This window comes from Methylotenera sp. L2L1, from assembly GCF_000744605.1.
GTDB lineage: Bacteria > Pseudomonadota > Gammaproteobacteria > Burkholderiales > Methylophilaceae > Methylotenera.
In genome coordinates this window covers 230,687-288,357 of record NZ_JQMG01000001.1, presented here as the reverse complement: position 1 = coordinate 288,357, position 57,671 = coordinate 230,687, and the positions used below count along the sequence as shown (strand labels likewise).

Genomic DNA, 57,671 nt, shown 5'->3' with positions numbered 1-57,671 from the left:
CACTTATGTACTGAATTAAGTGTACTGAATAAGCACCAAAGGAAATAAATACCAAGATTTTTGGCTGCTATTGAGTTAACGGCTACGCACTTTTGCTAAGCCGAAACATAGCCTAGATATTTCCAGCCACGCATCTCCTAGCATCACGCCTTTGGCCATTTTATCAATATCTGCTAGTTTTTGTAGCGCGGCATCTAACTGGCGCAAACTTAAACGTGATAGTGCACGTTTTACTAATGTTTGCTTATCACCATAAATGCGTGCATTGGTCATCGCGGTAGTGAGGTTAGCACCGCGCATTTCTGCTTGTTTAATGCGCACTAATGGGCGTAATACCCACATGAGTGGATTCATCACGGCAACGGCAGTTTCGCCTTCGTCTTGCAGACCTTGCAGAATTCTTACGGTGCGCTCTGCGTCACCGGCGAGTACGGCTTCACCGAGTTGAAATGGGTCATAACGGGATACGTTAAGCACAGCCTCGCGTACGGTTTCATCTGACAATTCACCTTGCGGGTAAAGTAAGCTTAGCTTTTGCACCTCTTGGTTTGCTGCGAGCAGGTTGCCTTCAACTTGATGTGCAAGAAACTCCAATGTTTGAATACTAGTATGCTGGCCTTGTTGTGCTAGGCGGTTAGCAATCCATTTTGGTAGGTTTGCAGCATCTACCTCGTTAAGGGTAATGACTTGCGCATGTGATTCTAACGCTGAAAACCATGCGCTATTTTTTGCATCCCGCTCCAGCGTTGGCAAAATGATGATCACGGTAGTATCTGGTAATGCTTTAGACGCTAATGCTTGCAGTGCTTTAGCACCTTCTACGCCTGGTTTTCCATTGGGAATATTCAACTCTAATAATCGGCGGCTGGAGAATAATGAAATTGATTGGCCAAAATTCTGGATTTGTTGCCAGTTAAAACTACGTTCAACGATTAAGCTAGTACGCTCATCAAAGCCTTGGCCCGTGGCTGCAACGCGAATCGCATCTAGGCATTCGCGTTGCGCTAAAGGCTCATCACCCACCAATACATAGATTGGCTGTAAGCCTTGCTTTAAGTGAGGCTCCAGTTGGGTTTGGGTTAAACGCATTGTGAGTCGTTACTTCTCAGGATTGGTCGCAGATAGTCTACGTAATATAGCCCGAACCGACTCTTTACGCATATCTAGATTTAGCCCAGCTTCTTCCTCCGCCTTGCCTAGCAAAGCGTTATCGTTATATGAAAAGTCTCTGCGTATTTGTATGGTTTGCGTTCTTCCCCACAATGGATTGTTCTGAGCTCGCGTCCTAAAATTAACAGAGTAGTACAATTCAAACTCACGCACCAAGCCGCCGCCACTTAACGATAGAATGCGTTTTTCACTTGTTTCATTCACCAGTTCAAGTAGCATCTCTGCATCTTCAGCTTGATCAACGACCTTAACACCATTCACTTCAAGCGCACGTTTTAGATCTTTTTTAATGCTGAGTTCTGCTCCTTGCATGTGCAGTTTTGTGAATGATAAAGGTGCTGTGCCACGCAATTGAAAACCACATGCTGAAATCAGCATGGTGGTTAAAATGACCCAACTTAATTGACGTATAAATGTTAAGTTCAGGTATTGCATGGTTTACCCCACAACAACGTTAATAAGTTTATTTGGTACGACAATCACTTTACGCACACTCATATTCTCTTCAATATATTTTTGTACGCAAGGTTGCTCTAGAGCCAGTTTTTCCAAATTTTCTTTACTTTCAGACTTCGCAACTGTGATGCTGCCACGTAGTTTTCCATTGACTTGAATAACATACTCAATGCTATCTTGTACTGTTGCTGATAAATCTGCAGCCGGCCAGCCGGCATCTAGAATATGGCTAGTTGGGCATAGCTCAGCCCACAAAGCCTGACAAATATGCGGCACAATTGGTGATAATAGTAGCGCTGCGTTTTGTAACACCTCTTGGCGTACTTGACGCGATGCATCATCCACACCTTCGACTTTTGCGAGCGCGTTCATCAACTCCATCACTGATGAAATTGCTGTGTTGAAACTATGGCGGCGGCCGTAATCGTCAGCTACTTTTTCTATGGTTAGATGTAGCTGGCGTCTTAATGTTTTAAGTTCTGCACTTAAGTCACCAGTCGTATAGGCTGCCACTGTACCGAGCGCAACGTGGTCATAAGTCGCTTGCCATAACCTACGTAAAAAGCGATGTGCACCTTGCACGCCACTGTCTGCCCACTCTAGACTTTGCTCTGGGGGCGCTGCAAACATCATGAATAAACGCGCAGTATCTGCACCGTAAGTATCAATCAGCTCTTGTGGGTCAACCGTATTGCCTTTAGATTTACTCATTTTGGTACCTTCTTTAAGTACCATGCCTTGTGTAAGCAAGTTTGTAAATGGCTCATCGTTTTTAATCAGCCCAACATCACGCATGAGTTTGTTAAAGAAGCGTGCGTATAACAGATGCAAAATCGCATGCTCAATACCGCCTACGTATTGGTCAACAGGTAACCAGTAATTAGCGCGTTCATCTGCCATCGCTGTCGTACTATCAAAGCTGGCGTAACGTGCAAAGTACCATGATGATTCAAAGAATGTATCTAGGGTATCTGTTTCACGTGTTGCTTCACCGCCACAGGTCGGGCAAGTGGTTTCAAAAAAGCTTGGGTCTTTTTTAATGGGGGAGCCAACACCATCCATGACCACGTCTTCAGGCAACACCACTGGTAATTGTTCAGCTGGCACTGGTACTTCACCACAGCTTTGACAGTGAACAATAGGGATTGGGCAACCCCAATAACGTTGACGTGAAACACCCCAGTCGCGCAGGCGGTACTGTGTGCGGCGCTTACCTAAGCTTTTAGATGATAAGGCGGTTGCGATAGCAGCACTTGCACCATCAAAATCTAAGCCATCAAATTCTTTTGAGTCAAATAAGATGCCATGTTCAGTCATCGGCAATGTATCGATATCGCTATGCTTAATAACCGCTTTCACAGGTAAATTATATTTGCCAGCAAACTCGAAATCGCGTTCATCATGTGCTGGCACGGCCATCACCGCACCCTCACCGTAGCTAGCCAATACGTAGTTAGCAACCCACACTGGCAACTGTTCGCCATTGAGTGGGTGCGTGACAAATAAGCCAGTTGACATGCCTTTTTTCTCGGCTGTTGCAACGTCAGCTTCAGCAACGCTACCGCGTTTGCATTCAGCAATAAAGTCAGCAAGTTGCGGATTGTTTTGCGCAGCTTGCGTTGCTAGTGCGTGCTCTGCTGCAACTGCTACGTAAGTTGCGCCCATTAAGGTGTCTGGACGAGTGGTATACACCTTAAGGTTGCCATCTTGGCCAACGATAGGGAACTCCACTTCGCAACCGTAGCTTTTGCCTATCCAGTTGCGCTGCATGGTTTTTACTTGCTCAGGCCAGCCTTCGAGCTTATCTAAGTCATTGAGCAGCTCTTCGGCATATGCCGTAATTTTCATAAAGTACTGTGGAATATCGCGTTTTTCTACTAACGCGCCGCTACGCCAGCCGCGGCCATCAATCACTTGCTCGTTGGCCAGTACGGTACCGTCTACTGGGTCCCAGTTTACCGTTGAGGTTTTTTTGTAGATGAGGCCCTTTTTGAACAGCTCAGTAAATAGCCATTGCTCCCATTTGTAATATTCTGGTTTGCAGGTAGCAATTTCGCGGTTCCAGTCGACGCCTAAGCCTAGCTGTTTGAGCTGAGTTTTCATGTGCTCAATATTGCTGTAGGTCCAAGCAGCAGGTGCAGTTTCGTTTTTGATGGCAGCATTTTCAGCAGGCAGGCCAAATGCATCCCAACCCATAGGTTGCATGACATTAAAACCTTTCATTTTATGAAAACGGCTTAATACGTCACCAATCGTGTAGTTGCGAACATGTCCCATGTGCAATCGACCGCTTGGGTATGGGAACATTGATAAGCAATAGTATTTAGGTTTGTCTGATTGCTCAGTCGCGGCAAAGGTTTGATTGGTTTCCCAATAGGTTTGGGTTGATTGTTCAATGTCTTTGAAAGGATATTGCTGGTGCATGAGGTTAGCTTAAGAGTTAATTTTTTAGATTATTGAATTATACCTTGTAGGGTATGAATTAGCGAAGTGTCAGTTCATCAAATAGGCTGGTGTTAGATGATGTGTGATTGGCTGTTTGTAGTTATTTTTTAGTATGACTGAGCTTATTTACTCATTGGGAACTGATAGATAGACTCAACTATTATGAATGCTTTTAGCATAACGTGTGGTGCAAAAGCTTGTGAACTGTAGTAGCTCCTTTAACGCTAACTTTCTAGTGCTAATGTTACGACTCTTCGATTAATTTATCTCTTAATTTTCTTAAACCTTCTGGCATCTGCAAGGTTTTACGGTCCCAGTTTTCGAGTGTGAGAATTGAATCTAAAGTGACCTCCATGCGCTCATGATTAACACTTACCGTCTCGGCAATTAGCTCATGTACTTTAGTGTTTAATGGGTTGTTACTCAAGCAGTTTTGTTGATAGGTATAAAGTTGCCGCATGTCTAAAAGTTCTTTTGCGACTTGTGCTGGGCATGCACACATATAAATAAGAGAGGCCTCAATAATACGTTCGAGCATTTCATCATCAAATGTTTTCTTAAGCATCAAGACCTCTCCTGTAGCTAGTTTACTGACCTATTTTAAAATCATTTATTACGATTGTTAAGTTAGATTTTATACTAAAGCTGCAAAAATATTATCGCGAATCACGTTCATGTCGCCCAAGCCATTTACAAACACGTGCTTAGGTGCACCAGCTGTGCCGCTACTTGCCCAGTCAGAGTAGTATTTCACTAGTGGCTTGGTTTGGCTGTGGTAAACATCTAAACGTGTTTTTACAGTTTCTGCTGCATCATCAGGGCGTTGCACTAGGTCTTCACCTGTTACGTCATCTTTACCCTCTACTTTTGGTGGGTTGAATTTAACGTGGTATGTGCGGCCGCTTGCTGGGTGGCTACGACGACCACTCATGCGCTCAATAATCGCTTCGTCTGGTACGTCAATTTCAACTACGTAATCAATACCTACGCCAGCGTTTTTCATTGCTTCAGCTTGTGGAATGGTGCGTGGAAAGCCATCGAATAAAAAGCCGTTGGCACAATCAGCTTCTTTAATACGCTCACTTACTAGGCCGATAATCACAGCATCAGGCACTAAGCCGCCGCTGTCCATAAATGCCTTGGCTTCTAAACCAAGTGGCGTACCAGCTTTTACTGCTGCACGTAGCATATCACCAGTAGAAATTTGGGGGATATTAAATTTCTCACGTAAGTGAGTAGCCTGTGTGCCTTTGCCTGCACCTGGAGCGCCTAAAAGAATGATTCGCATTGTTTGGAAGTCCTTAATGGTAAATTTGAATGTGGATTTTATCTTAAAAATAGCGTTCGCCACAGAGCGCTCTGTGGACATTAGTTAAAACTGGTTAATTGACTTCATTAATGCCAAGACAATTAATTGGTTTAATCGCTTGTTGATATTGATCATTTAACCCTTAATTTTCTGGCTTAAGTAGTTACTGATATTCACAAACTCTGCAACGCTTAAGTTTTCAGCACGAAGTTGTGAGTCAATACCTACGGCTTCAAATCCTTCGTCATCTAATAAGCCTTTGAGCGTGTTGCGCAGTGTTTTTCTGCGTTGACCAAATGCAGCCGTGACTATTTGTGCAAATAGGGTTTCATCATTGGCGGTATATGGTAAAGATGCATGTGGGACACAGCGGACAAATGCGGACTCGACTTTAGGCGCAGGGTCAAAGGCCTCAGGCGGCACGGTGAACAGATATTCCATTTGCAGCCGGTATTGCAACATAACGCTGAGTCGCCCATAAGCGGCTGTAGACGGTGCTGCCACCATGCGTTCTACGACTTCTTTTTGCAGCATAAAGTGCATATCGATGATTGCAGTGGCGTTATCAAGTAGATGAAACAAGATAGGTGTAGAAATATTGTAAGGCAAGTTGCCAACCACACGGATTGCGCTACCTAGACTAGAAAAATCAAACTTGAGCGCATCTGAATTATGGATGGTGATTTTGTTGTGAGCATATGCTTTCTCCATCCAAGCAATGATGTCACGATCTACTTCCACTACATGCAGCATCTCTAATTGTTGCATTAACGGTTTTGTTAATGCGCCTAGGCCAGGGCCAATCTCCACCATGAGGTCATCTTTCTTGGGCGAAATAGCTTCAACCAAGCTAGAAATAACGCCTTGGTCAGTCAGGAAGTTTTGGCCGAAGCGTTTTTTTGCAATGTGTTTCATAGCGTTAGTCAATCGTGGATAAATGCATGTGCGTGGTTACTTCGCACTGGATGGTTTGTTTTTGGTGAGTTGAATTGCCAGTTCAATAGCTGCAAGTAAACTGCCAATTTCAATCTTGCCGGTACCGGCTAAATCTAGCGCCGTGCCATGATCGACGGAGGTGCGGATAATGGGTAAGCCCAATGTCACGTTAACGCCTTCACCAAAGCTTGCATGTTTTAACACTGGTAGTCCTTGATCGTGATACATCGCTAAAACAGCATCTGCATTTTTCAAATGGTGTTTTGCAAATAAGGTGTCAGCAGGCAATGCGCCAATTAGGTTCATACCTTCTTTGCGCAGGCTCATTAGTACTGGGTTAATCACTTCTATTTCTTCACGGCCCAGATAACCGTCTTCTCCAGCGTGAGGATTTAGTCCCGCTACTAAAATACGTGGATTCGGAATACCAAATTTATTCACCAAATCATGATGCAAAATACGTATAGTCGTTTCTAGACTTTTTTTGGTGATGGCCTGCGGTACATCTTTTAACGCTAGGTGCGTAGTGGCAAGCGCAACACGCATACTGTCTGACTGATTGCCCGCGACCAACATCATCACCACTTGTGCTGTATTGGTTAATTCTGCCAAGAACTCAGTATGGCCGCTGAAAGCGATACCAGCATCGTTAATAATGCCTTTATGAACAGGTGCTGTGACCATGGCATCAAACTCACCTTTTAAGCAACCTAAAGCAGCCTTTTTTAAGGTTTCTAGTACGTAACTACTATTGCTTGTATTGAGCTGGCCTGCAATGACCTGATCTTTTGTTGCTTGATCTAAAACGGTAAGTGAGCCGCTTCCTGCGTGTACTTGATTGATGCTTGCATCATATGACACAGTATTTAGTGTGAGATTTAGCGATTTAGCACGTGCCTGCAACATCTCTGCGTTAGCAACTACCACTAACTGTGCACCAAGTGGTTGATGTGCCAACATAACGCATAGGTCTGGGCCGATGCCAGCAGGCTCACCTGCAGTTACAGCAATACGTGGTAATGGTTTTGTCACTTTTGATTAGTGCGATTAAATGAGTACTGTTAAATTTAGTACTATTAAAACTTATCTTCAAGTCGGAGTTCTACGAAAGCGCGATCTCGAAGTTCACGTACCCAGTCTTGATAAGCTTCATCCGCTTTTCTTGTACGAATTTCTTGGCGTGCTTTTAAACGCGCAGCCTCTTTACTCATGTCTTGTTTTCGACGTTCTATCACCTGAATCACATGCCAGCCAAAAGGGCTGAGTACAGGTTCACTGATTTCATCTTGTTTCAGCGTATTCATCGCTTTTTCAAATTGAGGTACGGTGTCGCCCGGGTTGACCCAGCCTAAGTCGCCACCATTCGATGCGGTGCCATCTTCTGAAAATTGGCGAGCGAGTACTTCAAATTTCTCACCATTATCAAGGCGCTCTTTAATGCCATCCATTTTCTGCTTTGCGTCTTTCTCAGACATGATTTCAGAAAGCTTAATCAGAATGTGACGTGCATGCGTTTGTTCAATGATGAGCGGAGAGCTGCCACCGCGCTTGTCGTTCACTTTCAGAATGTGAAACCCATTAGGGCTACGCAATGCGGTTGAAACATCGCCTTTTTGCATCGTTTTTAAGGCGTCTAAAAACAAGGTTGGTACTTGTGAGCCTGATTTCCAGCCGATATTGCCACCTTCTAATGCATTTGGTGCGTCTGAGAAGCTAGCCGATACTTTTGCAAAGCTTGTGCCAGCTTCTAGTGCTGCTAATGCTTCATCTACTTTTGTTTTTGCCTTTTGTACATCTTCTGGCGCGGCCTCTTCTGGCACGCGGATAAGAATGTGAGAGATTTCATACTCATCTTGATTTTGATTACTTGAAGCCTGGGTTGTTAAGTAGTTGTCGATTTCTGACTCGCTGACATTAACTCGGCTTTCTACCTCGCGCTCACGCAATCTGGCGATGATGATTTCGTTGCGGATGTCGGCTCTAAATTTACGGATGCTAATACCATCTTGGTTAAGTGCGTCGTGAAATTGACGAATCGTCATTTTATTCTGCTCGGCGATGCGCTCTATCGTTTTATCGAGTTGCGTGTCATCCACTTTAATCCCCGTTTGTGCGGCATATTGCAGTTGAAGCGCATCCGAAATCAAACGTTCTAGAATTTGTTTACGCAGAATACTTTCTTCTGGGAGCTCTGTGCCTTGTTTGCGCAATTGAGCGCTAAGCGAGGTGATGCGGCTTTCTAGCTCTTGTTCGGTAATCACTGTTTGGTCAACAACTGCAACGATGCGATCCATTTTGACCACATCAGCAGCTAATGCGCTGTATTGGTTAAAACTTAATGCAATCAAGAATGAAATTTTAATAAAGTTACGCAACATAATTACTCGTAATATGATTGTTGTGGGTTGTCAGGAATGAAGCTTGAGCTCACATAGCCTGGAATATTTCGCTTAATTACTGATAATGGGTTGGCGCCAATAGAAGCTAGTCCGCCTAGTTCAAGTTGGAAAAAGAATGCATAGTTTGCATCTGCGGTTGCCGTACTAACGCGCTGAACTACACCACGTGCTTGCCAGCAACCTGCATCATACTCTAAACCTGCCAGCGTTTCGATGATACTTTTTTCACGAAGTGAATAGTTGACCCGGCCAATACCGTACCAACCTTTACTTAGTGGCCATTGGCTTGAAATGTTGAATTGGTCTAATAAGTCTTTTCGATAGCTATAGCTTAAATTCAGCGTTTTTCCGGGCTCCGGGTTGTAACGTCCAGTCATCGTTGTTCTAACTGCGGATGAGTCATCCGTGTTGTATTGCCAGAATGTATCGATTCTCCAGCTGTTTTTTAATTGGCCAGTAATGCCAGCAATGACGTCTGAACTGTTGCTTCTGCGGAATGATGATAGATTGTTATAATCCAATGCAACTTCTTGGTCAGAAAAATAATAACGTTGACCAATGGAGGCTGACAAACGTTCCGTACCGCTGCTACTTTCAATAAAACGTGTAGTTAACGCGAAGCTTAACTGATTTGCGTCATTGATGCGGTCATTGCCCGTAAACTGATTTTCCATGAACAATGTAGAAAAATTTGTGTCGGTCACACTGCTATCGAATACAGGAATCTTGGATTGATTACGGTCTGGAATGTAAACATAGAACAAACGAGGTTCAATCGTTTGTGAATATGCCCGATTTGCAATGTGGAAGTCACGATCAAAATATAAACCACTATCTAAGCTAAATATTGGTAGTGTCCGTTGCTGTGAGCCTTGATTAGCAGTCACATTGTCTAAATTATAGCTTGTGTGATGTATGCCAAATTTAGGGGTGATGTAACCATAAGATTGGGTAAATGGCACGGTAACGCTCGGGTAGACTGTTACGCGAGTGCCGGTTGGTCTGGTCGAGCTGTTTTGATTGTTGTCGAATGCTACGAGCTGACTATATAAGTTTAGGTTTACATCACCATAGTATTTGTCACCTATCAGCGTCATTTGCGGTAGACGCTCATATGGGTAAGATAGGTTGTCTAGGGTTTGAAACTTTTGGGCAATGGCATTGAAGCGCCAAGTATCATCTGCATAATCAACGTTAAACTGTTGCGGCAAGTTAATACGGCTTGTGGTGACAATTCGTGTAGAAAGCTCTGAGAAATACTCGTTATCTGATACTTTTTCAACGCTATAACCAGCTGACCATCCGTTACCAAGTTGGTGCTGGTGTTTTAAATTTGCGAAATAACGCGTTTCATTACTGAGGCTGTCGCTAGGCAAATATTCCACACTGTTTGTACCGGAAAAGTTTTCCTCTAAGTACCTAAACTCCCCCTGCAATTGCACGCCGCGTTTGCTCAGGGCACGTACTGCGAGTGTGGCGTCCATATTAGGTGCGATATTCCAGTAGAATGGTGTTAATACCTCAAAACCGCTGCGACTTGTGCTACCAATGGTAGGTGCAAGCAATCCGCTTTTGCGTTGATTATTGAATGAGAAATCTATCCATGGTGTATAGATAAGCGGTACGCCTTTGAATTCAATGTAGGCATTTTTAGCGCTACCAGAACTGGTGTAGTCGTTAAGTGTTATTTCGCTTGCTTTGATGTACCAGTCATCTGTGCCAGCCGGGCAGGTTGTGTAACGTGCGTCTACCATGCGCTTTCTGTCTTCGCCATCAAAGTAAATGGCTTCCGCATTGCCACGAACCGTAGACGGTCTTGATGACAATTGATTGCCGCTGAAATTGTTCGTCCCGGTTGCATCATCTAAAAATGCATTCGCTCGATCATGATTTTCTATATATTGATTTTGTTTGTTGTTTGGTTGCGACGTTGAGGCTGTGTCATCTAGGCGTTCAGGTGCGCTAGGCTGTTTTTGCATGATGATTGATGCGTCACGCATTTCACCAATGCTTTCTGAAAGTCGCATGCGCAATTCAGGGCCTGTTATTTTTGCATTGCCAACTTCAATGCGGGCATTGCCTGTGACATGTAACTCATCGTTTTGTACATTGTATTCAATGAGGTCGCCATAAGCACTTTGGTCGCCCTGATGGATCGCGGCATTACCTATTGCTCTCATCTTTCTATCAAGGTGAAGTTCTAGTTTGTCGCCATCGATGACGATGCCGCCAGCCTCTTGCTCGTTAATAGGTAAGTTCTCTGATTGTGCAGCCTCTGGTAGTGCATTTTCGTTGGCGTGCGATTGCAATGCGTATGCAAATACAATAGGAGAGATAGCAGCTAAAAAACGACTTTTTAGCATGAACGAGCCATCGGGTGATGTATAGAGTTTAACGATGAAATTAGAAGCACTGTATATAGGTAAACTGTTTTATTTTATCAATGTTAAAATCTCATATATTGCAGTTTTTGGCAATCAAAAAATTGATCATGCAATTAGCTAAGCTTGGGATAGATATTCTCAAATTTTGGCAAGAAATTTTAAGTTGTTCAGTATTAATCTGTAATTAAACGCAAATTATACTTGGATAGAAGTGTTAACGATACATGGTCTCAAGATATATCAATATTTAGAAAGATAGATGTGAATAACGGTCAACAAGATGTTAGGCAGCAGCAATTAAGTGAATGGTTAGCAACTACATTAAAGCATACAGAGTTTAGGTTAAGCACTGCTTCTGCCGATGCAAGCTTTAGGCGTTATTTTAGAGTGCATCTAGTTTCAGATAACGGTGCGGAAGAGACGCTAATCGCAATGGATGCGCCACCACCACAAGAAAATTGTGAGCCTTTTGTGAGAGTCGCAGCGCTGTTTGGTGACGCTGGTATGCATGTGCCAAAAGTGATTGCTCAGGATTTAGTGCATGGTTTTCTATTGTTGAGCGATTTGGGTGACGTGACTTATTTAAGCCAGTTAAATAAAGGAAGCGCACCGAATTTATATCATGATGCCAATATGGCGCTGATTAAGTTACAGTTAGCGAGCAAGCCTGATGTACTACCTGATTATGATGCGGCACTACTCACGCGTGAAATGCAACTGTTTCCAGATTGGTATATCAGCAAGCACCTCAATGTTACGTTAGATGAAAAATGGCAAGCCGTCCTACATAAAACGTTTGAAATACTGAATCAAAACATTTTGGCTCAAGGTAAGGTATATGTGCATCGGGACTACCATGCGCGCAACTTGATGGTTTGTGCAGATAATCCCGGCGTGTTGGACTTTCAGGACGCGGTATATGGTCCGATTACCTATGACTTAGTGTCTTTGTTGAAGGATGCCTATATCGGCTGGGAAGAAGAGCAGATTATTGATTGGTGTGTACGCTACTGGCAAGCTGCACGAAAAGCAAACCTTCCCGTGCCTGACGACTTTAGCGAGTTTTATCGTGATTTCGAGTACATGGGCGCGCAACGCCATATTAAAGTGTTGGGTATTTTTGCAAGGCTTTACCATCGTGATGGTAAAGACGGTTATTTGAAAGATATGCCGCTTGTCATGACGTATTTGCGTAAGGTGTGCGAGCGCTATATTGAGTTAAAACCAATGCTGCGCTTATTAGAGAGTTTTGAAGGTACAACACCACAAGTCGGTTATACCTTTTAGTTAGTCATCTGCAGTAAAACCAGATAATGACAGAACAGTTTTTTGACCAAAGGTGCTAATTTGAAAGCGATGATATTGGCGGCAGGGCGTGGAGAGCGGATGCGACCACTGACTGACCACACTCCTAAGCCGTTGTTGCCCGTAGGTGAAAAGCCTTTGATTGTCTGGCATTTAGAACGTTTGGCTCAAGCCGGTTTTAAAGAAGTGGTGATCAATCATGCACACCTTGGTGATCAGATAGAAGCTGCTTTGGGCGATGGTGCAACGTGGGGTTTACATATTCAATACTCGCCTGAGCATGTGGCACTAGAGACGGCTGGCGGCATTGCTAATGCGCTTGAGTTATTAGGAGATGAGCCATTTCTGGTGATTAATGGCGATGTGTTTACTGACATCCCGTTTGAACATCTGGGGTTAGCGTCCAACCAATTAATACATTTAGTGTTGATTGATAATCCTCCTCAGCATAGTCAAGGCGATTTTGTTTTTGAACATGAAACAATTAAGCTAGAAGGTGATAATAAACTCACTTTTTCTGGCATTGGCGTTTATCACCCTGCCTTATTTGCAGAGATTAAGCGTGGGGAGCCTGCAAAGCTGGCGCCTTTATTAAGGCAAGCGATAGCAGATAATAAGGCGACTGCTGAACATTTTAAAGGTGTTTGGCACGATATCGGTACGCCCGAGCGGTTAATGGCACTAAATCAGCAATTGCTTGGTCAGAGTTGAAAGCCTTGGTCATAGTTAAAAGCTAAGAAAAGAAACTAACCTAACATGTTTAATTTAAATGAATTTAAAGCGCGCCGTCATCAGCTGATAAATGCGATGGGTGACGGTATTGCCATTGTGCCAACCTCACCAGAGCTGATCCGGAACCGTGATAGTCATTACTCATATCGGTTTGATAGCTACTTTTATTACCTAACTGGATTTAAAGAGCCAGAGGCCTTGTTAGTGCTAATCGCAGGGGAAGACAATAAATCGATACTTTTCTGTCGTGATAAAGATATTGAGCGTGAGATTTGGGATGGTTTTCGCTACGGACCAGACGCTGCAAAGCATGAGTTTGGTTTTGATCAGGCCTATAGTTTTAATGCCTTAGATGAACTGATGCCTAAGTTATTGGCAAATCAACCCCAATTGTTTTATAGCTTAGGTGCTGATGTTGCTTGGGATGCCCGTGTCACCACTTGGTTAAATCAAGTGAAAGCGCAAGCCAGAAGCGGTGCTAGTGTGCCAGATGGTATCTTGGATGTGCGTAAGTTAGTAGATGAGATGCGGCTTTATAAATCTAGCTACGAATTAGACCTGATGCGACAGTCTGCCAACATTGCTTCACGGGCCCATGCGCGCGCGATGCAATATGTGCGCGCAGGTCAAATGGAGTATGAGGTTGAGGCGGAATTTCTCCATGAATTCTATCGCTCTGGTGCACAGGCACCAGCTTACACCAGCATCGTGGCAGGGGGAGCTAATGCTTGCACTTTACACTACAACGCCAATAATGCTGTATTGAAAGATGGAGATTTGTTGCTGATTGACGCTGGGTGTGAGTTGGATGGATATGCTTCTGATATTACACGCACTTTTCCTGTGAACGGTAAGTTTAGTGCAGCGCAAAGAGATGTATATGATTTAGTCTTAGCTGCACAAGCGGCGGCAATTACACAGGTCACAGCAGAAAATCATTGGAACTCGCCGCATGAGGCAGCGTTAGATGTTTTAGTGCAAGGCTTTATTGATATGAAACTGTGTCAAGGCAGCAAAGACGCTGTGCTGGAAACTGGCGCTTATCGTCAGTTCTATATGCACAGAACTGGGCACTGGCTAGGTTTGGATGTGCATGACGCTGGTGAGTATAAAGATAAATCTGGCGATTGGCGTAAGTTAAAGGCAGGGATGACACTCACCGTGGAGCCTGGCTGCTATATTAGACCAGCAGATAATGTGCCTGAGAATTTTTGGAATATCGGTATTCGCATAGAAGATGATGTGTTGGTGACCGATGCTGGGTGTGAGGTTTTAACAGTAGCAGCGCCCAAATCAATTGTGGATATTGAAGCGCTGATGCGTGGTTAATCGATGATATCAACATCAGAAAATATCGTGATTGTAGGTGGCGGGCCAGTTGGTATGGTTTTATCCTTGCTGTTGGCTAAAAATAACATTGGCAGTACTGTGCTCGAGGTGCGTAAGCAAGGCGCAGCTAATCAAGATACGCGCGCGCTAGCTTTGTCTTATGGTACTCGGCGGATTCTTGAAAAACTAGGTGTTTGGCAATCTTTATCTGCTCACGCTACTGCCATCAACACGATTCATGTGTCACAGAAAGGTAGTTTAGGCCGTAGCGTTCTGCAGGCATTTGATTATCAGCAGGAGGCGCTTGGATACGTACTGTCCTATGGTGCTTTATGTACTGTGCTAAATGCCGAGTTAGAACGATTTCCAATCATCCAGTTGATTGATGAAGCACAGGCTGATGCGATTACCTATGATGCAAATCAGGCCATGATACGCTATAGCCGTCAAGGCGAGGTTTTCCAGTTAAATACTCAGTTAGCGGTACTGGCAGATGGCGGACGTAGCTTGGAAGAGGCCGCGGGTTTAAAACGCGAAACGAGAGAATATGGACATGATGCGTTAATCACTAAAGTAAGCGCGGAGTTGCCACATAATAATATTGCATACGAGCGATTTGCCGCTGAGGGCCCGATGGCCCTGTTGCCCAACGGTGAACGAGATTTTTCATTGGTTTGGACAGGTAAGAAAGCACTGATTTCGCCATTGCTTGATTTAAGTGATGCTGAGTTTCTCACTCAATTTCATGCCCAGTTCGGAGATAGGGTAGGGCGATTCTTAACCGTAGAAAAGCGCATGACCTTTCCATTGAAACTGTCACAGTTACTGGAAGTAAATACACCGCACTTGGTTGTGATTGGCAATGCTGCACAAACGATGCATCCTGTCGCTGGCCAAGGCTTTAATGTTGGGTTGCGCGATGCAGAGGTGTTAGCCCAACAAATAGTGCATGCCACTACAGAGATTGGTGGTGAGGAAATGTTATCGGCATATCGTGCCAGCAGAAAAACTGATACTAAAAATGGTCTTTTATTTACAGACTTTCTTGTCAATATTTTCTCCAATGACATTCTAGGTTTTGCTAAATTAAGAAGCACAGGTTTAGGCTTGTTTGATATCGTGAAGCCGATTAAACGTCACTTGGTGCGTAAAATGAGTTTTGGTAAATGACAGCCGCTAATTTAAAGACAGATGTGACGATTGTCGGCGCCGGACTCGTGGGGCTGGCTGCGGCTGTTGCCTTGGCTCAAGCTGGTTATCAAGTTGCGTTGGTCGATAGTCAAGCGCAGCAACGTTTGCCTTACCCTGCCGATGATTGGGATCAGCGTATTTATGCAATTAGCCCGAATAATAAGCGATGGCTAAGTCAGTCAGGTATCTGGCCATTAATGGATAAGGATCGTATCGCGGAGATGCAGGCGATGGTAATATGGGGCGATACAACATCGCAACCATTACGCATGCATGCTGAAGATGTAAATGCAGATGCCTTAGGTTTTATCGTAGAGGAGCGCTTGCTAAAAGATGCGCTACTTCAATGGATAGAGACGAGCGATGTGCGCGTCATGACAGGCAACTGCTTAGCGATTAAATCCTCTTCGCAGCAGGCAATATTGACATTGGATAGTCAGCAAACCATTGAAAGCACCTTGCTGCTTGCGGCTGATGGTGCTAATTCATGGGTTCGGCAGCAGCTTGATGTTGGGGTTCAGCATAAAGATTACGAACAAACGGCAATTGTTGCAAATTTCTTAACGGAACAGTCGCATGAGCACATCGCACGGCAGTGGTTTACGCATGACGCAATGGGTAGAGGTGGTGTGCTAGCGTGGTTGCCATTACCTGAAAACAAAATATCGATTGTCTGGTCTGCGCCCACGTCGCATGCTGATGCACTAATGAAGTTACCACTTGATGTTTTTGCAAATGAAGTCATGCAGGCGGGGGGCAGTAGCCTAGGTGTTATGTCTTTGCTAGGTAAGCCCGCAAGTTTCCCCTTGACGCTCAAGCAGGCAAATCAGTTTTTTGTTTCCTCTGTCGTGTTTATAGGTGATGCAGCGCACCGTGTTCACCCAATGGCGGGACAGGGCGTTAATTTAGGCTTTCGAGATGTAATTGATTTACTCGACTTGCTAAAAAGTAAGCATACTTATCAACCGATTAACGACAGTGCGTTGCTTAAACAATACGCTAGAATCAGAAAAGCTGACTTGTTGAACATGGTGTCCTTAACAAATGGGTTATACCATTTGTTTGAAAGCTCCCATTCTATGGTCAAGCGTGTAAGGAATTGGGGACTGTCTGCGACCAATCAGCAGACAATTAAAAAAATGTTAATTGAAAATGCCACTTCACTTTAATGTGAAACTTTCTACCTAGCTTAGCTGTATTCTTTGTATTTGTTTGAAGCGTCACCCTACTATTATTTAAAGGAAATTAGATGTTAAAAAAGATCGTCAGTATTGCATTGCTAAGCGCATTTGCAACGTTTGCTGTGGCAGATGAAGCCAGTGTGAAAAAAGCGGTTGAAGCTGCTTACCCTAAGTTCAAAGTAGAGAAAGTGACAAAGACCCCTTATGCTGGGCTTTATGAAGTATTTATGGGTGGTCAGATCATTTATACAGATGAGAAGTTATCATTTTTGATCGCAGAGGGCCGTTTGGTTGACCCAAAAACTAAAAAAGATATCACGGGTGAGCGCTTGGAAGAGTTGACTAAAATTGACTTCTCTACCCTGCCGTTGAATCAGGCAATCAAGGTTGTTAAGGGAAATGGTAGCCGTAAGTTGGTTGTCTTCTCGGATGTTGATTGTCCTTTCTGCAAAAGGTTAGAGCGTAATGAGCTTAGCAATATTACTGACGTTACCATTTATACATTCTTGTACCCAATCGAACAGTTGCATCCTGATGCCGCAAATAAATCCAAATTGATTTGGTGCGCAAAAGACCGTGTAAAAGCTTGGGAAGATTGGATATTAAGAGATCAGTTAGCAAGTAGTGCAGGCAGTTGTGATGTTCCCTTAGAAAAAGTAGGGGAGCTAGCAAGAAAAATTGGTGTGACTAGCACACCTACCTTAATATTTTCTGATGGTAAACGTATGCTAGGAGCACAGCCCTATAAAGAAATTGAACGTATGTTGTCAGCTGCCAAAAAATAGCATTTGATGCAATAAGGCTGTAAAAGCGACACCTCAACACTTTTACAGCCTTATCTTAAATTTTCTAACTTAGGTCGTGAGTCGGCGTGTTTTTATATCTAGCCCACAACTTGACCAAGTTTGAATATTGGTAAGTACATCGCAATTACCAAACCACCGATTAGCACGCCCAGTACGACCATAATAATAGGTTCCATTAAGCTCGATAACCCTTCCACGGCATCATCTACCTCACCTTCATAGAAGTCCGCTACTTTACTCAACATGGAGTCCAACGCACCGGACTCCTCACCAATCGCGGTCATTTGTAGCACCATGTTAGGGAAAACATCAGTGTTCTGCATTGCCACCGTTAAACTGGTCCCGGTGCTGATTTCGCTTTGAATTCTTTTCGTGGCATCGTAATACACGCGATTGCCAGCTGCGCCGGCAACTGAATCCAAGGCTTCGACTAATGGTACGCCAGCAGCAAACATGGTAGACATCGTACGTGCAAATCTGGCGATAGTTGCTTTCCGAACTAACTCACCAAATACTGGTAGTTTTAATAACAGTCTATCCATCGTGGCTTGGAAAGAAACAGAGCGTTTCCATGTATAGAAAAAGAACCAAAGCCCAAATCCAATTGAGCCAAAGATAGCCCACCACCACTCCACAAAAATATCAGAAATTGCCATCACAACAAGCGTTGGTGTTGGAAGGTCTGCACCAAAGCTGCTAAACAACTCCTTAAATGCAGGAATCACGAAGATCATAATCACGGCAGTGATGATAAAGGCAACAACCAAAATTGAAACGGGGTAAAAGAGTGCTGATTTAATTTTTGATTTAATCGCCAGAATCTTTTCTTTATAAGTGGCGAGTCTATCAAGTAGTGTATCTAAAATACCGGCTTGTTCACCTGCGCTAATCAGGTTGCAGAATAGTGCATCAAAGTACAATGGATATTTACGGAATGCGGCACTAAGGCTACTACCAGTTTCTACATCGGACTTGATATCACTTAATAACTTTGACACGGCTGGGTTGCTGTGGCCTTTACCGACAATATCAAAAGTCTGTAATAACGGTACGCCAGATTTCATCATGGTGGCGAGTTGGCGGGTAAACAATGTTACATCTTTATCAGAGACCTTACCTGTACTTGCAAAGCTGCTTTGTTTTTTGATTTTGGTGACGGTAACACCTTGGCGGCGTAGTGTAGCACTCACGAAAGACTCACCAGAGGCTTTCATTTCACCTTTAACGATTTTCCCTTTTTTGTCTTTACCTACCCAGCTATAAATAACTTCCTTTGTGGCTTTAGGATTGGCTGCCATAATCATTTCCTGAGTAATTTATTATATGGATATATTTTAAAAAGTTATTCATTGGTGCATGCTTCTACTTCTTCAATCGATGTTAAGCCCTGAATTACTTTAAGTACGCCTGATCGACGTAAATCATTAACGCCTTCTAGTCTAGCTTGGTCTGCAATATCATGTGCTGTACCATTTTTCATAATAATGCGACTAATAGCATCAGTGATTGGCATTACCTGATAGATACCTACGCGCCCTTTGTAGCCTGCGTTACAGAGCTCACACCCTTCTGGGTTGTGTCCGTAAAGCTGCCAGCTTTCATGAAAGTCTTCTTCAATAAAGCCTACACTCAAGAGCGCCTCTTTAGGGATGTTGATAGGAATCTTACAGTGTTTGCATAAGCGTCTTGCTAAACGCTGCGCAGTAATGAGTGACACGGCGGATGCAATATTAAATGGGGCAACGCCCATGTTGAGCAAGCGCGTTAATGTGGATGGCGCATCATTCGTATGTAAAGTAGAAAGCACCATGTGGCCGGTAGAGGCAGCTTTAATCGCCATATCTGCTGTTTCTAAGTCACGGATTTCACCAATCATGATGATGTCTGGATCCTGCCTTAAGAACGATTTTAAGGCAGCTGCAAACGTAAGCCCTTGTTTGTCATTCACATTGACCTGATTAATACCTGCAAGCGGGATTTCACATGGATCCTCAGCGGTAGATATATTCACATCAGGGCTGTTTAAAATATTTAAACATGTATAGAGTGAAACGGTTTTACCGGAACCTGTAGGCCCCGTCACCAATACTAAGCCGTAAGGCCGACTTACCGCATTCAATAAGCGTTCTTTTTGGATGGGTTCATAGCCTAGTGCTTCAATACCCAGTGTTGCACTGGCGGGATCTAAAATCCGCATTACAATTTTTTCACCATGAATGAGCGGCAATGTGCTGACACGAAAATCAATGGCGCGTGTCTTTGATAATACAAGTTTCATCCGACCATCTTGCGGAATACGCTTTTCCGAGATGTCCATGCTTGAAATTACTTTAATACGTGAGGCCAACTTTTCTTTAATAGCGAGAGGGGGTTGGCTAATTTCCCGTAATGCACCATCAACCCGATAACGGACACGATAAAATTTCTCGTAAGGTTCAAAATGTAAATCCGATGCCCCCATATTAATAGCATCTAGCAGCATCTTGTTAAGAAAACGCACGACAGGCGCATCGTCAACTTCAGTTTCTACTTGTTCGTCTTCAACAGCATTCGCGCCATCATCATTAAAGCCAAAATCATCGTCGTTACCTACGTCAAGCGATTTAAGGCTGGTGTCTCTGGATTGAATAACTTTATCTATCCAACGCCCGAGTTTGTCGTCCTCCACCACAATTGGCGAAATGTTCATACCCATTTGGAATTGAACACTATCTAGTGCGAGGATGTTAGTGGGATCTGAAATCGCCACATACAGCACATTGTTACGTGCTTGTAGACCTAATACACGGTTGCCGATCGCTAATTTACTATCAATTTGTTTGGCAGGCAGGTAGTCTGGATTGAATGAATCAAGATTAAAGTAAGGGAAGCCGAAAGCCTTAGCGGAGGCTTCTGCAATACTTAATGCGTTGAGTTTTTTACTTTGAATGAGTTGTGAAATAAATGAGGCATTGACGATTGATGCCTGTGCTTCTACCGCTCTTGCCTCATCTTCAGAAAGCAGTTTTTCTTGAATTAATGTTCTTGCCAGACCACTTAGTTTTGTTTGTGAGGTTGCAGTTGCCATATTGTTTGTCGTGGTTAAATGAGCTTACTAGCAATTTCAGTTAATTAATTCAGACCAATAATGCACTTTACGTTTTTTTTTGTAAAGGCTTTACGTCTTTTATCATTAAAATTCACTACTTTTCTATATTTTTTTACTTTAAAGGGCTGGTAGCGCTACATGTGGTTATCAGTATGGCGGTGTGAGCGAAAAAACTTCTTGACATGCCAGAAAAAGCAACTTATAAATATGCTTAGGTGTTTGAGTTCGAGTTTTTTGCAGCTTGCTTTAATTTAGTTACTGCGACTTCTGTTCTTGAGGCAAACTTTTTGGGGCGCCCCCCTTTGTATTATGTAAGGATGTATGAAATGGCAACAGGTACCGTAAAATGGTTTAATGATTCTAAAGGTTTTGGTTTTATTACACCTGATGATGGTGGTGACGATTTGTTCGCACACTTCTCAGCGATTGTAGAATCTGGTTATAAAAGCCTAAAAGAAGGCCAACGTGTGAGTTTTGATTTAACTGAAGGCCCAAAAGGTAAACAAGCTTCAAATATTCAGAAAGCTTAAGTTTTATCCAAACTAAATTTGGGTTAGCCTACATCTGGTCCCCAATGCTCAAAAGGCTCTATATGCGTTAACGCATATAGAGCCTTTTTTACTTTCAGCTTTTAAAGCTGTTATTGCATATTGGCAATGATTTCGTCACCAAATTCAGCAGTCCCTACTTGTGTGGCACCTTCCATTTGACTTGAGAAGTCACTAGTGACGCGTTTGCTGATAATCGCGTTTGCAACACCTTTAAGTACAAGGTCGGCAGCTTCTGTCCATCCTATGTGACGAAGCATCATTTCAGCTGAGAGTATTAATGAACTTGGGTTTGCGATGTTTTTTCCAGCAATCTTTGGCGCAGTGCCATGGGTAGCTTCAAACATGGCAACTGTGTCACTTAGGTTAGCGCCAGGTGCAATACCAATGCCGCCTACTTGTGCTGCCAAGGCATCGCTCATATAGTCACCGTTCAGGTTAAGCGTGGCAACCACATCGTAATCTTGCGGGTGCAATAAAATTTCTTGTAAGAATGCATCCGCAATGCAGTCTTTGATGATGATGCCATTTGGCAATTTGCACCATGGACCGCCATCAATTTCAACAGCGCCAAACTCTTGTTTCGCAACTTCATAACCCCAGTCTCTAAAGCCACCTTCAGTAAATTTCATGATGTTGCCTTTGTGGGCAATGGTTACTGACTTGCGATTGTTATCAATGGCATATTGAATCGCTTTGCGCACTAAGCGTTGGCTGCCTTCGACTGAAACTGGTTTAATACCAATCGCAGATGATTCAGGGAAGCGTATTTTTTTGCGCATGCCCATGTCGCTTAAGAAGTTGATAACTTTTTCTACTTCGTCTGTACCAGCTGCCCATTCGATGCCTGCATAGATGTCTTCTGTGTTTTCGCGGAAAATCACCATGTCGGTTTTTTCAGGGTGTTTTACAGGGCTAGGCACGCCAGTGAAGTATTGCACTGGACGTAAGCAAACATAAAGGTCAAGTTCTTGGCGTAGTGATACGTTCAATGAGCGAATGCCGCCGCCTACTGGTGTGGTTAATGGGCCTTTGATTGAGATGACATAATCGCGTACCGCTTGCATGGTTTCGCTTGGGAGCCATGTGTCTTTACCCTCTTTGTCTTTGCCATACACGTTGACAGCTTTTTCACCGGCGAATACTTCCATCCATGAAATCTTGCGTGTGCCCGCATAAGCTTTATTCACTGCGGCGTCTACAACTTTAATCATGGGCGGGGTAATATCAACACCTATGCCATCACCCTCAATAAATGGGATAATAGGATGGTTAGGTACGTTTAGCGTATTGTCTGCGTTAACAGATATTTTTTCGCCAGCACTAGGTTTGATAATTTTCGAAGTCATTCACAATTTCCTAAGATGATAATTTTATTTAATAAACCATTTAACGTCGTGTGCCAATTTAGCCCGCATGACTCGCCGAATCCTGATAACAGGCACGCCACGTTAAAAGACTTTATCCCGATTCCTGATGTATATGCAGCTGGGCGTTTAGATACTGATAGTGAAGGTTTGCTTATTTTAACCGATGATGGGGCATTGCAACATCGTTTAAGTCATCCAAAACATAAAGAAATTAAAACTTACTGGGTACAAGTGGAGGGGGCGCCGTCTGACGATGACTTGCAACCACTTAGACTAGGGGTTGATTTGGGTGATTTTGTAACATTGCCAGCAGAGGTGGTGGTGATGGATGAGCCCACAGGCTTGTGGTTACGCAATCCACCTATTCGAGAACGTAAGGCGATACCGACAGCTTGGCTACAAATAAGAATTTCAGAAGGTAAAAATCGTCAAGTAAGGCGCATGACTGCAAAGGTTGGTTTTCCAACATTACGATTAATACGATATGCAATTGGGCGCTATACGATAGATGGTATCGATATTGGACAATATAAGGTATTAGAAACATGAAACCAGTGATTATTTTTCGTCATTTTAGCAGTGAAGGCCCAGGCTACTTCTCTGAGTTTTTGGATGAACAACGGATTCCTTGGTCTTTAATTAAGATTGATGAAGGAGATGCTGTCCCGACTTCAATCGATGCATACAGTGGCATGGTGTTGATGGGCGGCCCGATGAGTGTGAATGATGATTTACCTTGGATACCGCCTGTGCTTGATTTAATTAGGCAGGCCGTGGATGCGGATGTGCCTGTATTAGGGCACTGTTTAGGCGCGCAGTTAATGAGCAAAGCTTTGGGCGCAGAGGTTACACAAAATGCGATTAAGGAGATTGGGTGGGGAGAGGTGAATGTCAGTGTCAATGATGCTTCTCAACATTGGTTTGGCGAGTTGGAGAGTTTTAACGCTTTTCATTGGCATGGTGAAACGTTCAGTTTGCCCGAGGGTGCTGTGCATGTCTTGGCAAGCAAGTATTGCGAAAATCAGGCATATGCCATTAGCCAAAAACATCTGGCTTTACAGTGTCATATAGAGATGACTGAGGACATGGTGCGTGAGTGGTGTGTGGTTGGTGCGGAGGAAGTTGCATCTGCGCAACAAAGTCCAGCGGTGCAGGATGTTGAAACCATGCAGCAAACATTACCGTTGCATTGCTTTTTTCTCAATAAAGTTGCAAATCAGGTGTATCAACAATGGATTAAAGGCTTGGTTAATTAATGACGCTTCTAAAAATTCAACTTCCGTTGTCATGCGGCGTTGCTCACAAAAAATTACTCCTTACATATCAGGCATATGCGGCGTCGCAATTTTTGGCTCGCGCCTTGCCTGACTTAGGCATTTGAATTTTTAGAGGCGTCCTTAACATGTTGCTTGGGTATGTTAAAATTACTCAACTTTAATTGAGGGCGTATCATGTCTGGCAATACACTTGGCAAGCTTTTTACCTTTACATCATTTGGTGAGTCGCACGGTGCTGCGATTGGCGGTATCGTCGATGGCTGCCCACCTGGCTTGGAGTTGAGTGCCGAAGACTTGCAAATTGATTTAGATCGCCGTAAGCCAGGCACTTCTCGCCATGTGACACAACGTCAAGAGGCTGACATGGTAGAGATACTGTCAGGCGTGTTTGAAGGTAAAACCACTGGTGCCCCGATTGGTTTACTGATTCGCAATACCGATCAGCGCAGTCAAGATTACAGCAAGATTATGGATACATTCCGCCCAGGCCATGCAGACTACACCTATACGCAAAAATATGGGGTGCGCGATTATCGCGGAGGTGGCCGCTCAAGTGCGCGTGAAACAGCTGCACGTGTGGCTGCGGGTGCGATTGCCAAAAAATGGCTAAAAGAGCGTTATGGCGTTTCAGTGCGTGGTTATATGAGCCAATTAGGTGAAATTGATATTCCGTTTGAGAGCTGGGATGTTGTAAATGACAATCCATTTTTCTCACCTAATGTCAGCATCTTGCCAACACTTGAGGGCTATCTAGACAAAATTCGTGCAGAACGCGACTCTGTGGGTGCGCGTATTACTGTGGTGGCAGAACATGTGCCAGTAGGTCTAGGCGAGCCGATTTTTGACAGATTAGATGCTGAAATTGCATATGCCATGATGAGTATTAATGCAGTCAAAGGGGTTGAGATTGGTGCTGGTTTTTCCAGCATCGCACAGCGAGGTAGCGTGCATTCTGATGAAATGACACCGCAAGGGTTTGTCACCAATCACGCAGGTGGAATTTTAGGTGGAATTTCTACAGGGCAGGAAATCCGCGTGAATGTGGCATTAAAACCAACTTCTAGTATTCCACAAGAGCGACGTTCGATTGATAAAAACGGCAATGCAGTAACCATGCAAACGACAGGACGTCACGACCCATGTGTTGGTGTGCGAGCAACACCGATTGTTGAAGCAATGTTAGCGATGGTGCTGATGGATCATGCGTTGCGTAACCGTGGGCAAAATGCAGACGTGTTGTGTAGTACCCCTAAAATCGTATAAATGACTATTAATTACTAGCCAATTAATTTTAGAGAGTTTTGCACGAAGCAGTTTTAGCCCTAAAAACTTACAATTTCGTCATCCTCGCGAAAGCGAGGATCCATCCAAGTGTTTCATTAAAATGGATTCCCGCTTTCGCGGGAATGACAGATTTTGATTTTTTTGTTAAAAAATAGCCTATTTCGTTTTGTGCAAAGCTCCCTAACTAATAAATATTAATTTTAAAGTCGGCGTTAGCCGACTTTTTTTATCGGTATGATAGCCACATGCATACAGCGTTACATTATCGATTATCACGGTTCTATTTTATCTATTACTTCTTTGTCGGGGCTTTTGTTCCGTATTGGGGTTTGTATTTAAAGTCTGAAGCGTTTTCAGCTGCGGATATTGGGATATTGATGTCTTTATTCCAGATTAGCCGTATTTTTGCACCTAACTTCTGGGGTTGGCTGGCTGATCACACAGGAAAACGCACTCCTTGGATCAAGCTAACGGCCTTTCTAGGCTTGTGTGGTTTTGTGGCTGTATTCTGGGCGCATGGTTTTTTCTGGATGTTTTTTGTCATGGCTGCATTAAGCTTATTCACAAGCTCCACTTTGCCACTGGCGGAGTCGCTTACCTTAGCACATCTTGCTACTACTAATGGTCATTACAGTCGTATTCGTATGTGGGGGTCGTCAGGCTTTATTGTGGCGGCAGTAGTGCTAGGATTTTTGATAGATTCGGCTGGTATATCAAGTTTGTTGTGGTTTTTGCTGGCAGTGCAAGTCATGTTATTTACTCTCACTTACACATTACCAGAGCCAAAGCTTGCCGCACATCCACATGATCATTTTTCAATTTGGCAGGTGATACGGCAGCCTAATGTGATTGCATTGTTGGTCGGTTGCTCCTTAATGGTGACAGCACATGGTGTACTTTATAACTTTTATTCTATTTACTTGAGTGAGCATGGTTATAGCAAGGGCATGATTGGTTTGCTGTGGGCAGTAGGGGTCATCTGCGAAATTCTTATTTTTATGTTAATGCCCAAAATTTTGAGGCGATTCACATTGAAACTAATCTTACTTGTCAGTTTGGTACTGGCTGTGATTCGGTTTGCTCTGATTGGAGTTGCTGTAGATAATTTATGGATACTTATATTGGCACAAACTTTACACGCTGCCACATTTGGTAGTTTTCACGCTGCCTCAGTAGAGGTGATTACGCAGTTTTTTAATGGACGGCATCAAGCAAAAGGGCAGGCTATTTATAACAGTGTGGCTTATGGTGTTGGCGGGACTATTGGAGGGGTTGCAGGAGGGTATGCTTTACAGTATTTGGGTGGTCAGCAAACCTTTATGCTGGCAGCAGTTTTTCCTTTAGTTGGTTTGGCTGTGATAGCATTTGGGCTGAATCTTAGTCAGCAGCAAACAACTCAGCAAGGGATATTCAAATAATGTTATCTGTTCGATTACACCCATTGCTGTTTATTACATTGCCTACTTCTCTGTTGCTATGCTCACTTGCTGCTGTGGCAAATACGAAAGTGAATATTGTAGGATTGTTTAGTAATAAAGCTGTGATGATCATTAATGATGGAAAGCCCAGAACCTTGAGTGTTGGGCAGACCGTTGATGGCGTCAAATTAATTGCTGCAGACAGCAGTTCAGCCACACTGCTCATTGAAGGCAAGACAAGAAAATTAGGCATGGGGCAGGCGGCTTCGGTTGCGGATTCTACAGCTAGCAGTAATCCTAGTGTGACTTTATATGCGAATGCACAGGGGCATTTTGTTTCTGAATGTAAAATCAATGGTGTGCCATTAAAGTTTTTAATTGATACGGGGGCAACTACTGTCGCGCTTAATAGTGGAGATGCGAAGTTCGCTAATATTGATTACAAAAAAGGGGAGCCTGTGTTAGTTGGCACAGCAAACGGCGTTGTAACCGCTTATCGTGTCACCATTGCAAATCTAAAGATTGGTAATATTACACTTAATCAGGTAGAGGGCAGTGTGTTAGAGGGTGGCTCACCTTCAGTAGTGCTCATGGGGATGAGCGCGCTCAAACGGATGGAAATGAAGCATCAAGACATTTCGATGACGTTGACCAAAAAGTATTAAACAATATATCAAACAATAAAGGATGCATGAATAGACACTCTTTTATGTAATATTTTTGCAAAAAACAAGCTGATATTTACAAAAAAGCCACTTAAGTATTAAGTGGCTTTTTTATTTCTTAATTCTGACGCTTATCTTTTTCGATTAGCGCATATGCTGAATGGTTGTGAATAGATTCAAAGTTTTCTGATTCTACCGTGTATGCAATGATACGTTTTTCTGCATTCAATTGCGCAGCTACGTCACGCACCATGTCTTCAACAAATTTAGGGTTATCGTAAGCACGCTCAGTAACGAACTTCTCATCTGGGCGTTTGAGTAGGCCGTATAGCTCACATGATGCTTGTTTTTCTACTAAGTCGATAATGTCTTCTATCCAAATGAAGTCATTAATCAACGCAGTTACCGTTACGTGTGAGCGTTGGTTATGGGCACCGTAATTAGAGATTTTTTTACTGCACGGGCATAGGCTAGTCACTGGTACCAGCACTTTTACTGTGATTTCAAAGTTGTCTTGATGAATTTCGCCAATAAACGTCACTTCGTAGTCTAGTAAGCTTTTTACACCAGAGATAGGCGCTGCTTTGTTCACGAAGTATGGGAACGTCATTTCGATGTGACCAGATTCCGCTTCAAGGCGTTTTACCATTTCACGTAAAATTGTTTCAAAAGACTCTACTGAAATGGCATGCTCATTCATGTTGAGGATTTCAACAAAACGAGACATGTGAGTACCCTTAAATTGCTGAGGTAGATGCACGTACATATTAAACATTGCAACAGTGTGCTGCTCACCGCCAGTCTTGTCTTTTACAATGACTGGATGGCGAATCGCCTTGATGCCAACTTTGTCAATTGCCAAATGGCGTGTATCTACCGTGTTTTGTACGTCTTCAATCGGGTTTTTATGCGTAGTCTGATCCATGTATATTTTCTTAAATTTTACAAATATTAGTTGAGTATATCACTAGGTTATTAGCTTCGCAATTGCAGAAACTATTCCTTTAGCGTCTAGACCGCAATCGGCGAGCATAGTTTCATGAACGCCGTGTTCTATAAATTGGTCTGGTAAGCCTAGGCTTAGTGTTTTAATCATATGAGGGATATTGGGTTGTATAGATTGCAGCGCTTCCATCGTGGCAGAGCCTGCGCCTCCCATCATGCAATTTTCTTCTATTGTCACAATGACGGTATGCTCTTGTGCAATTTTTGTGATAAGTGCATGGTCAATCGGCTTAACAAAGCGCATATTGGCCACAGTAGCATTGAGTGTTTCAGCGGCCTCTAATGCTGGCGCAAGCATAGAGCCAAATGCCAGAATCGCAACTTTCTCACCTTTACGCGCGATGATGCCTTTACCGATTTCTATTGCCTCGAGCTCGCTGCTGACTTCAGCACCAGTGCCGCTACCTCTAGGGTAACGCACTGCAGCTACGCCATCGTGTAAAAATCCAGTAGTGAGCATTTGGCGACATTCATTTTCATCGCTAGGGGTCATGATCACTATGTTGGGAATGCAGCGCATGTAGGTTAAATCAAAACTACCGGCATGTGTCGGCCCATCCGCACCCACTAGGCCTGCTCGGTCAATAGCGAGCAATACAGGTAAGTTTTGTAATGCAATGTCATGAATCAGTTGGTCATAAGCGCGTTGTAAAAACGTGCTGTAAATAGCCACAACGGGTTTTAATCCGTCACAAGCCATCCCTGCTGCAAATGTAAGCGCGTGCTGTTCTGCAATTCCTACATCGTAATAGCGCTCTGGGAACTGGCTAGCAAAAGCATTTAAGCCTGAGCCATCACACATTGCGGGTGTGATGCCGATGAGCCTATGGTCAGATTTTGCCATGTCGACTAGCCAGTCACCAAATACTTCGGTATATGATTTCGCAGACTTTGTGCTGATAGAGTTACCGTTAAATGGGTCGAATTTACCTACACCATGAAACTTATTAGGGTTCTCTTCAGCAGGTTCAAAGCCTTTACCTTTTTGCGTCACAATATGTAAAAACTGAGGGCCACTGAGTTGTTTAATATTGTGCAGGGTGTCAATAAGCGCATCTAGGTCGTGGCCATCGATAGGTCCAATGTAGTTGAAGCCAAACTCTTCAAACAAAGTGCCAGGGGTGACCATGCCTTTTACATGTTCTTCTGCACGCTTGGCAAATTCCATCATAGGCGGCAGTGCGGACAATACTTTTTTGCCGGATTTTCTAACAGTGCCATAGAAACGGCTGGACAGTAATTTTGCTAAATAGTTATTTAAAGCACCGACATTGTTAGAAATACTCATGTCGTTATCGTTGAGTACAACTAACAGGTTTGCATCCATATTGCCTGCGTTATTAAGTGCTTCAAAAGCCATACCTGCGGTCATTGCACCGTCACCGATGATGGCGACTGCGCGTCTTTCGCTTCCCGTTTTTTGCGCGGCGACGGCCATGCCTAATGCAGCAGAAATCGAGGTGCTGGAGTGGCCTGTGCCAAAAGTGTCGTATTCACTTTCATTGCGTCTAGGAAAGCCAGCAATGCCTTGAGGTTTGCGTAAACTTTGCATGGCTTCGCGGCGACCAGTCAGTATTTTATGCGGGTAAGTTTGATGACCAACATCCCAAACCAATTTATCCTCTGGTGTATTAAACACATAATGCAATGCAATCGTGAGCTCAACTACGCCAAGATTAGAAGCTAAATGACCACCTGTTTTGGCGACACTATCTACCAAAAACAGGCGTAACTCTTGTGCGAGCTGCACTAATTCCCTACGCTCAAGTAGCCGTAATTGTTCGGGGTAGTTAATAGTGTTTAATAGTGGGGTCACGAGCAGAGTGTCATTAAATTAAAGTGGTTGAGGTTAAAAGCTGCGGTGTAAAATGAAGCCGGCTAGCTCGCGCAGGTGCTTTGCATCTTCATCAAATGGTGCTAGCGCAGCAATCGCTGTTTCATATAGTTGGTCAGCCAGTTTTTTTGCGAGATCTAACCCTAAAATGGTGACATAAGTAGGTTTGCTGCTATCGGCATCCTTGCCGGCAGTTTTTCCTAGGGTGCTCGTGTCAGCTTCAACATCAAGAATGTCGTCAACGACTTGAAACGCAAGTCCAATGTGTTCTGCATATAACATTACGGCAGACATCTGCTCGCGCGTGCCGCTGGATGCGCCTAATAATGCTGCAGCCTGAATAAGAGCGCCTGTTTTCAGTTGATGCATGGTTTCTAGTTCAGTTTGCGTCAGTGATTTGCCAATTGATGCTAAATCAATCGCTTGCCCGCCCGCCATGCCTGATGAGCCTGATGCTTTTGCTAGAATATTTAGCATGGATATTTGCTGATTAGCGTTGGTGCAAAGTGTAGGCGTGGAAAGAACATCAAAGGCTAAGCTTTGTAAGGCATCGCCAACTAATAATGCTGTGGCGTCGTCGTATTGCTTATGACAGCTAGGTTTGCCACGACGCAAATCGTCATTATCCATGCAGGGCATGTCATCATGCACTAACGAATATGCATGAATCATTTCTACAGCACAGGCCGCCGCATCTACTACAGGTGCGTCTGTCGCACATAGTTCTGCAGCAGCATAGCAAAGTAAGGCTCTTACACGCTTCCCCCCGCCTAACAAGCTGTATCGCATTGCGTCATGCAGCATTTCTGGTGCAGTCGTTTTACTAGGCAATGCTTCGTCGAGTACTATTTCAATATGGTCTTGTTTCTGTTTTGCCCATACTAAAAAATCAGCTTCTGACTTGTCTATCATGTTTGTGTTAGTCATTATTGGTCGTGAACGGAACGAGTTGTTGACGCTCGTTCAGTATTTTTACTTGCTGTTCAACATCAGCCAGTGATTGTTGGCAAAACGTCAGCAGTAAGTTACCGCGTTTGTAAGCCTCTAGCGAAGCTTCCAACTGCATTTGCCCTGACTCCATTTGCGCTACGATGCTTTCTAGCTCGCCAAATGCTTGTTCGAAGCTAAGCATCGACTCAAGTTCTCCTTTGTTGCCGGTGGCAGTATTGGTTTTGGTTTTAGGTGCAGACATCACGTCTCAGTGGCTAAGGTTTATCAATCCGCTATTCTACCAAATCTTAAGACAAATCTAAGGACAAAACTTGTTTTAAAAAGATTTGAATGTCGATAATTTCCTGATCGCAAAGTGAGTGTGCCATGTTGTACTCACGCCAATTGACGGAATATCGACAGTTTTGTAGTAAATCACGCGACTTTGCTGCTGTTTCTAATGGGATGATGTCATCAAAAATGCCGTGCGCTATGAGAATTGGCGTGTCAGTGTTAGCGGTACTTGCTTCTTTACTTAATAGCGCATGCAGCGGTAAGTAGGTAGAAAGTGCCAGTACACCAGCCAACTTTTGAGGGTAGCGCAACGCTGTATGTAATGCAATTGCACCACCTTGTGAAAATCCTGCAAGTAAAATCCGCTCGGATGGAACTCCCCTGTTAATTTCATTTATAATCAAAGAGTTGATGTATTCTTGACTGGCTTTGATTCCAGCCTCATCTTCGTGTGTAATGGGGATGTGGCCATAGATATCGTACCAAGCTGGCATGATATATCCATTATTCCTGGTCACCGCCATTTCGGGTGCATGTGGCAATATAAAGCGTACATGGCTAAATGATGGATTTTCTAAAAGACGCTGAGCAATTGGTTCAAAATCATATCCATCAGCACCAAGCCCATGTAGCCAAATGATGCTGGCATTGATTTTGCTGTTATTTGAAGTATGGAGGCTTAGCTCAAGTGGTTGCTGGTAAGTCATAGTGGTTGGGCAGTTTTGAATGTGTTGTGACAATCGTGACATTGTACTCAAAACAGCCTGAACGTGGCTTCATCTGTGAGTAAAAATGATAACAGTTTAATTAAGGCGAATGTCTAAATGACACAACTCAAAGTGCTTGGCTGTAGTGGTGGTATAGGTGGTGAATACCGCACAACATCACTGTTGCTGGATCAAGATGTATTGATTGATGCTGGCTCTGGTGTTGGTGATTTGTCGATGGATGAATTGCTTAACATCAGCCATATATTCGTAACGCATTCACATTTGGATCATATTGCATTTATTCCACTATTGTTAGATACCGTCATGGGGATTCGCACTGAGCCCATCACGGTGTATGCCACAAATGAAACGCTGGATATTCTGAAAGAACATATCTTTAATTGGAAAATATGGCCAGATTTTAATGCTATACCTAATAGTGATACGCCTTTTTTACGTTATCAAGAGATAAAGCTTGGGCAAAAAATCTCACTTGGTAAACGCGCGATCACTGCAGTACCTGTGCACCATGTAGTGCCTGCGGTTGGTTATCATATTGAAGGCGCGCTTCATAGTTTGGTTTATACTGGCGACACAACGATTTGTGATGCGCTATGGCGCGAAGTAAACAAGATAAATCAGCTTAAATATCTGATTGTGGAGACTGCTTTCAGCAACAGTGAGTTAGAACTGGCAATCCTATCTAAGCATCTGTGTCCTTCGATGCTGTTAGAAGAGCTAGCCAAGTTAAGTGTAGCTCACCGAACTGGGGAGCTTGAAGTGTATATTACACACTTAAAACCAGGCGAAGATGCGCATATCATGCGAGAAATAGCTGAAGTAGATGTTGGTTTGTCTATTGCGGCACTACATCGACATCAAATTTTTGAATTATAGCTTGAGGCTTTAACACTAAATTATTTAGCTTTATAAAGCTAACAATGCCGTCATCCTCGCATACGACTTCACTGGGGCTTTAGCACCTAGTGAATCGGAGTGCCTGTGGTGCGAAAGCAAGGATGAGGATCTATTTATAGTCCTATAAATAATGACAACCATAGCTATATTATATTTGTTGATTACCTTTGTTGGAATTTGAGCCATATTTCGGTTCTTGCAAAGATTTCAACTTGATTGAGTAAACTATAGCTACTACAGGCCAAGCGTTATTAATGACCTTGGGGGTAAAAAATAATGGCTAAAAAGACATATCACCTTAACTATTTAGATACTGACGCTTAACATGACAACAGCAGCACTCACCATATTAAACACTATTGAACCAATTGCTAAGCTTTCTGAAGGCCGTAAGCAGGAGCTTGCTGACTTGTGTTTTGTAGAAAAGGTAAGCAAGGGCGTTAACCCTTTGCGCATGAATGTAACGCATGCAAAACAGGCAGTCTATTTAATTAAAGGTGACCTTGAATTAAGATTCGCCAAAAATAGCAAGGTACTGCTACGTGGAGATGCACCTGCGGCCAAACATCCTATTAATAGCGATCAAAACCTAGTTGATTGCATCGCGATTACCGATGTGGAAATTTTGCGAATAGATAACGATTTGCTCGACATCATGATGACATGGGACCAATTATCCACTGATGAAGAAGCCCTTAAGAATCTACATCACAAGTCAGGTGATAAAGAACCCAATAGAACCCCAGTTGAGTGGATGCGAGACACAGGAGTGTTTAGCGTGGCTAAATTGCAATCAGGCGTGTTTAGTAAAGTGCCCGTTGCTAATATAGAAGCTATGTTTCAGCGTATGGAGCGCATCAGTACCGTTGCCGGCCAAGTGGTTATTCAGCAGGGTGCAGTGGGTGATTACTATTATTTAATCGAGCATGGCTCGTTACTTGTTAGCCGGGCTGATGGTGTAAATGCGCCGTCCATATTGGTTGCAGAATTGAAAGAGGGAGATGCGTTTGGAGAAGAAGCGTTGGTCTCTGATAATAAACGTAATGCCACAGTTACCATGAAAACCGATGGGCAATTGTTGCGGCTTAATAAGCATGATTTTGTAGCGCTACTTAAAGAGCCGATGCTTACGCAAGTAAGCAGAGAAGTTGCCGAAGCTAAGGTTGCAGATGGCGCTGTATGGGTAGATGTACGATTGCCTTCGGAGTATCAATATGAGCATATTGAAGGCGCCGTTAATTTACCTTTAAAAGAAATTAGGCAAATGATGTCAGGTTTAGATCGTGCTAAGCCTTATATTGTGTATTGCCAAACTGGGCGACGTAGTTCTGCGGCTGCATTTATTTTAGTGCAGAATGGATTTGATGCAGTTGTACTTAAGTGTCATAAATAAAAAAAGAGACTTTAAAAAGTCTCTTTTTTAAATTAATCACAAACGGTTTGGTCGTTGTGTTACGTCACTAAAGTCTAGTTTTCTACGCAAACACCTGTATCCACTTCACACAAAGCGCCTGCAGTGCCACGAGCACCCGCTGCAAATGTTAGTTGAGTGCCTGCTGGAGGAACTGTATTTGCTACAACACCACCCGCATCACCACAAGCTGACGGCACTACAACAGGAACTAAATCTGGAGCATTGTTAGCAATTGCAGCTGCTACGCCACGAGCTACGCCTGTTGCCTCAGCCAAACATGCTGCGTTAGCAGATCTTTCTGTATAAGCTCTGTACTGTGGTAATGCAACTGCAGCCAAAATACCGATAATTGCAACTACAATCATCAATTCAATCAAGGTAAAACCTTTTTGTACTTGTTTCATTTTAATTTCCTTTATTAAAAATTTAAGTGTTTTCACACTATGTCTTAAATGGTAGTGCTTAGTTTTTAACAAGCAACTGTTGTGCCAGAATTTAAAATCGAGTGTTTTTTACTGAAAAAATGCAATGTTCTGTACGATCGCTTTGAACTTATCTTTAAATTTTAAACCTTTGTATGAGCCTGCCAAAGTGATTATTTGCTACCAAATCATCTATCTTCCGTCATTCCCACGAAAGTGGGAATCTATTTTAATCAATCACTTAAATGGATTCCCACTTTCGTGGGAATGACGATGATAGCGATGTTGATGGGAAGTATCACTAAAGCAAAGGTCTCAATGTGTATGGGTTAGGTGCAGTTTTTTAGTAATATCTTAATGATAGCTTGTTAACAAAAAACGGAGCTATTAGCTCCGTTTTTTTAATCCATTGACAATTTTTTGTATTTTCTACCGCTCAAACTGTCAAAAAAGGTCACGTAGCCATTGCATGAGTGACCAATTTGTAGAGGCTTTGCTTTGAGAGCCTTCGCGGTCACCTACTTTGATGATTCAGCAGCCTTCTTTAAACCAGCTAAACCTGCGTCATAAATACCGTTGATTGCATTTAATGCAGTTTCGTCATCTTGACCAGCTGGGATTGGTGGGTTTAGTTTGTATAAACGGTAGAAGCGGCCAACCCATTGTACGGTTGATTCACCAGCATTTGCGCCTTTTTTAACTACGATATAAGCGTTGTAGTCTGTTAACGGCAAGCCGCTTGAAACGATTTCGTAGCGAACTTTCATATCTGCATCATCTGCACTACGTAGTTTCTCAAGAATTGTGCCGCCATCTTTGAGTGTTAGTGTTCTAAATGTGTCTTCGCCTTTTTTCTCTAACTTGGTGTTAGTCACCGCAGGGTGCCATTTTTGCATGTTGCCAAAATCTTTTACTAATGCCCATACTTTAGCTGGCTCAGCTTTGATGGTGATAGATTTGTCAACTTTTAGTGGTGATGGACCGTGTGCTGATGCTGATACAGAAACCAAGCTTGTAGTTAAGCCAAGTGCGATTAACGCTAGAATTTTTTTCATTCACTTTTCTCCAAAAATCTCAGTAATGAGAGGGATTGTTCAAAAACAACACTACATTATAAAGTAGAAACAGAACTTATGAGAACCCGAATCTTCAATTGTAAGGTGGTTTGTGCTGTATTAACGATGTGAACTTGGCTTGGTTGACACTATGCACGATTCGTTTTGGAGGTTACGGATGAGTTGATAGCCGAGTTGATTAGTTTTAAATAAAAAGTGTGCCACATGTGTGATTGATGTAATCCGTATAGTGTCATCTATTTATGTCATTAATAATTTAATAAAAGTAAAGTATACTTTACTTTTATTGGTATCTTAGCTATAGTAAAAGACATGGATATTTTAACAATTGGTACAATTATCAAAAAAGCGAGAGTGGCGTGTGGTCTGAGCCAAAAGGCCTTGGCTGAGGCCTCGCATGTCTCTCGTGTGACAATTGTGAATCTGGAGAAAGGTAAAGTTGGCGACATAGGTGCTATCAAACTTTCTGAAATTGCGGAAACTCTAGGCACACCCATGTTCTCGACAGGGGAAAAAATGGATTTTGTTAAGATAACACTTAGCAACATCAATACAAGCTACAAAAATTCAATGTCGGCATCTGATCTGGAAAAGTTTATGTTGAGTGGGAAAATTCAGCCAGGATTTGAAGGACAGGTGATGCATCTAATCGACGAAACCCCAACTTCTTTGGTTGCTGGAGCCATCAAGCAGCTTTCAGCCAAGCGGAATGTTAATGCTAAGTCAGTCTGGAAGAACCTTGCGCATGTTGCAACAGAGATCAAGTCACCAAACAAGTTTTGGAGTGCAATTGGATAAGACTCAGCTACAATTCCCAGATGGTCCTTGGATATCATCTTCTTGAGAAAGCTTATATGCTTTTTGACGCCGTTGCTTCCGATGGCTTCTCCGTGCCGATCTGGAGTCTTGGAGGAGGTACGGTTCTCATGTTCTACTATGCACATCGTAGAAGCAAAGATATTGATATTTTTATACCTGATCCACAATTTCTAGGGTACATCAATCCTCGTATTGGTGGGCGTGGTGAGGATATTACATCCGATTACAAAGATACTGCTGAATACGTGAAGCTATTTTTGCCTGAGGGAGAGATTGACTTTGTTGCCTCATCTACCTTGACCACGAACCCTTTCGAGATGCATGAGGTGCTTGGCAGAAACATCTTGTTAGAAACGCCGATCGAGATTGTAGCGAAGAAGTTATGGTATCGTGGCGATAGAGCCACACCACGTGACTTGCTAGATTTTGCCGTTGTGATAGACCGTCACTACAGCGAGATATTAAACCACAGTGAAGTATTCGTAAAAAAATATTGAAACCTTCAGCAGTCAATGTGAATCACGTAAGTCAATTATGCTGCCAGTGTTTGAAGCAATTGATAAATTAGACTTTGATATCAGCTTTGATGAGTGCTTGGAGCGGGTCAGCATGCTTAAAGTAGATCTGCTAAGGGCTACGTCGGTGCGTTAGCCAATCAAGTCGATCCCATTGCTGTCGATATCAACCGTGCATTATGGGTTAACTGATATAAACTGGCCAAATGCGCGGCTTTTTTCACCGGTTTTGATGGTGGTTAATAGCTGGTTTGTGTTTGTATCTATCACGCTTACATTATTGCTACCCCAGTTAGCGACATAGGCACGATGGTTGGTATCATCTATGCTAATGCCCTCTGGAGTACTGCCGACATTAATGGTGGCGATGGTTTTTTTATTGGCAATATCTAGCACGGTGACACTGTCGTCCTGCGTGTTAGTGACATAAAGTGTTTTTTCGTCGGCACTGAACGCTGCGCAGTAGGGATGGTAGCCTACTTTCATATTTTCTATGGCGTTAGTTTCTGTATTGATGATGCTGACGGTGTCATCTTGCACGTTAACGCTAGCAAGTAGCTTTCCTGTCTTGCTTAGTGCAATGCCAAAAGGATGTGTTCCGACTGGTATCCGCTGTTTGATGGTGAAGGTTTTTGTATCGATGACTGCGATGTCGTTGCTATCTCTGTTGGTGATGTATAGCATTTGGTTGTTTGAACTGACGACAAGTCCTGCTGGCGCGTCGCCAATACTTAACTCGCGTACTGTGTGCGTGGCGTCTGTACTAATCGCTAATACACGGTTGTTAAACCAGTCTGTGGCGTATAGTGTTTTTTCATCTGGTGAGATTGCTAGACCCACTGGTGCACCATTTACTTTGATGGTGTTAACCAAGGTGTTGTTTTGGGTGTTAATGACTGAAATATCTTGGCTTTCAACATTTGAAATGTAAGCCCTGTTCAATTGTGATGCAACAGCAATCCCTACTGGTGCTTTACCGACATTGGCTGTGTGAATGACTTGATTGGTGCTGGTGTCAATGATGGAAACTGTGTGCTCGCCTTGGTTGGTGATGTAGGCACGATGTTGTTCTGTGTTAGTGTCTGCTGAACATGACATCATGGTTAGGCTAAAGCTAGTAAGTGCAATGAAAGTAGCGGTTTTTGTGAAATTACTGGTTTTAGTTTTCATTAGATTTAATATTAATTCAGTATCAAGCAAATGGTTGCTTTCAATAATGCTGGAAATATGAAAAAATTGCATCATATTTTATAACAGTATTATTTAGGCAGTATATGCTATGTTAGATCGTGACGGGTTTCGCCCGAATGTCGGCATTATTTTATGTAATGCCAACAATCAGGTATTTTGGGGTAAGCGTATCCGTGAGCATGCTTGGCAGTTCCCACAAGGTGGTATTAACTTTGGCGAGAGCCCAGAGCAGGCGATGTATCGCGAGCTGATGGAAGAGGTTGGCCTAAAACCTGAGCATGTTAAGATTTTAGGGCGCACCAAAGATTGGCTACGCTATGAAGTGCCAACTAGCTGGGTAAAGCGTGAGTGGCGCGGTAGTTATCGCGGGCAAAAGCAAATTTGGTATTTGTTGCGCTTAATGGGGCGAGATAGTGATGTTTCACTAAGAGCGACTAGCCATCCAGAGTTTGATGCTTGGCGTTGGAATGACTACTGGGTTCCTTTAGAGGATGTGATTGAGTTTAAACGCGGTGTATATGAGGCCGCATTGAACGAGTTAGCGCCGAATTTGTACCACAAAAGTCCTCACAAGTAATTGATGTCGTGAGATGTAAGCTGAGAGATAACGTAAGTCAAATGTAATTCAGCACGTTTGACTACACATTTTTTTGCTGCTGTCATTTTTTGGTTTACAAATATTTTTTATAAACAACACTCTTTTTAAAACAGTAGTCTTTTTGGTTTGGCTGTCTTGTTGTTGCAAGACAGCCTTTTTTATTGCTTATGCTTTGGTACCCATGACTTCACCGAGCTTGATAGTCTGAGTAGGTGTCCATGTTGAGTTGAAGTTTATGCGGTCTTTCTGGAAGAGCATGACGACAGTTGAGCCAAGTAAGAATCGACCCATTTCTGCGCCTTGTTTTAGGCTGATGTTTTTGTCTGTATAAGTCCATGTCTTGATGCTAGGCAGGCGAGGTGGGTTGATGATGCTATCCTCAGCATCGTGCCAAACTGTGGCCATACTGCCAACAACGGTTGCACCAACTAGTACCATCACAAAGTTTCCATGTTGTTCTGAAGCAAACTCGCATACTACGCGCTCATTTCTTGCAAATAGACCGGGCACGCCTTGTGCTGTCGTTGGGTTAACAGAGAATAGGTCTCCAGGCACGTAGGTCATTTTCAGTAGGCGACCGTCGCATGGCATATGAATGCGATGGTAGTCCTTAGGGCTGAGGTACAGGCATGCAAACAGTCCGTTTTCGTATTGCTTAGCCGTATCTATGTCACCGCCTACTAAGGCTGCCGTTGTGTAGTGATGGCCTTTTGCCTGAAAAATCTGATCTTGCTCTATGTGACCAAACTGGCTAATTGCGCCATCTACAGGGCAAATGAAATCGGCGTTGGCGAGTGGTCTGGCATTGTGCTTTAAGGGGCGAGTAAAAAACTCATTAAAGCTTTTGTATGAGGCGATGTCATGGTTGGCAGCTTCGCTCATGTTGACGTTGTAACGTTTAACAAACCAACGAATAACTGCGGTCGTGGTTTTGCCTCCTTTTAGATGGGCAAGTTTTCCGGCAATCGCGGTGATTGCTTGTTTTGGTAATAAGTATTGTGTGAGTACTGTGATGTTGGTTTGCACGATAATTCCAATAATCGTTATTTTTATTTTAAACTCAATACATAGTATGCGTAGTATGCGCGAAATTTAATGTAATGCATCAGGCGATCAACTCGCCATATAAACCGCTAATAAAAAAGGGCAAATCGTTAAACGTTTTGCCCTTTTTATTTAAGCTAGTTTAAATTTTTTAAATTAAAACTATTTAAGCCGAACCTAGTTCTTAGATTGATCCACTAATTTGTTTTTAGCAATCCAAGGCATCATTGCACGTAGTTGGCCACCAACTTGTTCAATTGGGTGCGCTGCGTTCAAGCGACGACGTGCAGTCATTTCAGGGTAGTTTGTACGACCTTCTAAAATGAATTGTTTAGCGTAGTTACCGTTTTGAATGTTAGCTAAAGCTTCTTGCATTGCGTAGCGTGATTCATCGTTAATTACTTTAGGACCAGTTACATACTCACCGTACTCAGCATTATTTGAGATTGAGTAGTTCATGTTGGCGATACCGCCTTCGTACATCAAGTCTACAATCAATTTCAATTCGTGCAAGCACTCGAAGTAAGCCATTTCAGGCGCATAACCAGCATCTACTAGTGTTTCGAAGCCAGCTTTAACCAATTCAACCGCACCGCCACATAGAACAGCTTGTTCTCCGAACAAGTCAGTTTCTGTTTCTTCACGGAAGTCAGTTTCAATCACGCCACCTTTAGTGCCGCCGTTTGCAGCTGCGTATGAAAGTGCGATGTCTTTTGCTTTACCTGATTTGTCTTGGTAAACAGCGATCAATGAAGGTACGCCGCCGCCTTTTAAGTACTCTGAACGTACTGTGTGGCCTGGGCCTTTTGGTGCAATCATAATCACGTCCAAATCAGCACGTGGTGTGATTTGGTTGTAGTGAATGTTGAAACCGTGAGCGAAAGCCAATGCAGCACCTTGTTTTAGGTTTGCAGCAACTTCTGCGTGGAAAATTTCTGGCATAGTTTCGTCAGGCAACAAGAGCATAACAACGTCAGCTTGTTTAGTTGCTTCTGCGATTTCTAGCACGTTGTGACCAGCTGCCACAGCTTTAGCCCATGAGCTGCCGCCTTTGCGTAAACCGATTGTTACGTTTGCGCCGCTATCTTTTAAGTTTGCAGCATGTGCGTGACCTTGTGAGCCGTAACCAACGATGGTTACTTTTTTGCCTTTGATTAAACCAAGGTCGGCGTCTTTGTCGTAATAAACTTTCATTTCTTTTCCTCTAAAAATATTTGCTACAGAGAACGCTGCACTCACAGAGAAAAATCATCTGAGTTACTTTCGTTGCCACTGTTGCTTTGATACTACAAACTACATTGTTTAAGAAAACTACAATTCGGCTATTAAGCACTTACTTTGAAAACACGTTTTGGCAATATCTTAAGCCATTGTTAAATCAGAGTGTCTGTTGTGTCACTCTGATCAATCCGAGTTTTTAGTAGCGCTAAACTATACTTTTAAGATTCTATCGCCGCGTCCGATACCAGATGCGCCTGTGCGCACTGTTTCTAAAATCGCTGCGTTGTCCAACCCTTCAATAAACGCGTCTAGCTTGTGGCCAGAACCAGTTAGCTCAATGGTGAATGTACCATCTGCTACGTCAATAATTCGACCGCGGAAAATGTCGCACATACGCTTCATTTCTTCACGGAACGCACCTGTTGCTTTTACTTTAACCAGCATCAGTTCACGTTCAATAAATTTACCATCGTTCAAATCAAGCACTTTAACTACATCTACCAGCTTGTTAAGCTGTTTAATGATTTGTTCAATCACGTCATCAGAGCCAGAGGTAACAATGGTCATGCGTGATAATGTTGGGTCTTCAGTTGGCGCTACGGTTAAAGACTCGATGTTGTAGCCGCGTGCTGAGAAAAGTCCTGCGACGCGAGACAATGCGCCAGCTTCGTTTTCCATTAATAGTGAAACAATATGACGCATTATAAGTCCTCCGCCAGAATCATTTCAGATAACCCTTTTCCGTTAGGAATCATAGGGAATACATTTTCTTTTTGGTCTGTAATGAAGTCCATAAATACAAAGCGTGATTTCATGTCAAAAGCTTCTTTTAATGCGCCTTCAACATCTTCTGGTTTGGTGATTTGCATACCAACGTGACCGTAAGACTCCGCAAGTTTTACAAAATCAGGCAAGCTCTCCATGTATGATTCTGAGTAGCGGTTCTCATAAAAAAACTCTTGCCATTGACGTACCATACCTAGGTAACGATTGTTTAATAGAATCACTTTGATTGGCAGGCTGTATTGTTTACAGGTAGAAAGCTCTTGAATATTCATTTGAATACTGCCTTCACCTGTTACACAGGCTACTTGCGCGGTTGGGTCTGCAAACTGACAGCCCATCGCATAAGGTAAGCCAACGCCCATCGTGCCTAGACCGCCAGAGTTAATCCAGCGACGTGGTTTGTCAAATTTGTAATATTGCGCTGCCCACATTTGATGTTGACCAACGTCTGATGTAACGTAGGCGTCGCCTTTAGTAACTTCCCAAAGCTTTTCAATCACATATTGTGGCTTGATAAGACCGTTGTTATTGCTGTAGTCCAAACATAGTTTGCCACGCCAGCTTTCAATCTGCTCCCACCATGCTTTAAGTGCTGGAGATTGTTTTGGTTTCTCAAGTGCAACGAGCTCATTCATTTCGGTCAGCACTGATTTAACATCACCTACGATAGGCACATGTACTTTTACGCGCTTAGAAATAGATGAAGGGTCGATGTCTACATGAATAATGGTGCGGTCTTTGCTGTAGAAATGCTCTGTGTTGCCGATTACGCGGTCATCAAAGCGTGCGCCCACCGCTAACAAAACATCACAGTTTTGCATAGCCATATTAGCTTCGTAGGTGCCGTGCATGCCAAGCATGCCTAGGAACTGTTTATCAGTACTAGGATAGCCGCCTAAGCCCATTAAGGTGTTGGTAACTGGCACACCTAGTGCTTTAACTAGTTTTACTAATAATTCTGATGCATCACCCAATACTACGCCGCCGCCTGTGTACACCATCGGGCGTTCAGCTTCAAGTAGCAGCTTAACAGCCTTTTTGATTTGGCCGCTATGACCCTTGGTCACTGGGTTGTATGAGCGCATTTCCACTGATTCTGGATAAACAAAATCAGCTAAGTGAGCTGTAATGTCTTTTGGAATATCAACTACCACTGGACCTGGTCGGCCAGTTTTTGCGATGTAAAATGCTTTTTTCAGGGTTGTTGCAATATCTTTTACATCTTTAACCAAAAAGTTGTGTTTAACACATGGGCGAGTAACGCCAACCATGTCTACTTCTTGGAATGCATCTAGACCAATTGCCGGCACCGGTACTTGACCGCTGATGACAACAAGCGGGATTGAATCCATGTAGGCAGTTGCAATACCTGTAATAGCATTGGTTGCGCCTGGACCTGATGTGACGAGGGCAACACCGACTTCACCTGTAGCGCGTGAAAACGCATCTGCAGCATGTACAGCAGCTTGTTCGTGACGCACAAGAATGTGCTTAAAGTGGCCTTGTTTGTAAATCGCGTCGTAAATATGCAGAACGGCACCACCAGGGTAGCCGAACACAAACTTTACATTCTCTTGCTCTAGGCAACGGATAACAATTTCTGCGCCTGTGATTTGATGCGGATGAGTAGTCTCTGCCATAAATCTTTTTGATTTTAATAATTTATTTGTAACCCTACACGATAACGGTTTGAGCGTGTTTGGTCAAGGACGAAAGTGTTAAGCGTGCATATTTAATTGACTAAATATGCACTGAAGCTGTCTTATTTTGCTTAGTTGGTAATTTTCAGAAAACCATAATAAAAACAAGGGTTTTACTCAAGCGCTAGCGGGGGCGCTACCTTTAACAGTTCTTCAATGGTGGTGAGTCCTGCCGCTACTTTCTCAGCGCCATTAATCACTAATGGTTGCATGCCTTCTTGCTGGGCTAATTTAGTTAGTTTTGCTAAGTTTGTTTCTGGCGTGATGAGTTTTCTTAATGCTGGGGTAATCGTAAGCATTTCATAAATGCCGCTACGTCCCCTAAACCCAGTATTGCGGCATTCTAGGCAGCCAACAGCTTTGTAAATATGTGCTGGTTTTGGTATGTTGAAAGTGCCAGCGAGTGCATCCCATTTACTTTGTTCAATGGGTTCTTTTGTCTTGCAACTTGGGCACAGTGTGCGTACTAGTCGCTGCGCCATAATGCCTAGTACGGTGGAGTGGATCAGGTAAGATGGTACGCCTAAGTCTAGTAAGCGTGTCACGGCTGATGGTGAGTCGTTTGTGTGTAGGGTGGAGAGGACTAAGTGACCTGTTAACGCCGCTTGAATCGCCATATCTGCGGTTTCAAGGTCTCGAATCTCACCTACCATGATAATGTCTGGATCTTGGCGCATGAGGGTACGTATGCCATCTGCAAAGCCTAGTCCTATGTTTTGTTGGACTTGCATTTGATTGAATGCAGGTTCAACCATTTCGATTGGTTCTTCCACCGTACATACGTTGACTTCTGATGTGGCAAGTAGCTTTAATGTGGAATAAAGGGTGGTTGTTTTGCCTGAGCCGGTAGGGCCTGTCACTAAAATAATGCCGTTTGGTGCTTTGGTCCAAGCGTTCCATTTTTCAGCTTGCTCTTCCGAAAAGCCCAGTGTTAAAAAGTCTTTGCCTGAAATGTCAGGTGAAAATATACGCATCACGAGCTTTTCACCAAACGCGGTAGGCATGGTGGATAAGCGCAATTCGATTTCCTGACCTTCAGCAGATAGCGTTTTGATGCGACCATCCTGTGGGCGGCGCTTTTCAACCATATCCATGCGCCCCAACAGTTTAATTCTGCTGGTAATAGCGTTCATGATGTTGGGTGGAAGTTGATAGACTTGATGAAGAACACCATCGATTCGGAAGCGCATCATGCCCATATTGCGCCTAGGCTCTAAATGAATGTCGCTGGCGCGTTGTTCAAATGCATATTTAAACAACCAGTCAACGATGTTGACTACGTGCTGTTCATTGGCGTCTAGATTTTTATCTTTACCTAGCTCAACTAACTGCTCAAAGTTCTGTACACCTACAATTTGCCCTGCTTTTGCTAGATTAGCCGCGTTCATTGAATTCGCTAGCTTATACATTTCCGGCAGATAGCGACTAACCTCCAGCGGATTTGCAAAAACCAGCTTCACTTTCATTTTTAGCACGCGCTCCAGATCCTCGATCCAGTCTGTGCTAAAAGGCTCAGTTGTGGCGATAATTGCCATGCCATCTTTCACCGCAATTGGCATAATTCTTAGACGTTCTGCATAACCTTTTGAAACGATTTGCGCCGCAGATCCAAAATCCAGTTTGAGCGGGTCAATGTGGTAGTAGTCTAAGCCCGCATGACCGGCAAGCCATGATGAAAGCCACTCTACTGTAATGGCGTTGTAAGGTGATTTAAGATTTTTCCATTTTTGTTCACCAATTACTACCAGTGGGTGAAGGTTGGAGCTATCTAGTTTACGATCTTTATATAGTTTCTCGGCTTGCGTTTTATCTAATACGCCATCGTTAACTAGGATGCGTAGTGCATCGCCAAGTGTCAGGCGGCCCGAAGGCTTGATTGATATTGCAGCTTTGCTCATTTTTTGCCTTTTAAACTAGAAGCGATCTATTCAACTAAATGCAATCTATATGACTATTTTGTATATTAACATGGACTTATTTTTCTGATGAAGTCTGTTAAATAAGCATTCAATGATGGCGTATGTGTTTTTATCAATTGCAATTGATGATTTAACTATTTGGCGCGATTTGCATAGAAAGGTCAATCGCACTAATGTCTTTGGTGATTGCGCCAATTGAAATGCGGTCAACCCCGGTTTGCGCAACTTCGCGAACGTTGTTTAGCGTGATGCCACCGGAGGCTTCCAGTAATGCCTTTTTCGCGGTGGCGTTGTTAATGCTAACCGCTTCACACAGCAGTTCAATACTGAAGTTATCTAAAAGAATGTTAGTGGCGCCGGCATCTAATGCTTCTTTCAACTGCGCTAAGTTTTCTACTTCAATCTGTATGCTTTTGCCACAATTGAGTGCGAAGGCTTGTTGCATCACCTTGCTGATACTTCCAGCTGCGGCAATATGGTTTTCTTTAATCAAGATGCCATCGTATAGCGCAAGGCGCTGATTATGGCCTCCACCGATAGTGACCGCATACTTCTGCGCTAACCGTAAATTAGGGATGGTTTTTCGGGTATCTAGAATTTGCGCGGAGGTGCCAGCAATGGCATCTACATATTTAGCAGATTCGGTAGCGGTAGCAGATAGTGTTTGCAGAAAATTAAGTGCGCAGCGCTCTGCTGTTAACAAAGAACGCGCTAGGCCGGTTATCTTGCACAATGTTTGGTTGGGCATAACACGCTCGCCTTCTGTGACTAGCCAATCGATCTGTACGTTAGCGTCTATCTGTTGGAAGCATGCGTTAAACCAATCGATGCCACAGATAACAGCATGCTCACGCACAATCACTCTCGCGTTAGCTGTTTGTGTGGCAGGCACTAACAGCGCCGTGAGGTCGCCACTGCCAACATCTTCATTCAGCGCATCTTTAACTTGCGACTGCACTATTGCATAGAGATTGGTCGGTGCATTGAAATCTTTTAGCCCGATTGGGTGATATTCGTTAATTTGCTTCATAAGTTATCGTAAGAGGGTGCTGTGATTGAATTATAATGCTAACAAATAATCTATAAACAACACTATGATTAGTGAAATATTATGAAGCTTTTATATACAGTAAATAGTCCATATGCACGTAAAGTGCGCATTGTTGCCGCAGAGAAACATATTGATGTTCAGCTGCAAGAGGTGGTGTTGTCGGCGCCCGACTGTCCTGTTAAAGACTACAACCCGCTAGGTAAGGTGCCTGTGTTGATTCTCAGTGATGGAGATAGTTTATACGACTCTCGTGTCATTGCTGAGTATTTTGATAACCGTACGCCATTAGCGCATTTGATTCCGAAGGATAATGGTGCGAAATCTGCTGTGCGCAGATGGGAGGCGTTGGCTGATGGGGTTTGTGATGCGGCTGTTGCGGTGATGTTGGAACAAAGAAAACCAGAGCAAATGCAAGATGCCGCATTTATTGTAAAGCAAATGGACAAAGTGACGCGTGGGTTAACCGTGTTAAATGATGGTTTGGGACAAAATAAATGGTGTGTCGATGATAGCTTTAGTTTGGCTGATATTGCCGTAGGTTGTACTCTGGGTTATCTTACGCTACGGTTTAGCCAAGTCATTAACTTGGCTCAGGATTATGCAAATTTGGAGCGATTGCAGACCGCTTTATTGCAACGTCCGTCCTTTAAAGATACGCTGCCCGTTGCTAATTAATCGGTAGTGATAGCATTCATTCAGCTAGCAAGTTGCTAAGTGCTAGCTGAGAAATATATTATATAAGTCATTGTTTAAGCCAAATTAATACCTAAAATTCGGTTTTAGAAAAGCTCACTGCTTTCATCAAGAATGCCGGAAAGTTGTGATTTATTCCGCATAGATTGTCTTTGATTCAGACGTCTTTGTGCTTGCTCTGGCAGGTCTGTAAAACGTATGGTATTCCGCTCTACCAACAACGAAATTAAATCCTCCAGCACCCTAGCTAAATGAATGTCACTTTCACGGAAGGCATCACCTTCAGCGAGTGAGTTTTCCAAGAAACTGATATAAGCTTTATCTGTCGCATCCACTTGTACCCAATCATCATTCAACCTCTCAGTGGCGCTGGTTGCGATAATTTGACCTAGAGAATTTTTAAGTACATATGCCATGGCAACTTCCTTTTTTAATGACAGCCTTTAAATTGCGCCAGTAATAATGCCGCCGCCTAAACACACGTTACTTTCGTAAACGACAGCTGATTGACCTGGTGTGATTGCCCATTGTTTTTGCCCGAATTTAATCTCCACCTCATTGGCGCTGATGCTATCAATTTCACATGGCGCATCAGGCTGACGGTAACGGGTTTTTGCGGCATAAACCCAGTTGGTGATGGGGTTTTCATCACTAATCCAATGAAGTTGGCTGGCTTTAAGGCCATCATTAAGTAGTAATGGGTGTTCATGGCCTTGTACAACGATGAGTTCGTTCTTTTCCATGTCTTTTGCGGCCACAAACCATGGCTCACCATTGCTCTCTCTGCTACCGCCAATTTTTAAGCCTTGGCGCTGCCCTAACGTGTAATACATTAAACCTTCGTGGCGACCTACCAGTTTACCTTCTGGGGTCTTCATGTCACCTGGCTCACGTGGCAGGTATTTACTTAAGAATTCCTGAAATGGGCGTTCGCCGATAAAGCAAATGCCGGTAGAGTCTTTTTTCTCTGCATTAATTAGCCCTGCATTACGTGCTATTTCACGTACTTCGCGTTTTAGGTGTTGGCCAAGCGGGAATAATGTTTTGGATAATTGCGCTTGATTTAGGCGGTATAGAAAGTAGCTTTGGTCTTTGCTACCATCATCTGCTTTCATCAGCTGGAATAAGCCAGGTTTGAGCGGATTCTCACGCACTTGTGCGTAGTGGCCAGTGGCAATTAAGTCTGCACCCATGCTCATGGCATGATCTAAAAACGCCTTGAACTTAATTTCTGCGTTGCAGAGGATGTCTGGGTTAGGCGTGCGCCCAGCTTGATACTCGCTCAAGAAGTTAGCAAATACACGGTCTTTGTATTCTTTACTGAAGTTTACTGCTTCGATGTCGATGCCAATTTTGTCTGCGACGGATACCGCATCGATTAAGTCTTGTTTGCTTGAACAGTATTCATCAGTGTCGTCATCTTCCCAGTTTTTCATGAAAAGACCGGTTACTTCATAACCTTGTTGCTTGAGCAGCAAGGCGGTGACTGAAGAGTCTACGCCTCCAGAAAGACCGACCACTATTTTCTTTTTTTGAGCTTTATTTAAATTCATGATTCAAATTCATAGGTATTGGGATTTATAAGTGCGTAATGACTGAGAGCGGGAAATGCTGTCCACTCAGATAGTCTTCAATACAAGTAATGACTTGTGGGCTACGCATAAGCATGGCGTTGTTGCGGATTTCGTCGGCCGACATCCAGACGGTGCGAATAATACCGTCATCTAGACCAAGCGCTGGTTGGTGATTACTCACGTTGCCTATGTATGCAAACCTTAAGTAAGTCGTGTCATTGTGCTCATGTTTCCAATGGTAGACGCCAAGTAAGCTAGTTGGATGAAAGCTGTAGGCAGTTTCCTCCAAGGTTTCGCGTATTACTGCCTCTAGCAATGTTTCGTTATCTTCGAGATGTCCAGCTGGCTGGTTGAATCGGTTTCCGCGATCCGTCGTTTCTTCTACTAGAAGAAATTTACCGTTTTCTTCGATAATTGCCGCGACTGTGGCATGTGGCTTCCATTGCATAATGATATCTTAAGTTAATGTAACGTTATTTTACTCTGAAGCATGCCATTTCCTGAAATATCTCTTTAGAGGCGATTAGGCTAATGCGGGGAAAAGTCCAGTCAAGCCTTGTGCAATAAACTCGACGGCCATTGCGGCTAAAATTAAGCCCATTAATCTTGTGACAACGTTAATGCCAATGGTGCCTAGCTTGTATGAAATCTTGACTGACAATTTCAATACTAGCCAAATGGTAATACAGACGAGAAATATGGGGATAATAAGAGAGAGGTGGCCTAATAGGCTGGCGTTTTTTTGTGCAGCAATAATCATATTACTGATGGCTCCTGGGCCAGCAAGCAATGGAATGCTGAGCGGTACAATCGCGATAACCTCTCGTTCAGCAAGTGTTTGCGCTTCTTCAGGGGTTTGACTGGCACCACTTTGTTTGCCGTGCATCATGGAGATGGCAATTAGCATCAGCAAGATGCCGCCACCGACTTGAAACGATGGGATAGAAACTCCAAAGAAATCTAAAATTTTATCTCCCATGAGCGACGACACCATCAGTATGATAAATACTGAAAAAGCCACCGTTTTAGCAGTTTGTGCTCTTTCTGCATGGCTCCAGCCACTGGTTGCACTAATGAAAATAGGTACGCTACCAATAGGGTTTACAATAGCAAACAAGCCTAGGCTGATTTTAAATAAACTTGGCCAATCGATCATATTCATTCCCATTTCATGCAATCTAATGCCATTAACGCGTTGTTAATTCTTAGATAGTAAATTAAAGTGCCTATATGTGGAAAAATAATCATAAAAATTCAACCATTATTCTTGCATCACGCAGCCCTCGTCGCGTGGAATTGCTCAAGCAGATTGGCTTAGATTGCGAAATCTACCCAGCTGATATCGATGAATCTCAATTGCCCGATGAGTCGCCAGTGCAATATGTGGTGAGGTTGGCTCAGGAAAAAGCGGCAGCCTGTGCATCAATGCTAACAACCGAGTATCTTAATTATCCTATTTTGGCTGCAGATACAACGGTGGCTTTATCTGAGCTTGTATTAGGTAAGCCTGTGGATGACGATGACGCGCGTGATATGCTAGGCAAGCTGTCTGCCGGGGCGCATCAAGTGCATACGGCAGTCGCGCTAAGTTTTAATGGAGAGCTTGAGGTGTTGTTGAGCTCGACTAATGTAGAAATGATGCCGTTGTCAGCGGAACAAATTGAGCAATACATTGCCACAGGAGATCATCGAGACAAAGCCGGTAGCTATGGCATACAGGGCCTAGCGGGTGCTTGGGTCAAAAGAATAGAAGGAAGTTATACCGGCGTGATGGGTTTGCCGATATATGAAACCGCGGCTTTGTTAAGAAAACATTGCATTATTACGATTTAAACGATTAATGAATGAAGTGAGTGTAAATTGAGCGAAGAAGTACTAATTAATGTAACGCCGCAAGAAACACGCATTGCCATGATGGAAAATGGCGTAGTGCAGGAACTGCAAATTGAACGTAGCTCATCATTAGGTTTAGTGGGTAATATCTACAGAGGTGTGGTGTGCCGAGTGCTGCCAGGCATGCAGTCGGCTTTTGTCGAGGTTGGTTTGCAGCGAGCGGCTTTTTTGCATGCAGGGGACATTCTAGAGTGTGGTGACTCTGACTTAAAACGACCCATACAAGAAGTGTTGCATGAAGGTCAGTCTGTGATGGTGCAGGTGATTAAAGAGCCGATTGGCACCAAAGGTGCGCGACTAACAACGCAAATTAGTATTGCCGGACGTTTTTTGGTGTACTTGCCTCAGCAAGAGCATATTGGTGTTTCACAACGTATTGAAGTTGAGGCGGAGCGAGAGTCTTTAAAAGCACGATTGCTAGGCTTGTTGCCCGCAGAGCGCGTTGGTGGTTATATTATCCGTACTATGTCTGAGGCGGCTACCGACGAAGAGTTATTAGCAGATATCGACTATTTAAATAAAACTTGGAAGCATATTAAGGGCAAGAGTATTACAGTGCCGGAACGTACCTTGATATTTCAAGATTTGAATTTGCCGATGCGTGTGCTGCGTGATGTGCTGTGTGCTGATACTGAAGTGGTACGAGTTGATTCAAGTGAAACCTACCAAAAATTGGTGGATTTTTCTAATTTATATGCAATTGCTGCACTAGATAAATTGGTCCATTATCAAGGTGAGCGGCCACTGTTCGATTTATATAGCATCGAGCAGGAAATTGAAAAAGCAATGTCGCGCAAGGTGGAGCTAAAATCTGGTGGTTATTTGATTTTTGACCAGACGGAAGCGTTGACCACTGTTGATGTAAACACTGGTAGTTTTGTTAGTGGTAAGAACTTGTCGGACACGATTTTCAAGACCAATCTCGAGGCTGCACAGTCTATAGCGCGTCAACTGCGGCTCAGAAATTTAGGTGGCATCATCATTATTGATTTTATTGATATGGATGAAGATGTTCAGCGCGCTGCTGTGCTGGAAGAGCTGCAAAAGGCCGTTGCGCGTGATCGGGCACGCACGGGCATTAATGGCTTTACGCCGTTAGGCTTGGTAGAGATGACGCGTAAAAGAACACGTGAGAGCTTAGCGCATATTCTTTGTGAGCCATGCTCCACATGCAAAGGCCGTGGTGAGTTGAAAACTGCGCAAACGGTATGTTATGAAATTTTACGTGAACTGCTACGAGAGGCTCGCCAGTTTAGTGCGCGTGAGTTACGTGTGCTTGCTGCGCCTAAGGTGATTGAAATGCTGCTGGATGAAGAGTCACAGAGCTTAGCGAACTTATCAGACTTTATTGCCAAGCCTATTTCGTTACAGGTTGAAACTAGCTACGCTCAGGAATCGTTTGATATTATTTTGATGTAGCAACTTGGTCACCATGCGAGCAGGTAAAGTGATTGAAGTGCAAACTTAAGAGGTGGATACTCAGTCAGGTTTGCTTTGCTAATACTTTACTTTGAGTGTCTTCCCGACTGTAATATTTTCCCGCATTAAATAAAAGGGGCGTCAAATTTAATGTTGGGTTTGCTGTTCTCGCGTTCGCCTATACCGTTTTTAGCGGAGATGTTTAGCTGTAATATGCTGTTCTCTGGGGTGTGTTCTTTGTGATTGTCCGTGTTAAATTTAATACTGCGCATGAGCTTGAGTAAAGTAGCATCTAATTGGTTAGATTGATCTTGATATTTGATCAGGTCTTTTTCTGCACTTGCTATGTTTTTGATGACTTTATCTGCATTATTGTGTGACTCCATCAGTGATTCTGCACGTTGATCAAGTGCGTTTTTGTGTACACTGATTTGATTTTTTAATTCGCCAATCACTTGATTAAGCCAGTGTGTACAGTCTAAATGTGCTTGTTCAAAAATGGCCTGAATTTGGACACCTAAACCTAAAAAGAACTTGCGAATCAAGAAGTTTTTCTCTGTTAAGAGATTGACTGGGCTGGCGCAGAACTCTTCAGTCACTTTCTCTAAGGCTTGAATGTTTTCAATAAAATGGCGCATATCGAGCTGAATAGCTTCTGTTTTCTCAAAGCCGTGTTTACTCCAAAATAACTGATACAGATCATCTGCATGTTTTTTAATGGTGTGGCCTTCAATGCTGATTTCCTCCGCGAGGTTGATTGCAAGTCTTGTGATTTCTCGAATGTTGCGATTAAGCCCCACAGTTGTCCAGCTATCGCCCATATCCTGTTTGGTTTGTGCTAGGGTTGTATCTAAGTAGCCTAGGCTTAAGTGACGTAATAGCTTGCTGCTTAATCTCTTGATTTTTTCACTACCTTGGTTAAAGGTAAGAATCGAAGACTCATAGCGTTTACGTTCGGCAACCACTTTAGCTAGAATATCTTTGGAAGCATCATGGCTTTTATGTTGCAGTTCGCGTAGTTCCGCAAGCTGGTTTTTGATGCTGCCTACTCGGATCTGGGCGAGTTTTCGAGATGCTTTAATCATATTGGAGCATTCGGTGACGATGGCTCTACCTAGAATTTCATGCTTGGATTGCACCATTTGCTCAGCAAGTGAGTTTTCTAGGCTATTGATTCTACTGCGCTTGAGCAGTGCTGTATCTTTCCTAATTTTTGCTACCAATGCTTTTTGTGCAGAAATGGCAAAAATATTTTGTGAGTCTAGGCCAAGCTCATGTGCTGTGTTTCTTATTTGCTTTTGAATCAAGACCTCAACTTCAGCATCAGACTCTAGGCCATCCCAAAGAATATCTATTTTATTGAGCACAACTAATTTATGCGCTGCACGCTTTTGCACATAGTTAGTCCAAATCTGCATGTCTGATTTGGTAATGCCTGTATCTGTAGCAGTTAAAAATAGAATCGCTTGTGCATTAGGCAGAATGCTTAGTGTCAGTTCGGGTTCTGCTCCCATGGTATTTAGACCTGGGGTGTCTAACACTACTAAACCGTTTTTAAGTAAGGGGTGTGGGTAGTTGATGAGTGCATGACGCCAAACCGGAATCTCTACCTTTCCGCTTTCAGCCAGTTGTCTTTGCATGCTGGAGTCATCTTCATTCCAGAAGCCAAGCCTTTTGGCTGTGTCAATATCGACCTCTCTCTTTTGAACCAATGCGCGCAATGTTTGTTTCATTGCATCGGCAGAGTGGATGTCTAGCCTTATTTTATGCCATATATCTTGGGTGGTTTTCAGATAGCTGAGCGTATCGTCTGATTGTCTGGTTTCAATCGGTAAGAGCTTAATGCAAGGTTCTTCTTTGTCGCTCCAGAATATCTCTGTCGGGCACATGGTCGTACGACCAGGTTCACTGGGTAACAGCCTTTGATTAAAATCAGAAAAGAACAGCGCGTTAATGGTCTCTGTTTTTCCACGTGAGAATTCAGCTAAGAACGCGAGTACTAACTGGTCTTTTTTTAAGATTTCTTTAATGTCATAGAGTCGTAACTCTTGTATGGCATTGAGTGATTCAGCATGGCCTGGCCAATCAATATACTCGTCAATCGTGGCAATAAGATTTTCTCGCCACTGGCTGTATTCTGTAATTTTCGAAGTTAAGTTCGAAATAACAGTAATCTCTTGATTTTGTGCAGTATTAGATATCGGTATGCTCATGATGTTATCTTAACTTACAACGTGGAAAGTAAGTTGCTTTCTAATGGAATTAGTATAGTAGTTAGCAATAACTGTGCCGTAATAATAAACACGAGTGGACTGAGGTCAAAATTACCTGCTGGAGGGATATATTTCCTTAATGTCCTTAATATTGGATAGGTGAGGCTATTTAAAATCGGCGCGATTGGTGTATGTGGATTAATCCAGCTCAAGATTGCTTGGATTAAAACAGCATACAAGAAAATAGATAGGCTAATGTTGATGATGCCTATAAACGCGACGCCCAATATAACAAACCAAACGCTATTGCCAGCAACTAGGATGGGGAAGCCTTTTAGCCACAAAGTACATACGCTAAGGACCACTTGTGTTAGATAAGCTAGCAATAGCGTCGATAAGTCTATTTTCCAAATACTGGGTAAAAAGCGGCGCACAGGTTTTACCGCAAAGTTAGTGACGGTCACAATAAGCTGAGCAAATTGATTTTGAAAAGGTGCTTTTGTCAGTTGAAAATAAAACCGTAATAAGAATGCAAAACTGAGTATGCTGAGTACAGCTTGGACTAAAAATAAGATAGCGTTATTTAACATAGTATTTTCTAGGTAAGTTATTTACCTAGTATATCTCCTAGCGTCACTGACTTGTCAGCCGCAGCTTTGGCTGCTTTGGCAATAATGTGTTTAACGTCTGCAGACTCTAAGCTGAGTATGCCTTGTTCTGTCGTACCACCTTTAGATGTGACTTGCGCACGCAGGGTTTTAACGTCAGTAGTGCTTTGTGAAGCTAGTAAACTAGCGCCAGCAAATGTCTGCAGTGCCAGCATGTTTGCTTCTTCACTTTCAAGGCCTAATGCTACGCCAGCCTCTTGTAGGGCTTCTATGAAATAAAACACATAAGCTGGCCCGCTACCTGATATTGCAGTGACAGCATCCATTTTGGCTTCATCATCAAGCCACAAGGTTTTCCCCACCGCTGCAAGCACTGTATTGGCTTGCTCACGTTGCGTTTGGCTAACATCTTGCATTGCATAAAGTGCAGAGACTCCCGCTTGAATTTGTGCTGGTGTGTTAGGCATCACACGCACAATGCCTTGGTACTCACCTAACCAAGCAGATATGTCTTTGCTTCTTACACCTGCAGCAATAGAGACAATAAGTTGTGACGCTAATACCGGACGTAATTGAAGGCAGACTTCCTTAAGTTGTTGCGGTTTAATAGCTAAAACAATGACATCTGTGTTGTGAAACTCAGCATAAGTGTCGGTAACTTGAACATTTAGGTCTTGTGCTAGTTCAGAACGTCTTTGTGCATCCAACTCCAATACGGTGATGTTAGATGGATCAAAACCATTTTGTGTTAAGCCGCCGATGATTGCGCGCGCCATATTGCCGCCGCCAATAAAGTTAATCTTCATTTATGTCCTTAGATTTTAGTATGCAATTTATCTTACTGTATTAATAAGTAGTTATGGGTAAGTTAAGTGTCGCTATTTATTGATGTTGCAGTATTTTTTAGAGCGGCTCTTGCGCCAAATAAAGCAGAACCTATGCGCACAATCGTTGCCCCTTGGCTAATTGCAGTTTCATAATCGTTAGACATGCCAATCGATAGCGTGTCTAGTGCGAAACCTTTGTTGATAAGCGCATCATAGCATTCTCTTACTTGTGTAAATTGAGCAATTTGTTGCGCTGGATTGGTCGTTGGTGCCGGAATTGCCATGAGACCGCGCAGTTTTAAATGAGGCAATACACTGATAGCCTCTGCTAACGCTTCCAGTTGCGTTGGTAAAACGCCGCTTTTGGTATCTTCATTACTGATATTCACTTGTATGCAGATCTGTAGTGGAGGTGTGATTGATACCCTTGCCTCGTTCAGGCGCTGAGCGATTTTTAAGCGATCTACGCTGTGAACCCAACTGAAGTTTTGCCCAATAATCTGGGTTTTATTACTCTGTATAGGTCCAATAAAGTGCCACTCTATGGCGAGGTCAGTCAGCTGTTTTTGTTTTTCCAGTGCTTCTTGGCTATAGTTCTCGCCGAAGATGGTTTGCCCTGCTACATAAGCTTCTCGAATCGCGGATGCTGGTTGTGCTTTGCTAACGGCTAATAATTGCACATGTTGGTGATAAGCGCTGGCAGCTTCTGCCGATTGAATAGTTGCTAGAATATCTTGCAAGCGATTGCTAATTGTGGTCATAATTCACTAAGCCTAGAAGTTCGAGCATGTAATAACTAAAAATTAACCATAAGAATTATATCAGGAGCAGGTTGTGGATATTTCGGATTTACTCGCATTTTCAGTGAAAAATAAAGCCTCAGATTTACACTTGTCTGCAGGCCTGCCTCCAATGATCCGTGTGCACGGAGATATTAGAAAAATCAATGTACCAGCAATGGACCATAGCGAAGTGCATGATATGGTCTACGATATTATGAATGATGGCCAGCGTAAGGTTTATGAAGAGACGCTGGAGTGTGACTTTTCATTTGAAATTCCTAATTTAGCGCGTTTCCGCGTGAATGCCTTTAACCATAATCGTGGTTCTGGTGCTGTATTCCGTACCATTCCTTCAAAAATATTAACGCTAGAGCAACTGAATTGCCCTGCCATTTTTAAAGATATTGCAGATACCCCACGCGGTATCTGTTTGGTAACGGGGCCTACTGGTTCTGGTAAATCCACAACGCTGGCGGCGATGATTGATTATATCAACGACAAAGAGTTTGGGCATATCCTGACCGTTGAAGACCCCATTGAGTTTGTACATCAATCTAAAAAGTGTTTAATTAACCAACGTGAGGTTGGGCCACATACCTTGTCATTTAATAATGCGCTGCGCTCAGCACTGCGTGAAGACCCAGACGTGATTTTGGTGGGTGAATTACGCGATTTAGAAACGATACGTTTAGCACTGACGGCAGCAGAAACCGGGCATATGGTGTTTGGTACCCTGCACACCAGCTCTGCAGCCAAAACAGTAGACCGTATTATCGACGTGTTTCCGGCGGCTGAAAAAGAAATGGTGCGGTCAATGTTGTCTGAGTCTCTACGTGCGGTGATTTCTCAAACCTTGTTAAAAACTAAAGATGAGCAGGGGCGCGTTGCAGCGCACGAAATTATGATCGGTACGCCGGCGATT

General features: G+C 43.3%; 55 protein-coding genes (1 of these 55 cut by a window edge). 21 read left to right on the top strand and 34 right to left on the bottom strand.

Annotated features, from left to right (window positions below; translation table 11 throughout):
• Positions 1 to 75: 75 nt before the first annotated feature.
• From holA to FG24_RS01310, 9 genes are all read right to left on the bottom strand, one after another.
• Positions 76 to 1,089, bottom strand: coding sequence for a DNA polymerase III subunit delta (holA, locus tag FG24_RS01350; protein WP_036300176.1), 1,014 nt, complete (start codon positions 1,087 to 1,089; stop codon positions 76 to 78).
• A 9-nt stretch (positions 1,090 to 1,098) separates the two neighbouring features.
• On the bottom strand, positions 1,099 to 1,605 hold the full coding sequence (gene lptE, locus FG24_RS01345) for an LPS assembly lipoprotein LptE (protein WP_036300175.1): 507 nt from the start codon (positions 1,603 to 1,605) through the stop codon (positions 1,099 to 1,101).
• Positions 1,606 to 1,608: 3 nt separating this feature from the next.
• Positions 1,609 to 4,050, bottom strand: coding sequence for a leucine--tRNA ligase (leuS, locus tag FG24_RS01340; RefSeq protein ID WP_036300173.1), 2,442 nt, complete (start codon positions 4,048 to 4,050; stop codon positions 1,609 to 1,611).
• Positions 4,051 to 4,315: 265 nt separating this feature from the next.
• A complete protein-coding gene (locus FG24_RS01335) occupies positions 4,316 to 4,636 on the bottom strand; it encodes a hypothetical protein (protein ID WP_036300170.1) in 321 nt (106 codons plus the stop codon).
• Positions 4,637 to 4,705: 69 nt separating this feature from the next.
• Positions 4,706 to 5,359 carry an adenylate kinase gene (gene adk, locus FG24_RS01330; RefSeq protein WP_036303811.1) on the bottom strand — a complete coding sequence of 218 codons (654 nt, stop codon included), beginning with the start codon at positions 5,357 to 5,359 and terminating at the stop codon, positions 4,706 to 4,708.
• Positions 5,360 to 5,515: 156 nt separating this feature from the next.
• Positions 5,516 to 6,295: a 16S rRNA (adenine(1518)-N(6)/adenine(1519)-N(6))-dimethyltransferase RsmA gene (gene rsmA / locus FG24_RS01325; protein WP_036300167.1), complete on the bottom strand. Its 780-nt coding sequence runs from the start codon at positions 6,293 to 6,295 to the stop codon at positions 5,516 to 5,518.
• Between the two features lie 36 nt (positions 6,296 to 6,331).
• Positions 6,332 to 7,348, bottom strand: a complete 1,017-nt coding sequence (pdxA, locus tag FG24_RS01320) for a 4-hydroxythreonine-4-phosphate dehydrogenase PdxA (RefSeq protein ID WP_036300165.1) — start codon at positions 7,346 to 7,348, stop codon at positions 6,332 to 6,334.
• A gap of 44 nt (positions 7,349 to 7,392) precedes the next feature.
• Complete coding sequence (locus FG24_RS01315) at positions 7,393 to 8,694, bottom strand: peptidylprolyl isomerase (RefSeq protein WP_088178448.1); 1,302 nt, start codon at positions 8,692 to 8,694, stop codon at positions 7,393 to 7,395.
• Between the two features lie 2 nt (positions 8,695 to 8,696).
• A complete protein-coding gene (locus tag FG24_RS01310) occupies positions 8,697 to 11,078 on the bottom strand; it encodes an LPS-assembly protein LptD (protein ID WP_036300159.1) in 2,382 nt (793 codons plus the stop codon).
• Positions 11,079 to 11,360: 282 nt separating this feature from the next.
• On the opposite strand from FG24_RS01310, the gene FG24_RS01305 reads away from it, so the two are divergent.
• The 6 genes from FG24_RS01305 (at position 11,361) to FG24_RS01280 (ending at position 17,622) form a co-directional block, all read left to right on the top strand.
• Positions 11,361 to 12,386 (top strand): aminoglycoside phosphotransferase family protein, encoded by a 1,026-nt coding sequence (locus FG24_RS01305; protein ID WP_036300157.1) that lies wholly within the window; start codon positions 11,361 to 11,363, stop codon positions 12,384 to 12,386.
• A gap of 69 nt (positions 12,387 to 12,455) precedes the next feature.
• Positions 12,456 to 13,115 (top strand): N-acetylmuramate alpha-1-phosphate uridylyltransferase MurU, encoded by a 660-nt coding sequence (gene murU / locus FG24_RS01300; RefSeq protein ID WP_200876897.1) that lies wholly within the window; start codon positions 12,456 to 12,458, stop codon positions 13,113 to 13,115.
• 45 nt (positions 13,116 to 13,160) lie between these two features.
• Entirely contained in the window at positions 13,161 to 14,465 is a 1,305-nt protein-coding gene (locus FG24_RS01295) for an aminopeptidase P N-terminal domain-containing protein (RefSeq protein ID WP_036300155.1), read from the top strand.
• Between the two features lie 3 nt (positions 14,466 to 14,468).
• Positions 14,469 to 15,635, top strand: coding sequence for an FAD-dependent monooxygenase (locus tag FG24_RS01290; protein WP_200876860.1), 1,167 nt, complete (start codon positions 14,469 to 14,471; stop codon positions 15,633 to 15,635).
• Positions 15,632 to 16,825: an FAD-dependent oxidoreductase gene (locus FG24_RS01285; RefSeq protein ID WP_036300153.1), complete on the top strand. Its 1,194-nt coding sequence runs from the start codon at positions 15,632 to 15,634 to the stop codon at positions 16,823 to 16,825. Before FG24_RS01290 ends, FG24_RS01285 begins: the two co-directional genes overlap by 4 nt.
• 80 nt (positions 16,826 to 16,905) lie before the next feature.
• Positions 16,906 to 17,622: a DsbC family protein gene (locus tag FG24_RS01280; protein ID WP_036300151.1), complete on the top strand. Its 717-nt coding sequence runs from the start codon at positions 16,906 to 16,908 to the stop codon at positions 17,620 to 17,622.
• A gap of 98 nt (positions 17,623 to 17,720) precedes the next feature.
• Here FG24_RS01280 and FG24_RS01275 read toward each other — a convergent pair whose 3' ends face one another.
• Both FG24_RS01275 and pilB read right to left on the bottom strand, forming a co-directional pair.
• Complete coding sequence (locus FG24_RS01275; protein ID WP_036300149.1) at positions 17,721 to 18,941, bottom strand: type II secretion system F family protein; 1,221 nt, start codon at positions 18,939 to 18,941, stop codon at positions 17,721 to 17,723.
• Positions 18,942 to 18,985: 44 nt separating this feature from the next.
• Complete coding sequence (gene pilB, locus FG24_RS01270) at positions 18,986 to 20,710, bottom strand: type IV-A pilus assembly ATPase PilB (RefSeq protein ID WP_036300147.1); 1,725 nt, start codon at positions 20,708 to 20,710, stop codon at positions 18,986 to 18,988.
• 347 nt (positions 20,711 to 21,057) lie between these two features.
• Between pilB and FG24_RS01265 the strand changes: the two genes are divergently transcribed.
• A complete protein-coding gene (locus FG24_RS01265; RefSeq protein ID WP_015831543.1) occupies positions 21,058 to 21,261 on the top strand; it encodes a cold-shock protein in 204 nt (67 codons plus the stop codon).
• 110 nt (positions 21,262 to 21,371) lie between these two features.
• Here FG24_RS01265 and icd read toward each other — a convergent pair whose 3' ends face one another.
• Positions 21,372 to 22,628: an NADP-dependent isocitrate dehydrogenase gene (icd, locus tag FG24_RS01260; protein ID WP_036300144.1), complete on the bottom strand. Its 1,257-nt coding sequence runs from the start codon at positions 22,626 to 22,628 to the stop codon at positions 21,372 to 21,374.
• Between the two features lie 15 nt (positions 22,629 to 22,643).
• Here icd and FG24_RS01255 point away from each other — a divergent pair, with 15 nt between their 5' ends.
• From FG24_RS01255 to FG24_RS01235, 5 genes are all read left to right on the top strand, one after another.
• On the top strand, positions 22,644 to 23,198 hold the full coding sequence (locus tag FG24_RS01255; RefSeq protein ID WP_036300141.1) for a pseudouridine synthase: 555 nt from the start codon (positions 22,644 to 22,646) through the stop codon (positions 23,196 to 23,198).
• The gene (locus tag FG24_RS01250; RefSeq protein ID WP_036300138.1) at positions 23,195 to 23,905 is read left to right on the top strand and encodes a type 1 glutamine amidotransferase; all 711 of its coding nucleotides are present in this window, start codon (positions 23,195 to 23,197) and stop codon (positions 23,903 to 23,905) included. The genes FG24_RS01255 and FG24_RS01250 overlap by 4 nt, the downstream gene beginning before the upstream one ends.
• A gap of 195 nt (positions 23,906 to 24,100) precedes the next feature.
• Positions 24,101 to 25,189, top strand: coding sequence for a chorismate synthase (gene aroC, locus FG24_RS01245; RefSeq protein WP_036300136.1), 1,089 nt, complete (start codon positions 24,101 to 24,103; stop codon positions 25,187 to 25,189).
• Between the two features lie 266 nt (positions 25,190 to 25,455).
• Positions 25,456 to 26,628 (top strand): MFS transporter, encoded by a 1,173-nt coding sequence (locus tag FG24_RS01240; RefSeq protein WP_036300135.1) that lies wholly within the window; start codon positions 25,456 to 25,458, stop codon positions 26,626 to 26,628.
• Positions 26,628 to 27,293 carry a retropepsin-like aspartic protease family protein gene (locus FG24_RS01235; RefSeq protein WP_051901387.1) on the top strand — a complete coding sequence of 222 codons (666 nt, stop codon included), beginning with the start codon at positions 26,628 to 26,630 and terminating at the stop codon, positions 27,291 to 27,293. Before FG24_RS01240 ends, FG24_RS01235 begins: the two co-directional genes overlap by 1 nt.
• Before the next feature lie 118 nt (positions 27,294 to 27,411).
• On the opposite strand, the gene folE2 is transcribed toward FG24_RS01235, so the two are convergent.
• The 5 genes from folE2 to FG24_RS01210 are packed head-to-tail and all read right to left on the bottom strand — an operon-like array spanning position 27,412 to position 32,105.
• A complete protein-coding gene (gene folE2, locus FG24_RS01230; RefSeq protein ID WP_036300134.1) occupies positions 27,412 to 28,218 on the bottom strand; it encodes a GTP cyclohydrolase FolE2 in 807 nt (268 codons plus the stop codon).
• 42 nt (positions 28,219 to 28,260) lie between these two features.
• Positions 28,261 to 30,114, bottom strand: a complete 1,854-nt coding sequence (gene dxs / locus FG24_RS01225; protein ID WP_036300132.1) for a 1-deoxy-D-xylulose-5-phosphate synthase — start codon at positions 30,112 to 30,114, stop codon at positions 28,261 to 28,263.
• Positions 30,115 to 30,147: 33 nt separating this feature from the next.
• A complete protein-coding gene (locus tag FG24_RS01220; protein WP_081880914.1) occupies positions 30,148 to 31,059 on the bottom strand; it encodes a polyprenyl synthetase family protein in 912 nt (303 codons plus the stop codon).
• On the bottom strand, positions 31,052 to 31,324 hold the full coding sequence (gene xseB / locus FG24_RS01215) for an exodeoxyribonuclease VII small subunit (RefSeq protein ID WP_051901386.1): 273 nt from the start codon (positions 31,322 to 31,324) through the stop codon (positions 31,052 to 31,054). Before xseB ends, FG24_RS01220 begins: the two co-directional genes overlap by 8 nt.
• A 46-nt stretch (positions 31,325 to 31,370) precedes the next feature.
• Positions 31,371 to 32,105, bottom strand: coding sequence for an alpha/beta hydrolase (locus FG24_RS01210; RefSeq protein ID WP_369797023.1), 735 nt, complete (start codon positions 32,103 to 32,105; stop codon positions 31,371 to 31,373).
• Positions 32,106 to 32,180: 75 nt separating this feature from the next.
• Between FG24_RS01210 and FG24_RS01205 the strand changes: the two genes are divergently transcribed.
• Together FG24_RS01205 and FG24_RS01200 are read left to right on the top strand one after the other, a co-directional pair.
• A complete protein-coding gene (locus tag FG24_RS01205) occupies positions 32,181 to 32,963 on the top strand; it encodes a 3',5'-cyclic-nucleotide phosphodiesterase (RefSeq protein WP_036300125.1) in 783 nt (260 codons plus the stop codon).
• Between the two features lie 346 nt (positions 32,964 to 33,309).
• Positions 33,310 to 34,377: a cyclic nucleotide-binding domain-containing protein gene (locus FG24_RS01200; protein WP_036300123.1), complete on the top strand. Its 1,068-nt coding sequence runs from the start codon at positions 33,310 to 33,312 to the stop codon at positions 34,375 to 34,377.
• A 74-nt stretch (positions 34,378 to 34,451) separates the two neighbouring features.
• On the opposite strand, the gene FG24_RS12910 is transcribed toward FG24_RS01200, so the two are convergent.
• On the bottom strand, positions 34,452 to 34,802 hold the full coding sequence (locus tag FG24_RS12910; protein WP_036300119.1) for a pilin: 351 nt from the start codon (positions 34,800 to 34,802) through the stop codon (positions 34,452 to 34,454).
• Positions 34,803 to 35,338: 536 nt separating this feature from the next.
• Positions 35,339 to 35,875, bottom strand: coding sequence for an SRPBCC family protein (locus tag FG24_RS01190; protein WP_036300116.1), 537 nt, complete (start codon positions 35,873 to 35,875; stop codon positions 35,339 to 35,341).
• Positions 35,876 to 36,208: 333 nt separating this feature from the next.
• On the opposite strand from FG24_RS01190, the gene FG24_RS01185 reads away from it, so the two are divergent.
• Together FG24_RS01185 and FG24_RS01180 are read left to right on the top strand one after the other, a co-directional pair.
• Positions 36,209 to 36,694 (top strand): helix-turn-helix domain-containing protein, encoded by a 486-nt coding sequence (locus FG24_RS01185; RefSeq protein ID WP_036300113.1) that lies wholly within the window; start codon positions 36,209 to 36,211, stop codon positions 36,692 to 36,694.
• Positions 36,695 to 36,714: 20 nt separating this feature from the next.
• On the top strand, positions 36,715 to 37,212 hold the full coding sequence (locus FG24_RS01180; protein WP_081880913.1) for a nucleotidyl transferase AbiEii/AbiGii toxin family protein: 498 nt from the start codon (positions 36,715 to 36,717) through the stop codon (positions 37,210 to 37,212).
• Between the two features lie 195 nt (positions 37,213 to 37,407).
• Here the strand turns inward: FG24_RS01180 and FG24_RS01175 are convergent, their stop codons facing one another.
• A complete protein-coding gene (locus FG24_RS01175) occupies positions 37,408 to 38,475 on the bottom strand; it encodes a YncE family protein (protein WP_081880912.1) in 1,068 nt (355 codons plus the stop codon).
• Between the two features lie 34 nt (positions 38,476 to 38,509).
• Between FG24_RS01175 and FG24_RS01170 the strand changes: the two genes are divergently transcribed.
• Positions 38,510 to 38,998 carry an RNA pyrophosphohydrolase gene (locus FG24_RS01170; protein WP_036300111.1) on the top strand — a complete coding sequence of 163 codons (489 nt, stop codon included), beginning with the start codon at positions 38,510 to 38,512 and terminating at the stop codon, positions 38,996 to 38,998.
• A 186-nt stretch (positions 38,999 to 39,184) separates the two neighbouring features.
• On the opposite strand, the gene asd is transcribed toward FG24_RS01170, so the two are convergent.
• The 6 genes from asd to nadC form a co-directional block, all read right to left on the bottom strand.
• The gene (asd, locus tag FG24_RS01165; protein WP_036300109.1) at positions 39,185 to 40,045 is read right to left on the bottom strand and encodes an archaetidylserine decarboxylase; all 861 of its coding nucleotides are present in this window, start codon (positions 40,043 to 40,045) and stop codon (positions 39,185 to 39,187) included.
• A 195-nt stretch (positions 40,046 to 40,240) separates the two neighbouring features.
• Positions 40,241 to 41,257, bottom strand: a complete 1,017-nt coding sequence (gene ilvC, locus FG24_RS01160) for a ketol-acid reductoisomerase (protein ID WP_036300105.1) — start codon at positions 41,255 to 41,257, stop codon at positions 40,241 to 40,243.
• A gap of 237 nt (positions 41,258 to 41,494) precedes the next feature.
• Positions 41,495 to 41,986, bottom strand: a complete 492-nt coding sequence (gene ilvN / locus FG24_RS01155) for an acetolactate synthase small subunit (protein ID WP_019899427.1) — start codon at positions 41,984 to 41,986, stop codon at positions 41,495 to 41,497.
• Positions 41,986 to 43,710, bottom strand: a complete 1,725-nt coding sequence (locus FG24_RS01150) for an acetolactate synthase 3 catalytic subunit (RefSeq protein ID WP_036300102.1) — start codon at positions 43,708 to 43,710, stop codon at positions 41,986 to 41,988. The genes ilvN and FG24_RS01150 overlap by 1 nt, the downstream gene beginning before the upstream one ends.
• 173 nt (positions 43,711 to 43,883) lie before the next feature.
• Positions 43,884 to 45,668: a GspE/PulE family protein gene (locus FG24_RS01145; RefSeq protein WP_036300100.1), complete on the bottom strand. Its 1,785-nt coding sequence runs from the start codon at positions 45,666 to 45,668 to the stop codon at positions 43,884 to 43,886.
• 151 nt (positions 45,669 to 45,819) lie between these two features.
• Complete coding sequence (gene nadC, locus FG24_RS01140) at positions 45,820 to 46,719, bottom strand: carboxylating nicotinate-nucleotide diphosphorylase (protein WP_051901384.1); 900 nt, start codon at positions 46,717 to 46,719, stop codon at positions 45,820 to 45,822.
• A gap of 81 nt (positions 46,720 to 46,800) precedes the next feature.
• Between nadC and FG24_RS01135 the strand changes: the two genes are divergently transcribed.
• Positions 46,801 to 47,415 (top strand): glutathione S-transferase N-terminal domain-containing protein, encoded by a 615-nt coding sequence (locus tag FG24_RS01135; protein WP_036300098.1) that lies wholly within the window; start codon positions 46,801 to 46,803, stop codon positions 47,413 to 47,415.
• A 104-nt stretch (positions 47,416 to 47,519) separates the two neighbouring features.
• Here FG24_RS01135 and FG24_RS01130 read toward each other — a convergent pair whose 3' ends face one another.
• The 4 genes from FG24_RS01130 to FG24_RS01115 all read right to left on the bottom strand — a co-directional run bounded on the left by FG24_RS01130 (position 47,520) and on the right by FG24_RS01115 (position 50,163).
• The gene (locus FG24_RS01130) at positions 47,520 to 47,849 is read right to left on the bottom strand and encodes a hypothetical protein (RefSeq protein ID WP_036300095.1); all 330 of its coding nucleotides are present in this window, start codon (positions 47,847 to 47,849) and stop codon (positions 47,520 to 47,522) included.
• A gap of 27 nt (positions 47,850 to 47,876) precedes the next feature.
• Positions 47,877 to 48,986 carry a tRNA 2-thiouridine(34) synthase MnmA gene (gene mnmA / locus FG24_RS01125; RefSeq protein WP_036300094.1) on the bottom strand — a complete coding sequence of 370 codons (1,110 nt, stop codon included), beginning with the start codon at positions 48,984 to 48,986 and terminating at the stop codon, positions 47,877 to 47,879.
• Between the two features lie 25 nt (positions 48,987 to 49,011).
• Positions 49,012 to 49,455 (bottom strand): NUDIX hydrolase, encoded by a 444-nt coding sequence (locus FG24_RS01120; protein WP_036300091.1) that lies wholly within the window; start codon positions 49,453 to 49,455, stop codon positions 49,012 to 49,014.
• 75 nt (positions 49,456 to 49,530) lie between these two features.
• Complete coding sequence (locus tag FG24_RS01115; RefSeq protein WP_036300088.1) at positions 49,531 to 50,163, bottom strand: YchE family NAAT transporter; 633 nt, start codon at positions 50,161 to 50,163, stop codon at positions 49,531 to 49,533.
• 74 nt (positions 50,164 to 50,237) lie between these two features.
• Between FG24_RS01115 and FG24_RS01110 the strand changes: the two genes are divergently transcribed.
• Both FG24_RS01110 and rng read left to right on the top strand, forming a co-directional pair.
• The gene (locus tag FG24_RS01110) at positions 50,238 to 50,840 is read left to right on the top strand and encodes a Maf family protein (RefSeq protein ID WP_036300086.1); all 603 of its coding nucleotides are present in this window, start codon (positions 50,238 to 50,240) and stop codon (positions 50,838 to 50,840) included.
• Between the two features lie 27 nt (positions 50,841 to 50,867).
• Entirely contained in the window at positions 50,868 to 52,319 is a 1,452-nt protein-coding gene (gene rng / locus FG24_RS01105) for a ribonuclease G (RefSeq protein WP_036300084.1), read from the top strand.
• Positions 52,320 to 52,444: 125 nt separating this feature from the next.
• Here the strand turns inward: rng and FG24_RS01100 are convergent, their stop codons facing one another.
• From FG24_RS01100 to FG24_RS01085, 4 genes are all read right to left on the bottom strand, one after another.
• A complete protein-coding gene (locus FG24_RS01100; RefSeq protein ID WP_036300081.1) occupies positions 52,445 to 54,532 on the bottom strand; it encodes a dynamin family protein in 2,088 nt (695 codons plus the stop codon).
• 14 nt (positions 54,533 to 54,546) lie between these two features.
• Positions 54,547 to 55,122, bottom strand: coding sequence for a YggT family protein (locus tag FG24_RS01095; protein WP_036300078.1), 576 nt, complete (start codon positions 55,120 to 55,122; stop codon positions 54,547 to 54,549).
• 17 nt (positions 55,123 to 55,139) lie between these two features.
• The gene (gene proC, locus FG24_RS01090) at positions 55,140 to 55,946 is read right to left on the bottom strand and encodes a pyrroline-5-carboxylate reductase (protein ID WP_036300075.1); all 807 of its coding nucleotides are present in this window, start codon (positions 55,944 to 55,946) and stop codon (positions 55,140 to 55,142) included.
• Positions 55,947 to 56,008: 62 nt separating this feature from the next.
• Complete coding sequence (locus FG24_RS01085; RefSeq protein WP_036300073.1) at positions 56,009 to 56,728, bottom strand: YggS family pyridoxal phosphate-dependent enzyme; 720 nt, start codon at positions 56,726 to 56,728, stop codon at positions 56,009 to 56,011.
• 73 nt (positions 56,729 to 56,801) lie between these two features.
• Here FG24_RS01085 and FG24_RS01080 point away from each other — a divergent pair, with 73 nt between their 5' ends.
• Positions 56,802 to 57,671 carry the 5' portion of a type IV pilus twitching motility protein PilT gene (locus FG24_RS01080; RefSeq protein ID WP_036300071.1) on the top strand. It continues 174 nt past the right edge of the window, so the window shows 870 of its 1,044 coding nt (coding positions 1–870); the start codon lies at positions 56,802 to 56,804; its stop codon lies off the right edge, out of view.

What these genes read in the sequence shown, in the direction of transcription:
- holA (WP_036300176.1), bottom strand. Translation starts at nt 1,089, where the DNA reads ATGCGTTTAACCCAAACCCAACTGGAGCCTCACTTAAAGCAAGGCTTA.
- lptE (WP_036300175.1), bottom strand. Translation starts at nt 1,605, where the DNA reads ATGCAATACCTGAACTTAACATTTATACGTCAATTAAGTTGGGTCATT.
- leuS (WP_036300173.1), bottom strand. Translation starts at nt 4,050, where the DNA reads ATGCACCAGCAATATCCTTTCAAAGACATTGAACAATCAACCCAAACC.
- FG24_RS01335 (WP_036300170.1), bottom strand. Translation starts at nt 4,636, where the DNA reads ATGCTTAAGAAAACATTTGATGATGAAATGCTCGAACGTATTATTGAG.
- adk (WP_036303811.1), bottom strand. Translation starts at nt 5,359, where the DNA reads ATGCGAATCATTCTTTTAGGCGCTCCAGGTGCAGGCAAAGGCACACAG.
- rsmA (WP_036300167.1), bottom strand. Translation starts at nt 6,295, where the DNA reads ATGAAACACATTGCAAAAAAACGCTTCGGCCAAAACTTCCTGACTGAC.
- FG24_RS01315 (WP_088178448.1), bottom strand. Translation starts at nt 8,694, where the DNA reads ATGTTGCGTAACTTTATTAAAATTTCATTCTTGATTGCATTAAGTTTT.
- FG24_RS01310 (WP_036300159.1), bottom strand. Translation starts at nt 11,078, where the DNA reads ATGCTAAAAAGTCGTTTTTTAGCTGCTATCTCTCCTATTGTATTTGCA.
- murU (WP_200876897.1), top strand. Translation starts at nt 12,456, where the DNA reads ATGATATTGGCGGCAGGGCGTGGAGAGCGGATGCGACCACTGACTGAC.
- FG24_RS01295 (WP_036300155.1), top strand. Translation starts at nt 13,161, where the DNA reads ATGTTTAATTTAAATGAATTTAAAGCGCGCCGTCATCAGCTGATAAAT.
- FG24_RS01290 (WP_200876860.1), top strand. Translation starts at nt 14,469, where the DNA reads ATGATATCAACATCAGAAAATATCGTGATTGTAGGTGGCGGGCCAGTT.
- FG24_RS01285 (WP_036300153.1), top strand. Translation starts at nt 15,632, where the DNA reads ATGACAGCCGCTAATTTAAAGACAGATGTGACGATTGTCGGCGCCGGA.
- FG24_RS01280 (WP_036300151.1), top strand. Translation starts at nt 16,906, where the DNA reads ATGTTAAAAAAGATCGTCAGTATTGCATTGCTAAGCGCATTTGCAACG.
- FG24_RS01275 (WP_036300149.1), bottom strand. Translation starts at nt 18,941, where the DNA reads ATGGCAGCCAATCCTAAAGCCACAAAGGAAGTTATTTATAGCTGGGTA.
- pilB (WP_036300147.1), bottom strand. Translation starts at nt 20,710, where the DNA reads ATGGCAACTGCAACCTCACAAACAAAACTAAGTGGTCTGGCAAGAACA.
- FG24_RS01265 (WP_015831543.1), top strand. Translation starts at nt 21,058, where the DNA reads ATGGCAACAGGTACCGTAAAATGGTTTAATGATTCTAAAGGTTTTGGT.
- icd (WP_036300144.1), bottom strand. Translation starts at nt 22,628, where the DNA reads ATGACTTCGAAAATTATCAAACCTAGTGCTGGCGAAAAAATATCTGTT.
- FG24_RS01255 (WP_036300141.1), top strand. Translation starts at nt 22,644, where the DNA reads ATGATAATTTTATTTAATAAACCATTTAACGTCGTGTGCCAATTTAGC.
- FG24_RS01250 (WP_036300138.1), top strand. Translation starts at nt 23,195, where the DNA reads ATGAAACCAGTGATTATTTTTCGTCATTTTAGCAGTGAAGGCCCAGGC.
- aroC (WP_036300136.1), top strand. Translation starts at nt 24,101, where the DNA reads ATGTCTGGCAATACACTTGGCAAGCTTTTTACCTTTACATCATTTGGT.
- FG24_RS01240 (WP_036300135.1), top strand. Translation starts at nt 25,456, where the DNA reads ATGCATACAGCGTTACATTATCGATTATCACGGTTCTATTTTATCTAT.
- FG24_RS01235 (WP_051901387.1), top strand. Translation starts at nt 26,628, where the DNA reads ATGTTATCTGTTCGATTACACCCATTGCTGTTTATTACATTGCCTACT.
- folE2 (WP_036300134.1), bottom strand. Translation starts at nt 28,218, where the DNA reads ATGGATCAGACTACGCATAAAAACCCGATTGAAGACGTACAAAACACG.
- FG24_RS01220 (WP_081880914.1), bottom strand. Translation starts at nt 31,059, where the DNA reads ATGACTAACACAAACATGATAGACAAGTCAGAAGCTGATTTTTTAGTA.
- xseB (WP_051901386.1), bottom strand. Translation starts at nt 31,324, where the DNA reads ATGTCTGCACCTAAAACCAAAACCAATACTGCCACCGGCAACAAAGGA.
- FG24_RS01210 (WP_369797023.1), bottom strand. Translation starts at nt 32,105, where the DNA reads ATGTCACGATTGTCACAACACATTCAAAACTGCCCAACCACTATGACT.
- FG24_RS01205 (WP_036300125.1), top strand. Translation starts at nt 32,181, where the DNA reads ATGACACAACTCAAAGTGCTTGGCTGTAGTGGTGGTATAGGTGGTGAA.
- FG24_RS01200 (WP_036300123.1), top strand. Translation starts at nt 33,310, where the DNA reads ATGACAACAGCAGCACTCACCATATTAAACACTATTGAACCAATTGCT.
- FG24_RS12910 (WP_036300119.1), bottom strand. Translation starts at nt 34,802, where the DNA reads ATGAAACAAGTACAAAAAGGTTTTACCTTGATTGAATTGATGATTGTA.
- FG24_RS01190 (WP_036300116.1), bottom strand. Translation starts at nt 35,875, where the DNA reads ATGAAAAAAATTCTAGCGTTAATCGCACTTGGCTTAACTACAAGCTTG.
- FG24_RS01185 (WP_036300113.1), top strand. Translation starts at nt 36,209, where the DNA reads ATGGATATTTTAACAATTGGTACAATTATCAAAAAAGCGAGAGTGGCG.
- FG24_RS01180 (WP_081880913.1), top strand. Translation starts at nt 36,715, where the DNA reads ATGGTCCTTGGATATCATCTTCTTGAGAAAGCTTATATGCTTTTTGAC.
- FG24_RS01175 (WP_081880912.1), bottom strand. Translation starts at nt 38,475, where the DNA reads ATGATGCAATTTTTTCATATTTCCAGCATTATTGAAAGCAACCATTTG.
- FG24_RS01170 (WP_036300111.1), top strand. Translation starts at nt 38,510, where the DNA reads ATGTTAGATCGTGACGGGTTTCGCCCGAATGTCGGCATTATTTTATGT.
- ilvC (WP_036300105.1), bottom strand. Translation starts at nt 41,257, where the DNA reads ATGAAAGTTTATTACGACAAAGACGCCGACCTTGGTTTAATCAAAGGC.
- ilvN (WP_019899427.1), bottom strand. Translation starts at nt 41,986, where the DNA reads ATGCGTCATATTGTTTCACTATTAATGGAAAACGAAGCTGGCGCATTG.
- FG24_RS01150 (WP_036300102.1), bottom strand. Translation starts at nt 43,710, where the DNA reads ATGGCAGAGACTACTCATCCGCATCAAATCACAGGCGCAGAAATTGTT.
- FG24_RS01145 (WP_036300100.1), bottom strand. Translation starts at nt 45,668, where the DNA reads ATGAGCAAAGCTGCAATATCAATCAAGCCTTCGGGCCGCCTGACACTT.
- nadC (WP_051901384.1), bottom strand. Translation starts at nt 46,719, where the DNA reads ATGAAGCAAATTAACGAATATCACCCAATCGGGCTAAAAGATTTCAAT.
- FG24_RS01135 (WP_036300098.1), top strand. Translation starts at nt 46,801, where the DNA reads ATGAAGCTTTTATATACAGTAAATAGTCCATATGCACGTAAAGTGCGC.
- FG24_RS01130 (WP_036300095.1), bottom strand. Translation starts at nt 47,849, where the DNA reads ATGGCATATGTACTTAAAAATTCTCTAGGTCAAATTATCGCAACCAGC.
- mnmA (WP_036300094.1), bottom strand. Translation starts at nt 48,986, where the DNA reads ATGAATTTAAATAAAGCTCAAAAAAAGAAAATAGTGGTCGGTCTTTCT.
- FG24_RS01120 (WP_036300091.1), bottom strand. Translation starts at nt 49,455, where the DNA reads ATGCAATGGAAGCCACATGCCACAGTCGCGGCAATTATCGAAGAAAAC.
- FG24_RS01115 (WP_036300088.1), bottom strand. Translation starts at nt 50,163, where the DNA reads ATGATCGATTGGCCAAGTTTATTTAAAATCAGCCTAGGCTTGTTTGCT.
- FG24_RS01110 (WP_036300086.1), top strand. Translation starts at nt 50,238, where the DNA reads ATGTGGAAAAATAATCATAAAAATTCAACCATTATTCTTGCATCACGC.
- FG24_RS01100 (WP_036300081.1), bottom strand. Translation starts at nt 54,532, where the DNA reads ATGAGCATACCGATATCTAATACTGCACAAAATCAAGAGATTACTGTT.
- FG24_RS01095 (WP_036300078.1), bottom strand. Translation starts at nt 55,122, where the DNA reads ATGTTAAATAACGCTATCTTATTTTTAGTCCAAGCTGTACTCAGCATA.
- proC (WP_036300075.1), bottom strand. Translation starts at nt 55,946, where the DNA reads ATGAAGATTAACTTTATTGGCGGCGGCAATATGGCGCGCGCAATCATC.
- FG24_RS01085 (WP_036300073.1), bottom strand. Translation starts at nt 56,728, where the DNA reads ATGACCACAATTAGCAATCGCTTGCAAGATATTCTAGCAACTATTCAA.